This window comes from Ornithinibacillus gellani (genome assembly GCF_003730295.1).
GTDB lineage: Bacteria > Bacillota > Bacilli > Bacillales > Amphibacillaceae > Ornithinibacillus_A > Ornithinibacillus_A gellani.
Genome location: NZ_QTSZ01000020.1, coordinates 1 through 50,797, shown reverse-complemented (window position 1 = coordinate 50,797; position 50,797 = coordinate 1). Strand labels below are relative to the sequence as shown.

The 50,797-nt window shown below is 38.9% G+C and carries 53 protein-coding genes and 1 other annotated feature; of the genes, 41 read left to right on the top strand and 12 right to left on the bottom strand.

What is annotated here, in order from left to right; genetic code table 11:
• Positions 1-174 precede the first annotated feature (174 nt).
• Positions 175-1,899 carry a SulP family inorganic anion transporter gene (locus DX933_RS06820; RefSeq protein WP_397316035.1) on the bottom strand — a complete coding sequence of 575 codons (1,725 nt, stop codon included), beginning with the start codon at positions 1,897-1,899 and terminating at the stop codon, positions 175-177.
• Positions 1,900-2,144: 245 nt separating this feature from the next.
• On the opposite strand from DX933_RS06820, the gene DX933_RS06815 reads away from it, so the two are divergent.
• From DX933_RS06815 to DX933_RS06790, 6 genes are all read left to right on the top strand, one after another.
• Positions 2,145-2,297, top strand: coding sequence for a small acid-soluble spore protein P (locus DX933_RS06815; protein WP_123315724.1), 153 nt, complete (start codon positions 2,145-2,147; stop codon positions 2,295-2,297).
• 136 nt (positions 2,298-2,433) lie between these two features.
• A complete protein-coding gene (gene mscL, locus DX933_RS06810) occupies positions 2,434-2,811 on the top strand; it encodes a large conductance mechanosensitive channel protein MscL (RefSeq protein ID WP_123315723.1) in 378 nt (125 codons plus the stop codon).
• A 191-nt stretch (positions 2,812-3,002) separates the two neighbouring features.
• The gene (locus tag DX933_RS06805; protein WP_123315722.1) at positions 3,003-3,986 is read left to right on the top strand and encodes an ABC transporter ATP-binding protein; all 984 of its coding nucleotides are present in this window, start codon (positions 3,003-3,005) and stop codon (positions 3,984-3,986) included.
• Entirely contained in the window at positions 3,961-4,737 is a 777-nt protein-coding gene (locus DX933_RS06800; RefSeq protein WP_317843086.1) for an ABC transporter permease, read from the top strand. The genes DX933_RS06805 and DX933_RS06800 overlap by 26 nt, the downstream gene beginning before the upstream one ends.
• Positions 4,738-4,920: 183 nt before the next feature.
• Positions 4,921-5,358, top strand: a complete 438-nt coding sequence (locus DX933_RS06795; protein WP_123315721.1) for a spore coat protein — start codon at positions 4,921-4,923, stop codon at positions 5,356-5,358.
• Positions 5,359-5,433: 75 nt separating this feature from the next.
• Positions 5,434-5,988, top strand: a complete 555-nt coding sequence (locus DX933_RS06790) for an SLOG family protein (RefSeq protein WP_123315720.1) — start codon at positions 5,434-5,436, stop codon at positions 5,986-5,988.
• Here DX933_RS06790 and DX933_RS06785 read toward each other — a convergent pair whose 3' ends face one another.
• The gene (locus tag DX933_RS06785; protein WP_123315719.1) at positions 5,989-6,279 is read right to left on the bottom strand and encodes a YesK family protein; all 291 of its coding nucleotides are present in this window, start codon (positions 6,277-6,279) and stop codon (positions 5,989-5,991) included.
• A gap of 134 nt (positions 6,280-6,413) precedes the next feature.
• On the opposite strand from DX933_RS06785, the gene DX933_RS06780 reads away from it, so the two are divergent.
• The 6 genes from DX933_RS06780 to DX933_RS06755 all read left to right on the top strand — a co-directional run bounded on the left by DX933_RS06780 (position 6,414) and on the right by DX933_RS06755 (position 13,057).
• A complete protein-coding gene (locus DX933_RS06780) occupies positions 6,414-7,205 on the top strand; it encodes an ABC transporter ATP-binding protein (protein ID WP_123315718.1) in 792 nt (263 codons plus the stop codon).
• Positions 7,205-8,962 carry a putative ABC transporter permease subunit gene (locus DX933_RS06775; protein WP_190279437.1) on the top strand — a complete coding sequence of 586 codons (1,758 nt, stop codon included), beginning with the start codon at positions 7,205-7,207 and terminating at the stop codon, positions 8,960-8,962. Before DX933_RS06780 ends, DX933_RS06775 begins: the two co-directional genes overlap by 1 nt.
• Positions 8,963-9,060: 98 nt before the next feature.
• Positions 9,061-9,270: a binding site (T-box leader), on the top strand.
• A 46-nt stretch (positions 9,271-9,316) separates the two neighbouring features.
• Positions 9,317-11,008 (top strand): arginine--tRNA ligase, encoded by a 1,692-nt coding sequence (gene argS / locus DX933_RS06770; RefSeq protein ID WP_123315716.1) that lies wholly within the window; start codon positions 9,317-9,319, stop codon positions 11,006-11,008.
• Between the two features lie 94 nt (positions 11,009-11,102).
• Positions 11,103-11,579, top strand: a complete 477-nt coding sequence (locus tag DX933_RS06765) for a YrvL family regulatory protein (protein WP_123315715.1) — start codon at positions 11,103-11,105, stop codon at positions 11,577-11,579.
• Positions 11,580-11,600: 21 nt separating this feature from the next.
• Positions 11,601-12,029 (top strand): hypothetical protein, encoded by a 429-nt coding sequence (locus tag DX933_RS06760; RefSeq protein ID WP_123315714.1) that lies wholly within the window; start codon positions 11,601-11,603, stop codon positions 12,027-12,029.
• A gap of 164 nt (positions 12,030-12,193) precedes the next feature.
• Positions 12,194-13,057, top strand: a complete 864-nt coding sequence (locus tag DX933_RS06755; RefSeq protein ID WP_123315713.1) for a VOC family protein — start codon at positions 12,194-12,196, stop codon at positions 13,055-13,057.
• A gap of 333 nt (positions 13,058-13,390) precedes the next feature.
• Here DX933_RS06755 and DX933_RS06750 read toward each other — a convergent pair whose 3' ends face one another.
• Positions 13,391-14,383, bottom strand: a complete 993-nt coding sequence (locus DX933_RS06750; RefSeq protein WP_223805899.1) for a polysaccharide deacetylase family protein — start codon at positions 14,381-14,383, stop codon at positions 13,391-13,393.
• A 168-nt stretch (positions 14,384-14,551) separates the two neighbouring features.
• Here DX933_RS06750 and DX933_RS06745 point away from each other — a divergent pair, with 168 nt between their 5' ends.
• The 8 genes from DX933_RS06745 (at position 14,552) to DX933_RS06710 (ending at position 21,404) form a co-directional block, all read left to right on the top strand.
• Entirely contained in the window at positions 14,552-15,811 is a 1,260-nt protein-coding gene (locus DX933_RS06745; RefSeq protein ID WP_123315712.1) for an FG-GAP repeat domain-containing protein, read from the top strand.
• 15 nt (positions 15,812-15,826) lie between these two features.
• A complete protein-coding gene (locus DX933_RS06740; protein ID WP_123315711.1) occupies positions 15,827-16,501 on the top strand; it encodes a response regulator transcription factor in 675 nt (224 codons plus the stop codon).
• Entirely contained in the window at positions 16,486-17,901 is a 1,416-nt protein-coding gene (locus DX933_RS06735) for a sensor histidine kinase (RefSeq protein ID WP_123315710.1), read from the top strand. The genes DX933_RS06740 and DX933_RS06735 overlap by 16 nt, the downstream gene beginning before the upstream one ends.
• 74 nt (positions 17,902-17,975) lie before the next feature.
• Positions 17,976-18,749, top strand: a complete 774-nt coding sequence (locus DX933_RS06730; protein WP_123315709.1) for an alpha/beta fold hydrolase — start codon at positions 17,976-17,978, stop codon at positions 18,747-18,749.
• 165 nt (positions 18,750-18,914) lie between these two features.
• Entirely contained in the window at positions 18,915-19,502 is a 588-nt protein-coding gene (locus tag DX933_RS06725) for a hypothetical protein (protein ID WP_123315708.1), read from the top strand.
• 29 nt (positions 19,503-19,531) lie between these two features.
• On the top strand, positions 19,532-20,569 hold the full coding sequence (locus DX933_RS06720; protein ID WP_123315707.1) for a DUF2332 domain-containing protein: 1,038 nt from the start codon (positions 19,532-19,534) through the stop codon (positions 20,567-20,569).
• Positions 20,570-20,571: 2 nt separating this feature from the next.
• The gene (locus DX933_RS06715) at positions 20,572-20,919 is read left to right on the top strand and encodes a DUF4260 domain-containing protein (protein WP_123315706.1); all 348 of its coding nucleotides are present in this window, start codon (positions 20,572-20,574) and stop codon (positions 20,917-20,919) included.
• A 26-nt stretch (positions 20,920-20,945) separates the two neighbouring features.
• Complete coding sequence (locus DX933_RS06710) at positions 20,946-21,404, top strand: hypothetical protein (RefSeq protein ID WP_123315705.1); 459 nt, start codon at positions 20,946-20,948, stop codon at positions 21,402-21,404.
• A gap of 196 nt (positions 21,405-21,600) precedes the next feature.
• Here the strand turns inward: DX933_RS06710 and DX933_RS06705 are convergent, their stop codons facing one another.
• Positions 21,601-22,200, bottom strand: coding sequence for a short chain dehydrogenase (locus DX933_RS06705; protein ID WP_123315704.1), 600 nt, complete (start codon positions 22,198-22,200; stop codon positions 21,601-21,603).
• Positions 22,201-22,568: 368 nt separating this feature from the next.
• Between DX933_RS06705 and DX933_RS18375 the strand changes: the two genes are divergently transcribed.
• Together DX933_RS18375 and DX933_RS06695 are read left to right on the top strand one after the other, a co-directional pair.
• On the top strand, positions 22,569-22,742 hold the full coding sequence (locus DX933_RS18375; RefSeq protein ID WP_190279436.1) for an anti-repressor SinI family protein: 174 nt from the start codon (positions 22,569-22,571) through the stop codon (positions 22,740-22,742).
• A 360-nt stretch (positions 22,743-23,102) separates the two neighbouring features.
• Positions 23,103-23,789: a metallophosphoesterase family protein gene (locus DX933_RS06695; RefSeq protein WP_123315703.1), complete on the top strand. Its 687-nt coding sequence runs from the start codon at positions 23,103-23,105 to the stop codon at positions 23,787-23,789.
• A gap of 128 nt (positions 23,790-23,917) precedes the next feature.
• Here the strand turns inward: DX933_RS06695 and DX933_RS06690 are convergent, their stop codons facing one another.
• The 3 genes from DX933_RS06690 to DX933_RS06680 are packed head-to-tail and all read right to left on the bottom strand — an operon-like array spanning position 23,918 to position 25,785.
• On the bottom strand, positions 23,918-25,129 hold the full coding sequence (locus tag DX933_RS06690) for an NAD(P)/FAD-dependent oxidoreductase (protein WP_123315702.1): 1,212 nt from the start codon (positions 25,127-25,129) through the stop codon (positions 23,918-23,920).
• Complete coding sequence (locus tag DX933_RS06685) at positions 25,122-25,520, bottom strand: (2Fe-2S)-binding protein (RefSeq protein WP_123315701.1); 399 nt, start codon at positions 25,518-25,520, stop codon at positions 25,122-25,124. Before DX933_RS06685 ends, DX933_RS06690 begins: the two co-directional genes overlap by 8 nt.
• Entirely contained in the window at positions 25,513-25,785 is a 273-nt protein-coding gene (locus DX933_RS06680; protein ID WP_123315700.1) for a (2Fe-2S)-binding protein, read from the bottom strand. The genes DX933_RS06685 and DX933_RS06680 overlap by 8 nt, the downstream gene beginning before the upstream one ends.
• A gap of 559 nt (positions 25,786-26,344) precedes the next feature.
• Between DX933_RS06680 and DX933_RS06675 the strand changes: the two genes are divergently transcribed.
• Positions 26,345-27,520 (top strand): NAD(P)/FAD-dependent oxidoreductase, encoded by a 1,176-nt coding sequence (locus DX933_RS06675; RefSeq protein WP_123315699.1) that lies wholly within the window; start codon positions 26,345-26,347, stop codon positions 27,518-27,520.
• Positions 27,521-27,608: 88 nt separating this feature from the next.
• A complete protein-coding gene (locus DX933_RS06670) occupies positions 27,609-27,734 on the top strand; it encodes an Ltp family lipoprotein (RefSeq protein ID WP_223805900.1) in 126 nt (41 codons plus the stop codon).
• Positions 27,735-27,757: 23 nt separating this feature from the next.
• Here the strand turns inward: DX933_RS06670 and DX933_RS06665 are convergent, their stop codons facing one another.
• Entirely contained in the window at positions 27,758-28,120 is a 363-nt protein-coding gene (locus tag DX933_RS06665) for a DUF3889 domain-containing protein (RefSeq protein WP_223805898.1), read from the bottom strand.
• Between the two features lie 430 nt (positions 28,121-28,550).
• Between DX933_RS06665 and DX933_RS06660 the strand changes: the two genes are divergently transcribed.
• From DX933_RS06660 to DX933_RS06625, 8 genes are all read left to right on the top strand, one after another.
• Positions 28,551-30,383, top strand: coding sequence for a MotA/TolQ/ExbB proton channel family protein (locus tag DX933_RS06660; protein ID WP_123315698.1), 1,833 nt, complete (start codon positions 28,551-28,553; stop codon positions 30,381-30,383).
• On the top strand, positions 30,373-31,062 hold the full coding sequence (locus tag DX933_RS06655; RefSeq protein WP_123315697.1) for an OmpA family protein: 690 nt from the start codon (positions 30,373-30,375) through the stop codon (positions 31,060-31,062). Before DX933_RS06660 ends, DX933_RS06655 begins: the two co-directional genes overlap by 11 nt.
• A gap of 354 nt (positions 31,063-31,416) precedes the next feature.
• Positions 31,417-32,703, top strand: a complete 1,287-nt coding sequence (locus DX933_RS06650) for an ABC transporter substrate-binding protein (protein WP_123315696.1) — start codon at positions 31,417-31,419, stop codon at positions 32,701-32,703.
• Between the two features lie 98 nt (positions 32,704-32,801).
• Complete coding sequence (locus DX933_RS06645; protein ID WP_123315695.1) at positions 32,802-33,701, top strand: carbohydrate ABC transporter permease; 900 nt, start codon at positions 32,802-32,804, stop codon at positions 33,699-33,701.
• Positions 33,702-33,716: 15 nt separating this feature from the next.
• A complete protein-coding gene (locus tag DX933_RS06640) occupies positions 33,717-34,529 on the top strand; it encodes a carbohydrate ABC transporter permease (RefSeq protein ID WP_123315694.1) in 813 nt (270 codons plus the stop codon).
• A gap of 11 nt (positions 34,530-34,540) precedes the next feature.
• Complete coding sequence (locus tag DX933_RS06635; protein ID WP_123315693.1) at positions 34,541-35,284, top strand: MBL fold metallo-hydrolase; 744 nt, start codon at positions 34,541-34,543, stop codon at positions 35,282-35,284.
• 110 nt (positions 35,285-35,394) lie between these two features.
• The gene (locus DX933_RS06630; protein WP_123315692.1) at positions 35,395-36,183 is read left to right on the top strand and encodes an HAD-IIA family hydrolase; all 789 of its coding nucleotides are present in this window, start codon (positions 35,395-35,397) and stop codon (positions 36,181-36,183) included.
• 101 nt (positions 36,184-36,284) lie between these two features.
• Positions 36,285-36,806, top strand: coding sequence for an MgtC/SapB family protein (locus tag DX933_RS06625; protein ID WP_123315691.1), 522 nt, complete (start codon positions 36,285-36,287; stop codon positions 36,804-36,806).
• Between the two features lie 35 nt (positions 36,807-36,841).
• On the opposite strand, the gene DX933_RS06620 is transcribed toward DX933_RS06625, so the two are convergent.
• The gene (locus DX933_RS06620; protein ID WP_123315690.1) at positions 36,842-37,411 is read right to left on the bottom strand and encodes a glycerol-3-phosphate responsive antiterminator; all 570 of its coding nucleotides are present in this window, start codon (positions 37,409-37,411) and stop codon (positions 36,842-36,844) included.
• Positions 37,412-37,498: 87 nt separating this feature from the next.
• Positions 37,499-37,954 (bottom strand): hemerythrin domain-containing protein, encoded by a 456-nt coding sequence (locus tag DX933_RS06615; RefSeq protein ID WP_223805897.1) that lies wholly within the window; start codon positions 37,952-37,954, stop codon positions 37,499-37,501.
• 412 nt (positions 37,955-38,366) lie between these two features.
• Here DX933_RS06615 and DX933_RS18370 point away from each other — a divergent pair, with 412 nt between their 5' ends.
• From DX933_RS18370 to DX933_RS06605, 3 genes are all read left to right on the top strand, one after another.
• Positions 38,367-38,519, top strand: a complete 153-nt coding sequence (locus DX933_RS18370; RefSeq protein ID WP_190279435.1) for a hypothetical protein — start codon at positions 38,367-38,369, stop codon at positions 38,517-38,519.
• A gap of 221 nt (positions 38,520-38,740) precedes the next feature.
• Positions 38,741-38,923: a hypothetical protein gene (locus DX933_RS06610; protein WP_123315689.1), complete on the top strand. Its 183-nt coding sequence runs from the start codon at positions 38,741-38,743 to the stop codon at positions 38,921-38,923.
• 333 nt (positions 38,924-39,256) lie between these two features.
• The gene (locus DX933_RS06605; protein ID WP_123315688.1) at positions 39,257-40,750 is read left to right on the top strand and encodes a nicotinate phosphoribosyltransferase; all 1,494 of its coding nucleotides are present in this window, start codon (positions 39,257-39,259) and stop codon (positions 40,748-40,750) included.
• Between the two features lie 33 nt (positions 40,751-40,783).
• Here DX933_RS06605 and tatA read toward each other — a convergent pair whose 3' ends face one another.
• On the bottom strand, positions 40,784-40,975 hold the full coding sequence (tatA, locus tag DX933_RS06600) for a twin-arginine translocase TatA/TatE family subunit (RefSeq protein WP_123315687.1): 192 nt from the start codon (positions 40,973-40,975) through the stop codon (positions 40,784-40,786).
• A 150-nt stretch (positions 40,976-41,125) separates the two neighbouring features.
• Between tatA and DX933_RS06595 the strand changes: the two genes are divergently transcribed.
• Genes DX933_RS06595 through DX933_RS06585 form a run of 3 tightly spaced genes read left to right on the top strand, consistent with a single transcriptional unit; the run spans position 41,126 to position 42,664 of the window.
• Positions 41,126-41,671, top strand: coding sequence for an EndoU domain-containing protein (locus DX933_RS06595; protein WP_123315686.1), 546 nt, complete (start codon positions 41,126-41,128; stop codon positions 41,669-41,671).
• Between the two features lie 2 nt (positions 41,672-41,673).
• The gene (locus tag DX933_RS06590; protein WP_123315685.1) at positions 41,674-42,039 is read left to right on the top strand and encodes a hypothetical protein; all 366 of its coding nucleotides are present in this window, start codon (positions 41,674-41,676) and stop codon (positions 42,037-42,039) included.
• Between the two features lie 58 nt (positions 42,040-42,097).
• The gene (locus tag DX933_RS06585; protein ID WP_123315684.1) at positions 42,098-42,664 is read left to right on the top strand and encodes a hypothetical protein; all 567 of its coding nucleotides are present in this window, start codon (positions 42,098-42,100) and stop codon (positions 42,662-42,664) included.
• 65 nt (positions 42,665-42,729) lie between these two features.
• Here DX933_RS06585 and DX933_RS06580 read toward each other — a convergent pair whose 3' ends face one another.
• Positions 42,730-43,509 (bottom strand): ABC transporter substrate-binding protein, encoded by a 780-nt coding sequence (locus DX933_RS06580; RefSeq protein ID WP_123315683.1) that lies wholly within the window; start codon positions 43,507-43,509, stop codon positions 42,730-42,732.
• A 171-nt stretch (positions 43,510-43,680) separates the two neighbouring features.
• On the opposite strand from DX933_RS06580, the gene DX933_RS06575 reads away from it, so the two are divergent.
• The 3 genes from DX933_RS06575 (at position 43,681) to DX933_RS06565 (ending at position 50,350) form a co-directional block, all read left to right on the top strand.
• Positions 43,681-45,810, top strand: coding sequence for an MMPL family transporter (locus tag DX933_RS06575; protein WP_123315682.1), 2,130 nt, complete (start codon positions 43,681-43,683; stop codon positions 45,808-45,810).
• A 268-nt stretch (positions 45,811-46,078) separates the two neighbouring features.
• Positions 46,079-47,224: an exonuclease SbcCD subunit D gene (locus tag DX933_RS06570; protein ID WP_123315681.1), complete on the top strand. Its 1,146-nt coding sequence runs from the start codon at positions 46,079-46,081 to the stop codon at positions 47,222-47,224.
• Positions 47,225-47,257: 33 nt separating this feature from the next.
• The gene (locus DX933_RS06565; RefSeq protein WP_123315680.1) at positions 47,258-50,350 is read left to right on the top strand and encodes an AAA family ATPase; all 3,093 of its coding nucleotides are present in this window, start codon (positions 47,258-47,260) and stop codon (positions 50,348-50,350) included.
• The last annotated feature ends 447 nt before the right edge of the window (positions 50,351-50,797 follow it).

Genomic DNA, 50,797 nt, shown 5'->3' with positions numbered 1-50,797 from the left:
ATTCAAAAAATAGATAGGAACATAAACAATTGACGGTCAATTTAGAGGTCCCTTTAGGGACTATGTTGGTAAAGTGCCCTTATAGGGCGAAATTAAAACCGCCGGTTCTACCGGCGGATATTTACTTTAAACGGATCCATACGTTGTGTTAAAGGGCTGTTCCCCATTTCGTTCCTAACTCGTTTGCTCCAGTTGTTTGCTTTTTTGAAATGCACGACAAGTTGAACTACCACTTCTTGCACAGACTGTACATTGCTTCGGTCGAATGAGCTGTAAACCATAATCGACAGCTTTTGTAGTATCAAAGAAAAAATGCTGTTGACCAATTTTATCATATAGCCCGCTTGTCATAAGCATCTTCATAATATCTCCATTTATCTCACTAATTAAAGTGATACCGCCCATCTTGCGAAAATCTGTTACAAGCGAGTCTAAATTGGCGATGGCAGTTGCATCCATCAGTGGCACATGCTTCATTTTCAGAATAAGTACCTTTGGTCGACGATGAATAGATCTGGTAATAATAGATTGAAATCGGTCTGCTGCACCAAAAAACAAGGGACCATCAATGGTATAAAAAGAAAGCTGCGGACATTTAATCACATAGTCTTCTACTTTCTCCTCCATATGCCGTTTTGCTAAAACAGGTACCACTTTTTCTACTTCAAATGTTTCACTCATCCGTTTTATAAAAGAAATCATAGCTAATAGCAGGCCGATTTGAACGGCAGCGGTCAAATTGATAAATACGGTTAATAAAAATGTAACGACAAGGACAATGGAATCACTCGTGCGCAATTTTAATATATGAGCAAAAGATTGATGCTCACTCATATTGAAAGCAACAACCATTAAAATAGGTGCCATACTTGCTAGCGGGATGGCAGATGCATATGGTGCAAATAAAACCAATACGACAAGGACAAATAAACTTTGAAACACACTGGATAATGGGCTAAAAGCTCCACTGTTGATATTAGTTGCTGTACGTGCGATTGCACCGGTAGCAGGGATTCCACCGAACAATGGCACCGTCATATTAGCAATTCCTTGCCCAACAAGCTCACGGTTGGAGCGATGCCGCTTACCTGTCATCCCATCCGATACGACCGCTGATAGTAAGGATTCGATTCCACCCAGCATAGCAATCACAAATGCTGGCTGCCAAAGCATCCATATTTTTTCCAAAGTAATATGTGGAATTTGAATGGTTGGTAATGAAGCAGTAATACCGCCATAGGCCGTTCCGATTGTTGCTACTTTATCCGGAAAAAGCACGACTGCTAATATAGTTGGGATAATGATAGCAAAAAGCAGGGCGGGAACATTTGGAAAAAGCTTTGGAAGAAAAATAATGATGAGTAATCCCAATAGTGCAATCAAAATACTATAAAAATTGATAGTATGCAGATGTTGATAAAGCTGTAGTGCATTTTGGTGAAAATATTCCTTTTTCTCCAAACCTTCCAATCCAAGAAAGCTGCCAATTTGGCCACTAAAGATGATTACGGCAATACCGGATGTAAAGCCGATTGTTACGGATCTTGGAATGAATTTAATTAAATTACCGAGCTTAAATGCACCCATGAGAATAAGCATGATTCCAGCCATAAAACCAGCAATTAATAAGTTCTCATAACCATATTGGAGTACAATCGCAAGTAGAATCGGAATGAATGCGCCAGTTGGACCGGCTACCTGAAATCTAGAACCACCGAATAAAGCAACGACTATACCAGCAATAATCGTGGTGTACAGACCATATTCCGGCTTCACTCCTGATGCAATTGCAAAGGCCATTCCCAACGGTATCGCGACAATACCCACAGTAATACCAGCAATCAAATCCTGCTTTATAGTTGCAGGGGACATGTTGCTAAAACGATCATCCTTAAACAATAACATCTCTCCTATTTGATTTTCTTAACATGATAAAGATAAAAAAGTGCATGGAAAAAACCCGCTTAACAAGCGAGCCTATTTTTGGGGAAGCATAGCAATGAAATGAAAAATGAAAAAGCAATTACCACTATTATACCATATCTGGATAAAAATTATCTGGACTCCAATATTTCATACAAGATGTGGGATGAATAGTTTCTCATATGAATCAAAAGCTATAGAGAGAAGAAGGAGGTAATAAAATGTCCAGCAGACCAAAAGGACCGAAGCAACAACAGCGGGTTAATTTACCAAAAAGTCCAACACAACCATATGGTGAACCATTAAGTGGTTCAAAAAAAGTTAAAAAAGCAAATCATAGTGGGCAAAAACATAATCCACATCATGATCTATAAGATAGCGGGTAGCATGCAGCTGCCCTTTTTTTCATTCAAATCTAGGCATATTTCGTCATTTTGTGACAAAATTAGCAAAAATACTTTCCATATCTTCAATTTACTTGTATAATTTTTCAAAAGGAGGTTATGTCTCATGTGGAAGGATTTTAAAGAATTTGCCATGCAAGGAAATGTGCTGGATCTCGCTGTTGCAGTAATTATAGGTGCAGCATTTGGACAAATCGTTTCTTCATTGGTAGATGATATTATTACACCAATACTTGGAATTTTAGTTGGCGGTATTGACTTCAGTGGGCTTGCATTCACGGTCGGAAATGCAAATGTTACTTATGGTGTCTTTTTGCAATCTATATTTAACTTTCTTATTATATCTTTTTCTATTTTCTTGTTTATTCGTTTACTATTGAAGTTTAAACGAAAGGAAGAAGAAGAGGAGGAAGAGGTGGATCCACAGGAAGCATTGCTTACCGAAATCCGCGACCTATTGAAAGAACAAAATAATAAAGCATAAAAATATGGAAAACGAAAAAAGTCGGAACAATTTCCCGGCTTTTTTATTATGGAATGAATTATATGTCTAGAAAGGTGTAGATGCACCTCCGACTAGAGGCGGATATTTTTTAAAGCTTTAGGTGGTGGAAGCTGTTTAACATGTGGGGTATGATTTGTACTAGTAGAACAGTTCTTAGGAGGGATGGTTGGATGGAAGCAATTGTAGAAGTCAGAAATATTAAAAAAACGTATAAAAAGAGAAAATCAAAAACCTATGTACAGGCGGTAAATGATGTGTCATTCACTGTGAATCGTGGTGAGATTCTTGGATTATTAGGTCCAAATGGGGCGGGTAAAACAACGACGATTAAAATGATTTGTGGCCTTCTGGAACAAGACTCAGGAACCATAACGATTAATGGGGTTAATAACCGGGAAAAACGGTTGGATGCCTTAAACAATATTAGTGCTGTACTTGAAGGGAATCGAAATTTATATTGGCGACTGACGGTGAGGGAAAATCTGGAATACTTCGCAGGTAATCGAGGAAGATCTCGGAAGGAAGTTGCAGGTCGAATTGAGGAGTTATTGGAGCAATTTCATTTGAAATCCAAGGAAAATGAATTGGTGAATCGGCTTTCTCGAGGAATGCAGCAAAAGCTTGCAATTGCGGTGGCAATGCTGGCAGATAGCGAAGTTATTTTACTGGATGAACCGACGCTTGGAATTGATGTCGAAACTGGCTATGAGGTTCGTGAACTGTTACGAGATATTGTAAAAAATGACCAACGCACGATTATCATTAGTTCGCATGACATGGATGTTATTCAGGATTTATGCGAACGAACTGTTATTATTAGCGATGGGAAAATTATTACAGATGACCGAATTGAAAATTTAATGCGTTTATTTGAAGTACGCTCCTATCTTATTCGATTAGAAGGAAGCCTAAGTGAAAAGCAACAGCAATTATTGAAGCAAAAGTTCCCACACCATCAATATACAGAGGATTTAGCCCAGGCGACTCTGGATGTAGATTTGGCAAAAAGCGAAGAAATATATGAGTTATTCGATATTTTAAAGATGGAAGAAACACCTGTGGATTCAATTGATCGAAAAACAGTAAATTTTGAACAAATCTTTATGAAAATCGTGAAGGAGGCGAAGAATGGTGCGTTGGCTCAATCTTCTTAAAGCAAATCTAAGAAAAGAATATATTGAATTAAAACGGTATATGCCGAATACCATCGCAATGGTAATTACCTTTTTTTGTATATTTCTTGGAATGTTTGCAGGCATTCAGCTTGTTGGGGATCCAGGTTCCCAAGATGTCAATACACAATATGTTATTGTCAACTATATTTTCTGGTTTTTAGCCATGATGGTGATGAATAGTATTGGATGGGAAATAACGAATGAAGCCATGCGTGGGACGCTTGAGCAGCTTTGTATGACACCAATGGGTTTGTGGAAGGTGATGATAACAAGATTAATCTCCACAACGGCAATCTATTTCTTTATTATTGTTGGATTATTATATGTTTCCATGGCGGTAACAGGTCAATGGCTAAATATCGATGTAATTGCTATATTGCCAATTCTCCTGCTTACATTGATTAGTATGTTTGGAGCTGGATTTATGATTGCAGGTATTTCCATTATCTTAAAGCAAGTTCAAGCTTTTTTGCAGATATTACAATTCATTCTGGCCGGTTTAACGTTTGTTCCATTAACTGTAGCGCCTGCGCTTGCATTTCTGCCTTTTGTAAAAGGAGTAGATTTGGTACGAAATATTATGATACAAGGGGTAACGTTAAGTGAGATAACGATGGGCGATTTCTTCATTCTTGGATTCAATGCCGTGTTTTATTTTGTCATTGGACTTGGATTTTTCCTTGTCTGTGAACGAATTGCAATGAGAAAAGGTTTACTGGCACATTATTAGACGAATTCGAATCAGCCTTTTGTGATCCTTGATTCGTTCAACTAATAATCAGTGGCGGAAGAGCGAAAACCCCCACTGATTGTCATTTCACTTTATTATGGGAAATTAGGTGAGTGTCTTATACAAACCCCCTCCCTCTAACATAGGTTAGTAGTGAACCTATCACAAGGAAGGAGAAATAATATGAGACATCGTCATGGGCCGCGCTGTGGCTGTGGTTGTAAACAAATTGTATATCCAGTAAAGGAAAATGTTGTCAACAACTGCACAAAAAGTGTTGTAAAGCATATTCATCCATCGCATACTACTGTAATGAATCATCATCTTGTTGAAAATGTGCATCTATTCCCACATTCGACATCTGTTGTGAATACGCAGAATCAAGTCAATATCAACGGAGGGTCATTTCCAGTTCCTGCACCGCCGAATCAAGTAGGTGGCGCAATGAGTCCGGGATCTGGTAATCAAGTAGGTGGCATGATGCAACCTGGAATGGGACCGGGACAACAGGTTGGGGGAGCGATGCAGCCTGGTAATGGTCCGGGACAACAAGTAGGTGGGATGATGCAGCCTGGCTGGCAAGGCTGCGGAATGAAGAAACCTCAAAATAAATGGTGTTAATTTGGACGAAGAACTGGCATAATATACTTGCTAGTTCTTTGTTTTTTTTGGAATAGAAGAAAGGTGGCGAATGGATTGAAAGTACTCGTTGTTACCGGTTATAAGCCAACAGAACTGAGCATTTTTAGCGAAGAGGATGAACGGATTACATATATAAAAGCCGCAATTGCAAAACGTTTAACTGGATTCATTGAAGAAGGTTTAGAATGGGTATTACTATCAGGTCAGATGGGCATTGAGCTTTGGACAGCGGAAGTGGTATTTGATTTACAGGCTGATTATGATATAAAACTAGGTGTCATACCCCCTTTTGAGAATCAACAGACAAGATGGCCAGAAGCATTGCAACAGAAATATGAAGAATTACAATTGCTGGCTGATTTTTTCAAACCTTTATATTCAGGTGAATACAAAGGTGCCTATCAGTTTAAAGCAAGGGATAAATGGCTGATTGACAAGAGTGATGGGTGTTTGTTACTGCTGCACGATGAATATCCTGGCAGTGTGAAGTTTTTCCATGAGGAAGCGAAGCACGCAAATAAGCCATATCCAATCCACCTTATTACACCCGAAGATCTGGATGATATAGTCGAAGAAATTCAAATGGCTGACCCGCGTTATTGGGAATAATTATTTATTGGAATGTTGATTCATCAGCTCTTTAAATGTTTTGACCCGAACGACTATATCTGTCAAGATGAAAGCAAGGGCAGCGCCAATAAAGATAGCAAAGCCTACTGCACCAACACCCATTCCTTCAAAACCACCAATGACGAATGAATATCCAATCATGATGAAGCTAAGCATGATAAAGATGATCGGAATGAGATATTTTAATGGGGAATTTTTTGTGTGAAAATAAATACTGATTCCCATTAGGATGATAAAAGTAATTCCAGCAATTATGAATAATCCTGTCATTTATTGTGCTCTCCTTTAAGGTATGGTTTCATTTTCATTCTAATTCATCTGATTTTTCAAAGCAATCGAATAGGAACGGGCTAACATGATTTAAAAAGCAATTAAATCTATCTATCTATTTTGGAGGGGATTGTTTGTCAGAAAAAGCGATTCAAATTAGCGGATTAACAAAAGCTTATGGAAGAAATGAGGCCGTTAAACATATCCATTTGGATGTGCAAAAAGGGGAGTTATTTGGATTTCTTGGTCCGAATGGTGCTGGAAAGACGACAACCATTAAAATGATGACAGGATTGCTTGAACCGTCTGAAGGCACAATTGAGCTAAATGGTGTTGATATTTGGAAGGAACCAATAAAGGCAAAACAGCTTATTTCCTATGTTCCGGATCAACCAAATTTGTATCCAAAATTGACTGGTTGGGAGTATTTGGAGTTTATTTCCTCTGTTTTTCGGATGGAGAAAGATACGTATGAAAAGAATGCGAATGAATTGCTGGCGATTTTTGGATTGAAGGACCGGGCAGATGAGTTAATTGAAAGCTATTCACATGGTATGAAACAAAAAATAGCAATATGTGGCGCATTGGTTCATGATCCAGATATTTTATTTCTGGACGAGCCGACTGTTGGCTTGGATCCCAAAAGTGCCCGAAACCTAAAAAACCTGTTGCGTAGTCGTTGTGACGATGGCATGACGGTATTTATCACAACACATATATTAGAGATTGCCGAACAGATGTGTGACCGGATTGGGATTATTTCTCATGGTGATATTATTGCGCTTGGAACGATGGATGAGCTACGTGCGTTGGAGGGTGGAAGTGCTGGTAGCCTGGAGGATATTTTCCTGGAATTGACTGGGGATGAAGCACAGCAGGCCGTGATTAAGGAAATGTCAGAGCAGGATTCAGGTGTTTCTCCATGATGCGTGTATTATTAAAAAATCATTTTCGAATGTTTATGAATACAGTCAAAACCCAAGAGCTTAAAGGCTATGCTAGTTATATTATTTCATTTGCCGTTCTTGGCATCTTGCTTTATTTTGTTTCTGGTGGTATTTGGTCGCTTGCCGATCTTATTACAGATCCAGTATTGGAAGGACTCCTTTCGTACGCATTTATGGCGGTAATCGGTTTAATTGTTTTATTAGGAACCCCACAAGTATTTAAGCATTTGTTTTCCATGTCGGATTTAACGCTATTATTTACGTTACCTATAAAAACAAGAAATATCTTTTGGATTAAATACATGCAAAGCTTTGTGGGAATTCCGTTATTCGCATCCTTATTTATTCTATTGCCAGCAATATTATATGGGATTGCCTCAGGAGCAAGTTACTTATTTTATCCTGTATTAATCTTTGTTCTATTGGCTATGGTATTAATTGGCTTGTCACTAGCTTATTTATTTAATTTACTATTGGTCCAAATTGTCCCAGCTAGTCGAGCAAATGAACTCATGACAGTTATGAGTGTATTTTCCGGATTGATTGTTTATATGGTATTCATGCTTCCGAATATGACCGGAGAGCAGACCTTATTAGAAAAAATGCTGGCTGGATTGCCGCTATTTCCAAAATGGGTGCCAATGACTTGGGGAAGTCATGCCATATTAGAAGCAGCAAATGGTAGCATGGGGTTTGCACTTCCCTTATTGTTACTCATTATGTTGGCGGGAATTTTCATTTTTATTACGTCCAGTATTGTGGAAAGAGGCTTTCGAACCGGTTGGATTCGTCTTAGTGAGGGTAGCAATACGAAGAAAAAGAAGCGGAACCAAAAGCAGACCACGAAATTGCATCATCCTATTCAAGCAGTTGCTAGAAAAGAATGGTTAGCGGTCAAACGTGATATACGGGAATGGCTCGTTCTTATGCCGATTTTATTCTTTATCATTTTTGGAACCGTTGGATTTCTGACAGGCGGTGGAAAATTAAGTAGTTTACAGGGATACCATGCGATATCCTGGCCAATTGCACAAGGTGTATTATTGTTTATCTACGCAATGTCAAATGGAATGGTGGCCGCCTCCTCTATTGGTCGTGAAGGTGCTGCCATGTGGATCCTAAGGTTAATTCCGGTTTCCGGCAGGGATTTGGCATTTGGAAAGCTTCTGGTTAGCTGGCTCCTGCCATTTATCTTGTTAACGACAATTGAAGTAATTATTGGTGTTTTACTAGGCTGGACCATTCCACAGTTCGTATTAGGAATTGTCGTCAAAGCTGTCATTACAATGGGAATTAGTTCACTAGGCTTGTATTTAGGTACAATTGGTGCGAAATATCATCCAACCAACCCGCAACAACGATTGAATTTTGGGGTGTCTATTTTATTGATGATTGTGTCATATGTCTATTTGATATTGGCATTATTACCTTTTGGCTATATGATTTTGCCGGTAGACGAGATTACATTACCCGCGAATTTAGATCATGGTATAACAGGCTTCAAAGGTATGATTGTCACTTTCGTATTAAAAGCAGTTCAGTTAAAAATGAGCTACCCGACGTTGATGTGGCTTGTCGGGGCTGTCGTATTGCTTATTATAGCAGGCGGAATTACTTGGTTGTTCAGCAAACTAAGTGCACGTAAATTGAATCAAGGCATTAAAATTGATATTGTGAATGAATCCAGTGCAAAGCCTTTATTTGGCAAACGTAATACAGGCGGTAGTTTATATTAAAGGTCCTTGTTATCACCGATTAACTGCGCTGTAAGCCAAAGTTTCACTTTATAAGATTATGTTGACTTTTAATAGGGACTACATTAGAATAATATCCATCAAATTCGATGATAAAGAGAGTAATTATGCAGCTGATTTATGAGCGAGTGGGGAACAGGTGTAAGCCCCATAATCAAGGCATAATGAAACGCACTTTGGAGAAGCAGTCTGAAAAAAGTAGGGCTTGCCGGGACAAAACCCGTTATCTATGTTTGAGCAGGTTCTTTAGAACAATAAGAGTGGCACCGCGGGTGAATCCCGTCTCTCCAATAATGGAGGGACGGGATTTTATTTTGTATAGGAGGAAGATTAGAGATGGAATTAAAGCAATTATACGCACATGAACTATCCAAGCATATTGGGGAATCATTAACTGTAACGGAATTGGAGGAGCTGATTGAAAAGCCAAAGTATGCCAAACAAGGTGACCTTGCCTTTCCTTGTTTTGCATTGGCAAAAATCAAACGGCAATCCCCCGTTGAAATTGCGAAAGGATTGGCCCAAGTCATTCATCACACTCTATTTGCGAAGATAGAAGCGAATGGACCATATGTCAATTGCTTTTTTGATAAGCATCAGGTAAGTGCTGCCTGGATGAAACAAATCTTATTGAAAGGGAATCATTATGGTGATGTGCAAGTAGGGAATGGCGAGCAGATAACGATTGATTTTTCCTCACCTAATATTGCGAAGCCATTTTCCATGGGGCATCTGCGCTCCACTGTGATCGGAAATGCACTAGCAAATATTGTTGAAAAATGTGGTTATCATGCTGTGAGGATTAATCATTTAGGTGATTGGGGAACACAGTTTGGTAAGCTTATTACGGCTTATAAGCATTGGGGAGTGGAAGAAAAGGTTAGAGCAAATCCCATTCCCGAACTGCTAAAGCTGTATGTGGAATTTCATGAAAAAGCTATAGAGTCCCCAGCATTAGAAGATGAAGCACGTGCATGGTTTAAAAAGCTTGAGGACGGAGAAGCGGAGGCACACCAGCTATGGGAATGGTTTCGAGATGTATCGCTCCAGGAATTTAATCGTATTTATGAACTGCTTGGCATTCATTTTGACAGCTATCATGGTGAAGCTTTTTATAATGATAAAATGGAACGAACAGTAGAGCTGCTCCAAGAAAAGGGATTATTAAGTCCCTCCAAAGGGGCAGAGGTAGTAAGGCTGGATGAATATGATCTGCCACCTTGTTTAATTAAGAAATCTGATGGAGCGACTTTATATGCTACGAGGGATTTAACTGCTGCACGTTATCGGCAGGATACGTATCATTTTGCAAAAGCGATTTATGTAGTTGGACAGGAGCAGCAGCTTCATTTTCGGCAAGTATTTTTGACCTTGGAAAAAATGAATTATCCTTGGGCAAAGGATATGGTCCATGTTCCATTTGGTTTTATATTAAAGAATGGAAAAAAGATGTCCACCAGAAAAGGAAAGGTTGTACTGTTGGAGAAAGTGATTGAAGAAGCGATTGAACTAGCTGCGAAAAATATTGAAGCGAAGAACCCTACTTTAAAAAATAAACATGAGGTAGCCAAACAGGTTGGGGTAGGTGCAATCATTTTTCAGGATTTAAGGCATGAAAGGCAAAACCACATTGAATTTTCTCTAGAGGGAATGCTCAAATTTGAAGGGATGACTGGCCCATATGTTCAATATACCCATGCAAGGGCATGTTCGATATTGGCGAATGCTGCTGCTCAAGCAATTCAGCCATCTGCAATCGGGCTAACGGATGATTATAGCTGGGCGGTTATCAAGCAATTAATGGCATTTCCAAATGCAATTGAAACAGCTTTTAAGCAATTTGAACCATCCGAAATTGCCAAATATGTATTTCAACTATCTCAGGAATTTAATAAATATTATAATCAAGTTAAGGTGCTTCAGGCAGATGAACATATGCAAGGTAGATTAGCTTTGGTGCAATGTGTCACGATTGTTCTAAAAGAGGGGCTTCGCTTACTGGGATTGAAGGCGCCTGAGTCCATGTAGTGATACGAATGATTTAAAGCTTGCTTATCATTGAAGACTGGATGATTTTAAACTATCATAGAGTAGGAGATTAGTGAAACGGGGGAGTGTGCCAATGGGGAAAAAGTCACCATCTGATTCACTAGGTTGGGCTGGAAAAGCATTTGTGTTTTTCTTGCTTGGTTTACTTGTTTTAGCAGCATTGGGCTTTTTGTTTGGATTATTTTATTTTGGCTTTGCAGGATTGTTTCGATTACTCGGCGTCACCTATAATTCAATGGGAACATTATTTGTCTTCGTGCTGGCATATTTTATCATTAGTCTGTTTACAGATATCCTGGCAAAGGGGCTGGCATATGTTGCAGGTAAGCAGGTTACTGGAAAAAGTGGCGCAATAATCATGCATTTCATTGTGATAACCAGTATGAATTTGCTTGTATTATCTATCATTGATTCCGTGATGACGGGGATTCAGATTACATTTTTTGCAAAGGTTATTATTGCATTTCTTTTATTTATGCTCGATGTTGTTTTTGATGATGACAAGAAGAAGCAGAGGCATCACAAAGGCAAAACAAATGAAAAAACATAATCTTGGATATGAGGGTTGAACATGACATATGTTGGAAAAAGTCAGCAATACTTTTTTATGGTTCTGCTTGTCATTGTTTGTTTATCGACAAGGGCAAATTATATTACCATTCTGCCGCTAGCATTACTCGTTTTTTTTATAGCTGTACGTTATGAGTTAGAAGTGGATAAAAAAATAGCTTTTCGTGCACGTTTATTTGGCATGGTTATTTACCATCGTGAATATGCACCAAATGAAATCAAGCATTTTCGTTATCGAAGAATTGGCGCGCAAACGAAGGGTGTTTCGATTAAGCCGGTGAAGGGTTTAGGTATTTTAATTTCTAATTATAAACCGGAGCGGGTTTTAGATGATTTATTTAAATATGCAAGGAAACATCAAATTCCAATTAGAAAAACGAAAACATTTATTGCGCTGGAAGAAACGGAAGCTGCCAAGAAACATAAATAGTTAAAACAAATAAATGAGCAATCCTTTTATGATCGTCATAAAGGGGTTGCTCTTTTTTGTTCGGCTATTCAATACTAAAATGATGCTTCTAATATATTGTTATGCTATGATAGTTATATATAGTAAGTTAGTTATCAAATGTTAATAATAGGGATGGATGATAGATGGAAAAACGTTTTTTTACGGAACCAGCCATTTATATTGACGAGGTAAGTATACAGGTGATGGATCTTACACGTTCTATTTTGTTTTATACAGATATGATTGGATTTCAAATATTATCTGAGTCGAATCAAGAAGCGGTATTGACGGCTGATGGTATACGCCCATTGTTACGTCTGGTTCAACCTGAAGGGGTTTTGCCAAAGGAAGAACGAAAAGCAGGATTGTACCATGTTGCGATACTATTACCGGCCCGGACAGATTTGGCTGCTTTTTTAGCGTATATGCTACGTAAGAAATATCCGCTTGGTGCAGCAGATCACTTGGTTAGTGAAGCATTGTATTTAAATGATCCAGATGGAAATGGCATAGAGGTATATCATGACCGGCCCTCTACGAACTGGCATTGGAACAAGCAACAGGTGGCGATGACGACAGATCCATTGGATGGAGATGACTTGCTTGCGGAAGATTATCCAGAATGGCATACACTACCAAGTGAAACAATCATAGGGCATATCCATCTACATGTTGCCGATGTAGAAGCGGCAAAGGTATTTTATGTGCAAGGCTTAGGGTTTTCCGTCACGACAACTTATCCTGGTGCCTTGTTTTTATCAACGAAGCATTATCATCATCATATTGCTGTGAATGTGTGGAATGGTGCCGGTGCAGAACAGCCTACGAAAAACAGTGTAGGATTACAATGGTTTTCGCTCGCTATTCCCGATGTAAGTTTAAGAGAACAAATGGTGGAGTGCCTAGCGAAATTGGGATTTCAGGTGCGGAAAGAAGCAGATCAAGTTTGGACAGCAGATCCATCTGGTAACCGAATAAAGCTAGTCATTGCCCCTCATGATAAATAGGGACATAACGAGTCTCTCATCTCATCTAAAGGCAAAACGACTTGATGCATGGTATGATATTTAAAACATAAAGAGCATATGCGTAAATGATGGTGATTTTACAGGAGCGTGCTCTTTTAGTACGTCTATATTAATTAAAGTGGAATAAATCCACGGAGAATCCTACGAGACTAGCCGTGTTCGGAACCAACACAGAGAGTGAATTTCTTTATTGGTTGGGGCTGGCCTGTGGACTGTGAAGTTAATCAAATAAAATGAAAAGGAGCTTCAGTAAAAATAATTTACCGAAACTCCTTTTTGTTATGTTTCACTGGGTTTATTCCCAGTCTCTAATCAGAATTGTACTGGTGTCGTTGCTGCATCTAATGCTTGCATATCGTATCCATTGCTTTGAAAATATTGTAGTAATCCCTCTAAATGATCCGCAGTTGTTGGCCGTTCATGAAGTAATACTACAAGTGATTCATGCCCTTGATATTGGTTAACCTGTTGAATGGTGTAAGGGACAAAGCTGCCATCTGTTCGTTTCCAATCCTCAGAATCGATATTCCAATCCCATAAAATGAATCCTTGCTGATCTGAAGCAGCCTGGAAAGGCGGGGTGATATATGGCTTTGAACCATATGGTGCCCGAATGAGTTTAGATGCAACTCCAGTTGTTTGTTTAATAAAATCCAAAGTCGTATTCATCTCCTGGACAAAAGTTTGTGGAGATTGATAGATTTTCTTTGCATTATGTGTAACGCCGTGAGCGCCAACTGTATGTCCATGATCAACCATGTGCTGAACAAGCTCAGGATTGTTTCTCATATTTGGTTGCAGCATAAAGAAGGCTGCTTTCGCATTATATTGTTCGAGTAACTGAATAATACGATCAGTTGCTTGTGGGTGGGGGCCATCATCAAATGTTAAATAAATAGTCTTACCCGTTCCAGATGGTTCCTTAGCTGGAGCCTTTTCTTTTTCTGCTTGCTGCTGATCTGTTTGATGTTCAGTTTGATTCTTCTCTACTTCAGCATCTTCCTTCTTCTTATTTGCTTGTTTTGCTGACTGTTCATCTTGCTTTGTTGATGAATCCGTGTCTTTGTCCAGTTTTTCAGACTTGGATGATGGATTCTTTTCCTCTTGATTTTCCGTGTTTGGCTTTGAACCGGTAACAAGCTCTTGTTTATTCTTTTGTTTATCACCATTGCCAGCCTCTACCCGATTATCAGCAAGCAGCTCCCAAGTAAAATAAAATAATAGCATTACCAGGACGACGAGGATGCCAATTGTTACCTTTCCAATACGTGTCATTTTTCTTTTTCTCTCTGATACTCGTGACAATAATCTCCACCCCTTGATCAATTTCTATCTATTAATATCTTATTCTATTTTTTTCACGTAGTAGTTACATAAAAATGACAATCTCACTGTAACCAAATTGATATTTTTCAAGCGCTAAATTCGCTATAATATAACAATAGAAGACAAAAGGTAAGAAGGATGAATATATTGAAACGAATCATAAATTGGTTGTTGCTTTTGGGTGTGATGCTCCTAATGGCAGGCTGTTCTTTTTTTGAAACGAATACGACCTTAATTACACCACCACAGCTGCCAAGTGATAAAGATGAAATCAAACAGGCGATTACAAAAAGCCTCCCTGATCATGTAGAGCTTGTTGCTCCTGTCCATAGTGAAGAAAGCAATGCAAATATCCTTATTGACTTGGACAATGATGGAAAGGAAGAGGCGGTTGTATTTTATAAAACACAGCACCCTTCCGATCCTGTAAGGGGAATGGTATTTAAAAATGACCATGGCTGGAAGAAAATTTCCGATATCAGAGGAGAAGGGACCATTTTGGTTGATCTGGATTTTGCTGATTTAAATCAGGATGGAAAGAAAGAAATATTAGCGGGCTTTGCCTATGCAGAGGATTCTGAGGATTACGGGATGCTCGTGTATGATGTTTTTTCAGAAGCACCTTCCAATGTATTGTTGGATAAACCTTATACGACATTCCTTGTGGATTCATTCGATACCTCAAATGAGGACCAATTGGTACTGATTAAACTTAATCGAGGACAACGTAATACGGTCTCTCTTTATAATTACGAGTCAGAATCGCTTGTACAGGTGGATGACCTGGAACTGGATCCCTATATTAATGGTTACTACCATATGGAAAGTGGACGTATCTCAAAAAATAAAACAGGTATGATGCTGGATGCAGGAATTGGTGCACATGCAGCGATGACATTTGTTATACATGTTGCGGAAGGACATATGGAAGATATATTTGAGGTGACGGAGGAAAATCCAACATTAAAACCATCCAGCGTCAACTCCGAGGATAGTAATGAGGATGGCATCCTTGAATTTGGTGTATTGGAAGAACCATATATGGAAGAGCCCCTTCCATATGTAGATACACCTTATATAACAGTGCATTATCAGCTTTCCGATAAATGGAAACCTAAGGCAGTTACAAAAGGCTTCTATAATTATGACTATAGCTATAAAATAGATATTCCAACGGATTGGCCTAGATTGGAAATTGATCAATCAGAGGACCGAACACATGTAGAATTGAAACCGGCAGGGACGGATGTTGTGTTTTTTGATGTACTCGTTACGAACAAGGAAAAACCCTCTGGTGATTGGCAATTACTCGCCAAACATGGTGATTATAGATATTTTTCTAGCACGGTAGACAAAGATAAGAAGCATTTATTTCAATTAATAAATTCACTAGATGAAGTGAACTGATTAAGGGATGACTATATGGAAAAAATATTAATCATAGAAGATGAAGAAAATATCAGATCCTTTATTAAGTTAAATTTACAGCGAAAAGGATACAGCGTGTATGAAGCGGAGACAGGTGAAGATGGTTTAAGCATTATTCAGGAGGAGCAGGATATTGCGATCCTTATTCTTGATATTATGCTGCCTGGTATAGATGGCTTTGAAGTTGCCAAAGAAGTTCGCACATTTAATAAACAGGTAGGGATTATTATGCTAACGGCGAAAACAATGGAGGCAGATAAAGTAACAGGTCTTGTAAATGGTGCAGATGATTACATGTCAAAGCCGTTTAGTGTGAATGAATTGATTGCAAGGGTGCAGTCCTTATTACGTCGCATTCAGCCATTGATTCATTCCAAACAGATCGGATTAAAGCTGGATCGCTCGAAACGCTGCTTGATTAATGATGGAGAACCAATTGAGTTATCACCAACGGAGTATCAGATTCTATCCATCCTGGATCTTGCAAAAGGTAAAGCGGTTAGTCGGAATGATGTATTAGATGAAGTATGGGGATTGGACTTTCCAGGAGATCCAAAAGTAGTCGATGTTAATATTCGACGGATTCGTCAAAAGGTGGAAGCAGATCCATCTCATCCAGTTCATATACAAACGGTATGGGGATATGGATATAAATGGGAAAAAATATGAGGCAGCGAAAAGGCATTGGAAGACGCCTTCTGATGCTCCATTTATTTATTATTTCCCTAACAGTGGTATTATTGGAAGTTGTTTTCTTCGTTAGCATTTATCAATATTATTATAAAAATACCGAACAGCTATTATCCTCTCATGCAAAGAACGCTGGAAGCTTTGCCATGCGTTTTACAGAATGGACGCCTGCAAATGGAAAAAACATGATGCAGGATATGTTAAATGAATTTCAAATGCAAGGAACAGAGATGCAAATTGTCTCTCCAACCGGTGCGGTGCTTGCATCTTCGACAGGATTTTTACCGAATGAATCTATCTCGCTTTCTGCATTGCACGCAGCAAAACAAAATGAACCAAGTATTTGGAAAGGAAGAAATCCCGGAACGGATGAACGTGTGATGGCTACTGTTGTTCCACTTGTTTACGACGATGAGACAGAGCTCTATTTTCGATATGTTATTTCTTTAGAGAATATTGATCGGCTTGTTGAAAGACAGGGTACCATTGCGGTTGCAATTGGGATAGGAATTATTGTGATTGTGCTACTGCTTAGTAAGGCTTTGGCTAGGAAAATTACGACACCGTTATCACAGCTCACCGAAGCCTCCAAACGATTTGCTGAGGGCGAATTTGATAAACGTATTGATGAAAATTATATAGGGGAGCTTGGTACATTGGCAGCTTCTTTTAATGATATGTGCCATTCCCTTTTGCAGCATGAAAAAATGAAGGATCAATTTATTTCCTCTATTTCACATGAATTAAGAACCCCGTTAACGAGTATTAAAGGCTGGGGAGAAACATTGCTGGGTGGAGATTTGAACGATAGGGAAGAAACGCAGCAAGGAATGCAAATTATTACGAGTGAAACAGAAAGATTAATTGCATTAGTGGAAGAGTTGCTCGATTTTTCACGAATGAATACCGATACGTTTCAAATTCATCCAAGTGTTTTTCTATTGGATCATTTGATTCACGAAATGCGGAGACAATTTGAAAAACAATTAACCAAAAAGCAAATCAAGCTGGAAACAGAATGTGAAGCAGGTTTAAAGGTGATGGCTGACCGTAACCGGGTAAAGCAAGTATTAATAAATTTACTTGACAATGCGATAAAACACAGCCCTCCACAAAGCACGGTAACACTAAGCTGTTTACAGGATCATGGTGCTTTAAAAATGATTGTGAAAGATCAAGGTAGTGGTATACGGGCATCAGATTTACCGCATATTGTTTCGCCTTTTTACAAACCGAATGATAAGGAAAAAGGAGTGGGGCTTGGCCTCGCAATTAGCAAGCATATTATTGAATTACATCATGGTAAGCTTGCTATTGAAAGTGAGGAAGGGAAAGGAACAATTGTCACAGTACGTATTCCCATGGAGTCATGGGAATAATGATAGGAAAGCAGGCAATGACTGGATTTGTTTGTTAAACTAGTATATATCATGGAATGGTGGAGGGGATGACCATGCCTCAATTGGCTGTGAATGATGTGGAGCTTTTTTATGAAGAAAAAGGCAGCGGGGAAGTACTTATCCTAATACACGGATTAACGAGTAATCACCATATGCTAAAGCAGGAAATGAATTACTTTCATAATCATTACCGTGTGATTGCTTATGATGCCAGGGGTCATGGCAAATCAAGTAAACCAGATGCCTATTCGTTAGCAGATCATATTCAGGATGTAATTGCTTTGATGGATACGTTGGAGATAGAGCAGGCAAGTTTACTGGGTATGTCAATGGGGACTTACATTGCACAAGGCGTTGCGATTGCTATACCTGATCGGGTAAAGAAATTAATACTTGTGTCTGGAAGTGCACACCATAAAAATCAGGATGAAGGTTTAATGGCTGAACATCAAAGGGAACTGGGGCATCTTGCATTTGACGAACAGCTTGGGAGGCTGGTGCAATATATTTTTCATGATCTAGATGCTGTTGGAACTTGGATGGCTTCTATACCTGGAAGGCTAATCCCGGAGCAGCAACAAATTGCTGCAGATGCATTAGCTGATTTTGATTTTCGTAATGAATTAAATCAGGTAACCGCGGAAACGCTAGTGATCAGTGGAAAGTATGACGGGTTAAATCCGCCAGCGCAAGGAAAAGAAATTGCTGATCATATTCCGCATGCCCATTTTTATTTGTTTGAACAATCTGGACATGCACCAAATATTGAAGAACCTGAACGCTTTTTGGCGTTGATTACAGATTTTTTATCAAATCGACTTCCGTAATTTTGGAGAGGGCACAATATCATTATTCGTGTTCTCTTTTTTTGTTATAGATGGTTATAGATAATGGACTTCAATGAAATAATGATTCAAACACAATTAGGAAAAAAGCAAATATGAAACCTTTGTTGTATGTGAATCGTCTAATCAATAGAAGGAGGGGACAGCATGCTTAAAAGGTTTGCTACCGTGACAGCTATAGTAATTGCAGCATTATGTTTTGGAACCGTGAGCGTATCTGCAACAAGCTGGGCAGAACTAGATTCAGCTGAAATCTTAGAGCGTACAGATGTGATTGTGGAAGGGACTTATGATTTTACTGCACGGCCAAAACAAAGTAAATATATCTTTCAAGGCTATCCATTTCATGTGAAAAATGTTTATGCAGGAGAGGCGTATGAAATGACGACCATTGGCATTGATGAAATGGATGTAGGATGGGCAGAAGAATTTCAAGTGGATGGAGGGGTTTTTCTATTATTTCTAGAAAGAAAAAAGGATACTAATTTCCTTGTTCCGGTGGCAGGACCAAATGGTATGCTTCAAGTGATGGATGATCAATTACAGGATGATTCATCTGAAAAAAGTAAATTATTTCAAATGGTTTCCAAACAAACCAATGTGAAACTGCCAACGGAAGGAAAAGAAAAATGGGCTTTTTCATTCACCAATGAAACACTTTATTATGGGATTGCAATCATCATCGGGGGAATCATTGTTTCGATTCTATTATTTAGAAAAAAACGAACAAATTAATCAATAATGAGATACGAGGGGGAAAGTGGATGGATGACTCCAAACTATCAACGTATTTTGTCAGATTTGCAGAGGAAGAGTGTAAAGGGTCCTGCACATTATATGAAAAATTAAGTATTGAGGTTGCTAAGGATAAACAGCTGCTTGATATGTGCTTGCACACGAGAAAGGATCAACCAATCCCTAATTTATTTTTTGCTGCAGTTCAGTATTTGCTGGATCAGGATAAAGACCATGTGCTTCGGGGCTTTTATGGTAGCATGACAGAAAATCCAAGAAGCCCCGAGCTTTGTTTTCCGATATTTAAGCGATACTGTCTAGAGCGCAAACAAGCTATTCAAGAACTGTTACGAGAGAAACTTGTCCAAACGAATGAAGTGCGTCGATGCAGCTATCTATTTCCCAGCTTTTGTTTGGTGCAAGAAAGAGCAAAAAAGCCAATTACATTCATTGAATTAGGTACGAGCGCTGGGTTGCAGTTATTGTGGGATCAATATAGCTATCAGTATCATGATGGACAAGTACTCGGGAGTAAACAATCCGCTGTTTTAATAGAGGCAAAAACAACTGGAACATTACCAAACCTTCATCAGTTTATTCCTAATGTAGCAGCACGTATTGGACTGGATTTACATATTAACGATGTGAGTAAAACAACAGATTGTGCTTGGTTAAAGGCATTGATTTGGCCAAGCCATCATGTGAGAAGGAAATTGTTTGAACAGGCAGCAGCTGTCGTACGTGCGCAGCCACCAGAGCTGATAGAAGGTGATGGAGTAAGTTTGTTACCAAAGCTAATCGCACGTATTCCTGAACAGACAGCAATCTGTATTTTCCATACGCATGTGGCAAATCAGCTTCCAAAGCGTCAGTTGTCATTATTAATGCAGAATATCGATGTTGCAGGAAAGAATCGAGATTTATATCATATTTATAATAATATTGGTAATCGCTTTTTACATTTGGATTCCTATCCTAATGGGAAACGAAAAACAGAACGGTTAGCGGAAACAGCTCCACATGGAAACTGGTTTAACTGGCTATTGCCGGAAGAAAGGGGAAGTTAGCATTGAATCGAATCTTACTTCACTTGGAAGGAGCAGCCATTCTGATTCTATGTCTTTATGTATATGGTGTGCACGGATATAGCTGGTTATTATTTATAATTTTATTATTTACACCGGATTTATCTATGCTAGCGTATGGATGGGATAAGCGAATAGGAGCAATTGTTTATAATGTCGTACATACATTCACTTTAGCTGTGCTGTTATGCTTATTGGGAATTATTTTTTCAATTCCTTGGATCATTACAGCAGGACTTATATTAGGTGCTCATATTGGAATGGATCGCATGTGTGGTTTTGGACTGAAATATCCAAGTGGTTTTCAGGACACCCACTTACAAAGGGTTTAAATACAGTGGGATATGGGGGGAAGACAATGCGAAACAATAGCTTGTTCATAGGTTTATTGTTTTTATTGATACTGACAGCTTGCCATCAGGAAGGAGCACAACCTTCCAATACGTCCCCACCAGAAGCATATTTAATTATAAATGATGAGCGAATTCCGCTTACCAAAGGTGGATTTCGCTGGGAAACCAAACATCTGGGAAGTACAATTGTAAACATGACAGATGCTGCTTCCCCGACACAAATAGCGGAAGGTCTTGAAGGGATAGTTGCTACGAAAGAGGAAGAAGCTGTTATTATGTTTAGTGATGATTCTGAACCAACTGTGTCCATTTACGAATGGCATGGAGAGACACGAAAAAAACGAGCACCATTAACAGATTATCAATTGCATCTACCTGCAGAATCGGGTCGTCATATATTGGAGGTAACTGCAGAGTGGCCAAATGGTGAAGCCTCTTATATATTTGTCGTTCAAATTCCTTAAACAAAAATGGAAGGGGGAGTTGCATGCCCTTCCATTTTGCAATAATAGGATAAGGACGCTTATACGGACGTCGCCAGTCGCATTGCTAAGCGTATGGAAAGGGCAGGTTTAGCCATTTGATTGATATCGCCTACAATAAACAAATCTGATTTAATTTGGTTGCATGTTGCCGTGTATGAACTGGCGTACGGAATGTCTAATACACTTTATATGCCTGTCCTGTCTGTGCCCCGAAAACACTTTTCCGATATGCTAAACCAATTCGCGTAGATGAAACAGGCTCATATCCTTGAAATAACTTCCCGTGCTTTTCTTTCGATTTTTCCAGCATTGATGGACTAACATGATTTATACGGATTCCACGTGGTATTTCGATTGCTGCCGATTTTACAAATGCGGATACTGCACCATTTGCCATTGCAGCAGAGGCTGCTGTTTTTAGTGGGTCATCCATTAAGATTCCTGTTGTCAATGTTATACTTCCATGATCGCGTAAATACTTTTGACCAAGTAAAACCATATTGATTTGTCCCAACTGTTTACTATGGACAGCAATTAAATTCTGTTCAGGAGTCATTTCCTCTAACGGGCCAAAATGTGCCGCCCCAACTGTACAGATAATCCCATCCAATGGACCAACCTGATTGAACAGCTGTTTGATGCTGTCTTGTGAGGTAATATCAACGGGATAATCTGGCGCATGACGACTTGCCTGAATGATTTCCGCGTCCGCTTTTAATTCCTCATATACGATTTGGCCAATTGTTCCGGTTGCCCCAACTAATAAAATCTTCATATATATAACACCCCTAATAAAGTATATGTTACCGATATCATTTTTCAGCCTATGCATAGACTTGATTCCTTATTACTTCCCCAAATAAAGTGAAACTTCAATTATTGGTGGGCTTACAGCCAGTTAATCAGTGATAAAGGGATTGTTTATCCAAGGAATAATGTTTTTTTGAATAGGATCATAGGCGTGTGATTCTTATTATATTGGATTTCATGTGGAAGAGAAATGAAATTGTTTATGGATATGTTCGATTGAAGTGGTAAAATGGCCAAGATTTCATAAGTTTATGACGATTTTGTTTAACTTAACCTAAATTTAACTTTCACAGAATATACTTGGGGGCAGAAAGGAAAGAAAGGGGAAAAATGATGGTGGGGAGTCATTTTACCGGGAAGGAAAAGGATAAAGGTGTTGATTTGGAATGGGTCGAGTTAATCACACAGGCTAGGAATATTGGCTTATCAACAAAAGAGGTTCAAGGGATTTTGAATAAGCTTGCGAAGCAGCGTAAAGATAAGCTGGTTATTCATTCCGTCATTTAACAGCTGTATGGGGTGAAAATGGGCTAGGGGTGGTCTAGAAATATATATGAACGAACCGGAGTCTGCATCAAGCCCCTTTCTCTATTATTTTTTATTGATTTACATAAAGAAGGAACCCTCTACATGGTGGATGATGTAGGGGGTTATTAGCTATTTGGTATTTTTTATCACAGATCAGCGGCCAGTAAAGGCCAGATTGGTTCAACTAACTATCAGTGATGGAAGTGCGAAAATCTCCACTGATTGAAGTTTCATTTTATTACCTAAAAATTCAGCATGAAAAGCTTTTCTATTTGTTTTTTATATTTCCTGTTGCTACAGTAAAAAAAGAGATTGTGGTAGATAGGGAGTGTATTAGGAATGAAAAGAACTTTGGTAACGAGTGATATACATGGAGAAATAACAGCCTTTGAAAATATACTCAAGTTAGCTGATTATAATCCAGAAAAAGATCAGCTTATTTTATTAGGTGATTATGTAGATCGTGGACCAAATTCCAAAGCTGTATTGGAGAAGGTTATTGAATTAAAGGAAACGGGTGCAATTGTGCTTCGCGGTAATCACGATGATATGATGGTTGCTGCAGCAGACGGACAGGATGGTGCATGGGAACGTTGGGAAAGAAATGGTGCGATATTCACTTTAAAAAGCTATGATTCTACGATTGATTCGATGCAATTGCCGGATTCGGAGCTTTTTTCTGCCCATGTTGATTTCATTAAACAACTAGACTATTATTATGAAACGGATACCCATATTTTTGTTCATGCGGGAGTTGTTCCTGGACAACCGATTGCTGAGACTGATCCACATGATTTGGTTTGGATTAGGGATGCTTTTCATCGCGGATATGAAGGGGAAAAGACAGTTGTATTTGGGCATACGCCAACTGCTGCATTAAATCAATCAGGAAACTATGATGTGTATTATGGAAATAACCGTATTATTGGTATTGATGGTGGATGTGTATTTGGAGGACAATTAAATTGTCTGGATTTAAACAGCGGTAAAGTGTATACAAGTAAAGGAATGTTTGGAAAAAAATAGATAGATTAACGTGACATCCCTGAATTACGTTCAAGCATCGTTTTACAAATGAAAAATGGCTCTCTATAAAAGAGTGAACCGTATGTATAGGTCATTCTTGAAAGGGAGCCATTTGCTTCTCATTATGATTAACTTGATTTTGTTTGCTGGAATGCTTGTTCCATTTTATGACGACCATCAGTAATATGCGGATGGAATTGAATTGTTGCATCTGCCCTAGTAGTTGCAACAAGTTTTACAGCATCTTCAACATGTTGCTGTAAATCGGCATGGGCTTTTAATTTGTCTGCGGCAATGGATAGTCCAGCCAATTCTCCTTGGGCACGTGCTACTTTGGCGCTTTCAATACCAGTAATATTACCGGCAACATATACGCCCTTTAATGGTGTTTCCATTCGTTCACTGTGGATTGGAACATGTCCACCAAGCTCTTCCATATAGCGAAATGGGCAGCCGATGACTGCGGCTAATTCTGTAAGTGGATATAATCCACCAGCAATACAAACAAAGTCTACTGTAATGTTTTCCTCTGTGCCTGGAATTTGCTCTCCGTCCGCATTAATACGGCACATGGTGACAGATTCCACCCTATCGTTGCCGTTAATGGAAAGGATTGCTTTACGAATGTGGATTGGCATTCCCCACATTTTCACGCCACCTTTGGGATAAAACTTGACGGCCAGTCTTCGAACCCAGCTTGCTTTGGCAAATTTACTGCCAAATCGCAGGAAGGCTGAAGGAGCCAAATGAGCGATTCTAACTAAGCCGTCCATGACAGTATTTGGGTTACTATGCTGGACAGTTGCAGGATTAGATGCTGGTAATGCCATACTGTGCAGCTCGACTCCTGCTAATTGGAGCTCCCGGGCGATGGCTGCAGAAAGCACATTGACTCCTACGACAATCCCTTTTTGACCTACCTTCACACGATGAACATTGGTCATTACTTGTGCCGCGCCGATTGACATCACTCCAGGAAGTGTCCAACCAGGGACAGGTACTGCGGATTCTGCTGCGCCTGTTGCTAATAATAGATTCTCTGTTTCAAAGCTTCCTTGATTCGTATGTATAGCATAGCCATGCTCCAGCTTTTCAATATGATAGGCTGATACACCGCAGCGAATATCTGTATCGTACTTTTGTGCTTTTTCTAATAATAAGTTGGTTTCTTGGATACCATTCCACCATTCTCCGCTTGGTTCTTGGTGAAGTTGACCTAATAAACGACCACCTGGTTTTGGAAATTCATCTAATACCAATACATGCAAATCCCATTCGCGACAGGCGATAGCTGCAGATAACCCAGCTGGACCTGCGCCTATAATGACGACATCATACATGTGGGTCATCCTCCTTGTGCAGCCCTCGTTCAAATTCAGCATATGTACGTGGCAATTTGTCTGCTTCAGTTGATTTAAAAGGTACTGGTTGTAGTCGGCCGCTTTCTACCACCATATTGTGTTCAATCGGTGTCATGCAGGAGCGAACGCCTTCTACATGGTTAATAGTGACACGGCATTCAAAACAATGACCTATATTACAATAGATTCCTCTAGGATTACCGCTTTCTTCTTGGACCCTCAATTGGCGGATTCCGTGAGCAAGCAAGGCAGAAGCAACCGTATCTCCTTTAAAACCTGTATATGATTTGCCATCAAAGATAAAGGTTATTTCTTCCGTTTTTTCTAATTTACCTAATACGGGATGATCCATAATACGATGGTTACTCATGACGCTCACTGCCTCCTAAAGTTGAAAGTGATACCGGTCTTACCGGCGGAGAAACTTTCAATGGAATATCATTTCCGGGTTTTTCACCAGTCACTTCTTCCAAAACTGCATCTACAGCAGGTCTGCATGTGCGACCGCCACAATATCCCATGCCAGCACGTGTACGTAATTTAACTTCACGTGCAGAACATTGATACATATGAGCGGTTCTCTTTATGTCCGCTAATGAGACTTCCTCACATCTGCAAATAATTAAATCATCCATCAGATTCCATTCCCCCCAAAACCTTGGTATCGTTTTTTATTGTGTATCCAGATTCAAGTTTTTTGCTTATTATTTACTCAGAATACACAATTTACCACAGATTAACTGGCTGTAAGCCCTCCCACTTCAAGGGTTTTTGTTGATAACAAGAACTGTAAGTGGGGGAGCAACAGCCAGTAAAGGCCTGATTGGTTCAACTAACAATCAGTGGGGGAAGGGCAAAAACTCCCCCTGATTGAAGTTTCACTTTACCACAGATTAACTGGCTGTAAGCCCCCCATCAAGGATTTTTGTTGATAACAAGAACTATAAGTGGGGGATCAACAGCCAGTAAAGGCCTGATTGGTTCAACTAACAATCAGTGGGGGAAGTGCGAAAACCCCCCTGATTGAAGTTTCACTTTATGTAACTGCTTACATCGTTGCTATGAAAAAGATTGACACATGATTCAATGCTATTCTAACATAGAAGCAAGAATAGGATACATTTTTTAAAATAAAAATATTTTTACGATAGATTGTCAGTGGAATATTCCTGACAATTGGGGGAGGAAAGGCATATGAATAAGGGGAATCACGCGGATGTTGCGATTATTGGTGGTGGAATAGTTGGCTGTGCTATTGCCTACTATACTGCTAAAGCAGGTATGGATTGTATGCTAATAGAAAAAGGAGATATAGCAAGTGGTACTTCCTCACGCTGTGACGGAAATATAACGATTGTTGATAAAGATCCTGGATTCGATAGTTTGATGTCCTTAAAAAGTCAAGAGCTTACGGTAGATTTAGCCACGGATTTGCAGCTGCCTTTTGAATATAGAGCATTAGGTAGTTTACTCGTATGTGATAACGATACAGAAATGGAAGCAGCAGCAGAATGGGTGAAGATTCAAAATGATGCTGGGTTAAAATTTAAACTATTGAATCATGCAGATATCAAAGCGGAATCACCATATTTCGCTGATGACATTCCAGGTGGTTTAGCATGTGAAACAGATTCTCTCATCAATCCATATTTATTTTGCTATTCCCTTATTGATCGTGCCAAACATTATGGCCTTAAGCTTCACACTCAAACAGAAGTGAAGGCTATTTCCAAACGGGAAGATTTCACAATTGAAACATCCAATGGCAGCTTTACTGCTAAAAAAGTAGTAAATGCTGCTGGCGTGTGGGCACCATTTATCGGGAACATGCTGGGTGTGGAGATTCCAATTGTTCCAAGAAAGGGCCATATTTTGGTTGGAGCTAGACAAAAGCCAATTATGATGCGGAATGTAATGGAATTTGGTTACCTAATGAATAAATTTGAACGTGAACGAATTGCGGATGAACGAACGGAAAAGCATGGAGTAGCCTTAGTGCTGGAGCCGACAGAAAGTCAAAACTTTTTACTGGGCAGTAGTAGACAATTTGTAGGTTATGATAGCAGCGTCGATATTCGGGTGGTGGAAACGATGGCAAGAAGAGCTATGCGATTCTTCCCAAAAATGCATGACTTTAATATGATTCGAACCTATACAGGTTTTCGCCCTTGGACCGCTGACCATTTACCAATTGTCTCTGCTGTTGAAGAAGTACCTGGTTTTTACATTGCAGCCGGACATGAAGGAGATGGAATCAGTCTTGCTACCGTAACAGGTAAATTAATTGAAGCATTATTATTAGAAAAAGAAACAATCATACCTGTTGATCCTTTAAGCTTTGATCGTTTTCAAAAAGTAGGAGTATCTTAAAGAAAGGTTGGATTAAATGAAGGTTACGTATGGCTGAATACCATACGAATAGCAAAAGATGACTCCCTTTCATCAGTCGATTTGATGGATTAAAGCTGGCAAAAATTATTTGGATTACACACATTTTTCAAGATTGGGACTAATAGAACAGCTCATGTTTGAAGGTTTTAGCAATGAACAAGCAACCTATGCAGTGGATCAAATTGGACTTTAATCGGCTTTAACTTATGCTTTCATTCAACGATCTGTTTCATGATGTGTCACCAATATTATTTTTTCCGTTTGATTATCAAATTCAATGTTCAGATAAACACCAAATTCATGTGTTCGATCCTTGAGCCATAGTTTAAATTTTTCAATGGAAGTATGTTCGCCAACTTCTCTGCCAATGTGTAGATAATCAACGATATCTGCATCAGGATATAAGGATTGGACGCGTTTCATTGCCAGTCGCCCCCATTTTGCATAAGGCGGGATTTCCTTTTCTTGTGAGGAAACATCTTGTAACGTCCCTGGAGGAAAGCTTGGCAATGAAATAGACCATGGCAGCATCCATACGAACAGTGAAATAATTAGTGTTTTTGTCAATAATCCTTTCAATAAAATCCACCCCTTCTCTCGTGATTAGGATGTGGATTTTTCCGTTTATTTATCCTGTTTTCAGCAAGAATTGCATATATTTTTGAAAAATCAATTACATGTGAGCCGGTTTGTTGAATGATATAGAATGAATGTCATCTGTATAAGAAGACAGAGCCTGTCCCGAAAAACTTAGATGCGACCTGCCGTAATTTGTCCAGCCGGTCACATATTCTTAATCACAGATGGTTTGCTTCATTCGTCATTTTATCTTTTCAACAAATTCCATTTCACCTTACATTCCTTGTTTGTTGAGTGGGGAAATTCTATTCACATACAATCACTCAACAACATCAACGCATGATTTGTCCATGGTTAGAATAACTATGTAGAAAGGCGTTCACCGGCTTATGTTGACCGGTATTTTTCTATTCCATGGGAGGATAAAATCATGGTTAAATCCATTTTAGCTTTGTTTGCAGGGGATGAGAAAGCTGCAATTATTTTGGAAAATGCTTTAATTGAATTTATATTTCTGGTGCTATTCATTGGGTTTCTCATCACGTTAATTGTTCATTTGCTATTGTTTCAGAAGCTTAAAAAAATCCGTAATTACTTAAAGGAAACCAATCGTCTGGATATGAAACCGTTAAGTCAATTTAAAGAACTGTTTGATTTGCGAAAGGATACGGAATCGGTCCGTGTTGAGACATTTGTCCAGGAAATGTTTTCCGGATGGCGGGTGTTCCAAATACCAATCATAAGTCTGATTAAAATAGTTCAGATGACGGTTTCTGTTTTCATCCTCATTGGTGTGCTTGGTACATTTATAGGCTTGACTATTTCATTGGGCGGAATCCAAGCGGATGGCAATCAGCTTGTGGAAAACATTGCTGGTGTGCTCGCAGGGATCGATGTTGCTTTTTACACAAGTATCGCTGGAATGGGTATGTCCTTAATCATGACGGTGCTTATCAAGGTGTTTAATACAGAAGATATGCTAACAGATTTAATGCTCCAATTTGAGTCCAGCTTGGAAGGGGATAAACAACATGAAATGGGGCGGTTAATTGATGTATCTGAAGCGATTAATCAGTCCATTCGTGATTTACAGCATACAAACGAGAAATCACTCGGAGAAATTGTCGGTGCTTTTTCTGGATTTCAAGCGTATACAACAGGTTTGGAGCAAGCGGCTAAGGATTTAGCGGCATTTAATGAAGGTTTGTCTGAAAATCTGACAGCGTTTCAGACATTGTTTCAGCATATGAGAGAAGTGACAGACGGATTTGGTGATGCTACGAATAAGCTTCATCAACAGTTTGATACTTTATTTGCTTATTTCAAGAAGATGGACGATAGAAATGAGCGACTTGTTCAAATGTATGAAGGGATCCATGAAAAAATGGTCAAGACACAGGACATACAATTGGATACGTTACAACAGTTTGAAAAATCAGTTGAGACGTGGAAGGAATTTAGTTCTAATGTATTGGACGGACAAAGTACAGTCCGTGAAGCGTTACAGCGGGTCGTTCAAACCAGTGGTGAAATAGTAGAGAAGGCGGACCGGCATCAAAAAGAATTTAAACAGATATTTGGAGCGGATTTAACCGGGAAATTGGCAGGGATTTCAACTTATCTTGGTGAACTGGTAAAGGACTTTGATGCACTGGGACATTCCATCGTTAAATTGCCAGAAGCACTTGATACCATACAACAAACACAAACCGAATATAAGCATTTATTGTCAGACCGTTTTGATGAATTGAAGGATTTCAATCGTTCTTTTGGTAGACATATAAAAGCACATGTGGCTGAGTCTGGAGACTTTGAAAGGAAAATGCAGGAGGCGGCACATACGTATGAACAGTTTGGCATAAAAAATAATCAGTTTATCCAAGAAATAAATCAAACCATCAATCAGATGAATCAAGCCAATCATCGTCGTGAGCATCAGCTGGATGCTAATGTCGGATTTTTAAAAGATACGTTAGCAAATTATGTATCTAATTTAGAAGGAACGTTGGGTAATAAACTAGAGCTGATTATTCGGGAAATTGTTGATTCTGTAGACAGGACCAATGCTGGAATAAAGACAGAGTTTCAAGAACTCCGCAGAATATCTGAAGAGATGCAGCAATACCAAAGTCGTGGGATTCAAAATCTGTTACGGGAGCTTGGCCAAGAAATTCATATGTTAAACCAGCAACTGCATTCGAATGGAAGGCAGCGGGCAATTTCAGTAGATTCTGGAATTGGGATGAGACAAAATGAATACTAAATATCAGCGCTTATTTAAAAGCGAGCAGAATGAAGGGCATTTTTGGCCGACCTTTACCGATTTATTAACGACAATCTTGCTCTGCTTCATGCTCATCTTTATTTGTATGATGATTATTAAATCTCTGCAAATCAAGGAAATGAAGCGAACCATTGATCAAATCATGGGTGTTCGTGCAGAATTAATCAATGAACTCAAGTCAGAGTTCTCGGGTTCTGATTTGGGTATTGAAGTCGATGAAAAAACGGGCGCAATTTTATTTAGCACGGAAATATTATTTGCTTATGATCGTGCGGAATTAAAGCCGGAATCCTTTGCCTTTTTAGATGAGTTTGTTCCGAAATATTTAAACACTCTCTTAGAAAGCGGATATGAAGACTATATAGCTGAGATAATTATTGAAGGACATACCGATCGTGATGGAACATATTTATATAATTTGGAGCTTGCGCAGGACCGGGCATTTAGTGTGGCTGCATATATTTTAGGTGAAGCATTTCCGTTCAAACAAATACAAGATCAATTGGAAAAGAAACTGACTATCAACAGTAAGTCGTATACGAGTTACCGAACAAATCGTGAAGGAGAATACAGTGCTGATGCTTCCAGACGGGTAGAATTCAAATTTCGTTTAAAGGATGAAGAAATTTTGCGGAAAACACGTGATATGCTGGAGTAGTTAAGTTGTATTTTCATCACTTATTTCATATGAAGAATATTTTACACAAAGAGCAGCAGATGCTGTTTTTTTATCAAATCATGTCGAAGGAATGTTGATAGGAAAGGGGAATCCGCGTTTACAATCCCTTTACATTATTGATGTAATCATGAAAGCGCAGTCAAAGTCTTGTTGCTATTCATTTCTCCTTGTTGTATTATTGTAAATAATCGAACTTGTTTTATAACAGAATAGCTTCAAGGGTAGAGAAGAGGAGAACCCTGTGAACGATAAAGTATTGCTATGAGATTGGCGGTGCTCTTATTGCTCATGGGGTTTTAATTTTTTCAATTTTAAATCAAAGGGGAGAAAAAGATGGGCAAACGAATTGGGATTTTATCAATTTTCATGTTGTTATGTATTGGGTTAGTCGCTTGTAGCGGCGGGAGTAAAGGAGAAGCGGGTGAAAAGGTTGAAATAGACTTTTACTTTCCGGTTGCAGTCGGAGGAGATGTAGCCAATATTGTGGATGGCTTGGTAGAAGAATTCGAAACAGAGAATGAGAATATCAAAGTAAATGCAAATTTTGGAGGAAGCTATTCAGAAACGATGACACAGGTAATGGCATCTGTACAAGGAGGGAATCCACCAGAGCTGGCCGTTTTATTTTCAATTGATTTATTTACTTTATTAGAAAATGATGTAATTGAAGAAATGACACCCTTATTTGATGAAGCATATTTAGATGATTTCTATGATGGTTTTATGGCCAATTCATCTGTAGGGGATAAGGTCTGGAGCTTGCCTTTCCAACGAAGTACGATTGTTCTGTACTACAACAAGGATGCTTTCAAAGAAGCAGGGCTTGATCCAGAAGCACCACCAGAGAATTGGGATGAATTAGTTGAATATGGTAAAAAGTTAACCAAAGATGATGGGAAAGAGCAGTGGGGCTTAGAAATTCCAAGTACAGGCTATCAGTATTGGATGTTCCAAGCTTTGGCGCTGCAGACGGAAAAAAATATCATGTCAGACGATGGGAAAGAAGTTTATTTTGATGCACCATATGCTGTTGAATCGATGAATTATTGGCTCAGTCTAAGCAAGGAGCACCACATCATGCCGGAGGGAACTATTGAATGGGCAACTGTTCCAAGTGATTTTCTCAGTGGTCGTACGGCAATGATGTTCCACACGACTGGAAATTTAACCAATGTAAAGGACAATGCAGATTTTGACTTTGGTGTAGCCTATCTGCCTGCAAATAATCAATACGGATCACCGACTGGTGGCGGTAATATTTACTTATTTAAAGATATCCCAGAAGAAAACAAGGAAGCTGCTATTAAGTTTATGGAATTTTTGACAGAGCCGGAGCGTGTAGCCCAATGGTCGATTGATACAGGGTATGTGGCTACCCGTGAGTCGGCATATGAAACAGAAAAACTAAAAAAATATGTAGAAGAATTCCCTCAGGCGCTGATTGCAAGGGAACAGCTGGAGTATTCCGATAGTGAGCTTGCAACATATCAAAATGGTGAAGTTCAAAAGATATTTAATGATAGTATTCAGGCTATTTTAACTGGAAGTATTACCGTTGAAGAAGGGTTGAAGCAAGCGCAAGAGAAAGCAAATGAGGTGCTTAAGCCTTTCCAAGATTAATGAAAGACATCATTCATTCGGCTGGAAGCTCAAATCCTGACTGGGTTTGAGCCTTCCCTATCATTTGATGACCAGCATGGGGGGTTCTAGTATAGATTATGGCAATCAAACGGTCTGGAAAGAAAAAAGTCAGAATAAGTATGAAGCAAAATTTATTTGCCTATTCACTTTTATTACCATCATTTATTTTTCTAGCTTTATTTACATTTTATCCAACGTTGAAATCGATTCATTTAAGTTTTTATAGTGGTCCAATGACCAGGCTGCAATTTTCAGGTCTTTCACAATACAAAGAAGTATTTTCTGAAGAAATATTTCGTAAGGTCATGTTTAATAATATTATTTTTGTGATTGGAACCGTTCCGACTACTTTATTTTTGGCGATGTATTTGGCCATCTGGCTTAATAAAAAAATGAAGGGAAGTTCCTTGTTACGAACGGCATTCTTTTATCCGACGGTCATTCCATTGATTGCGGTAGCAAATATTTGGCTATTCATTTATACACCACATTATGGATTAATGGAGAAATTTCTCGATATTTTCGGTGCGAATGGGCCTAACTGGCTTGGCAGTCAAACGACAGTCATGATTGCTTTAATCGTGATGATTATTTGGAAGGATGCTGGTTTTTTCATGATATTCTACTTGGCTGGATTGCAAAACCTTCCTAAAGATGTGTATGAGGCAGCAATGATAGAAGGTGCAAAGCCGTTCCAAATGTTTCGGCGGATTACGTTTCCATTGTTAATGCCGACCACATTATTCGTCATGATTGTTTCGATTACAAATGCATTTAAAAATGTGGATCATCTTTATATCATGACAAAGGGTGGTCCAGATAATGCAAGTAACCTGCTGCTGTATTATATTTACGAAGCTGCATTTACCAATTGGGATTTAGGAAAAGCTGCAGTTCTTACTGTTGTATTAATTACGCTATTGCTTGCAATTACGGCTTTTAATTATCTATTCCTAGATCGAAGAATTCATTATTAATGGGAGGAGATAGCAATGAATAAACTGATTAACTTAATAATTATCATTTTGCTTGGCATCGTATTTGTCATTCCATTGATCTGGGTCATTGTTACTTCATTATCCCCAAATAATGAAGTCATCGGCAATACGTTTCCATTATGGACCTTTCATCCAACCTTTAAAAATTATATCGCAGCATGGAATGCCGCACCATTTCTTACCTATTACATGAATACATTTATTATTGTGTTTGGAATTTTGATTGTACAATTAATTACGATCACACTTGGTGCTTATGCGTTTGCAAGATTGGAATTCACAGGGAAAAATCTTTTATTTATTTTATTCCTACTGCAGCTGATGATACAACCGGAAATTCTACTATTTCCAAATTATCAGGTCATGAGTCAACTGGGCTTAGTGGATACGAAGCTGGCAGTGATGCTTCCATATTGGGCTTCCGCCTTTGGGGTGTTTTTGCTTCGGCAAACATTTAAACAAGTTCCATATGAGCTCGATGAAGCATCAAAGATGGATGGCAGTAAATGGTGGCAGACGATTTGGCATGTGTACATTCCTGCCGCCAAACCAACGTATATCGCTTTTGGACTGGTTTCTATTAGTACGCACTGGAGTAACTTTATGTGGCCATTAATTATAACGAATTCAGTAGAAAATCGTCCATTGACAGTTGGCTTGGCTTTGTTCGCCCAATCCTTTGAAACGGGAGCACAATGGGGGATTGTCACTGCTGGAACAGTAATGGTCATCCTGCCATTATTGATTGCATTCTTTATTTTTCAAAAACAATTCGTTTCAAGCTTTATGCATTCTGGAATTAAGTAGGCGGTGATAGCATGCAAATTCATTTTTTAGGAACAGGAAGTGCGTTTCCAGGAGCAGTTAGAGACAATACATCTATTTGTTTTTCGAATGATGTTGGACATGTGCTCGTAGATGTCAGTGGTAATCCATGCAAACGACTGAAACAAATTGGTGTGGAATTGGGGGACTTGGATGTAGTTATCATCACGCATTTCCATATCGACCATATATATGGATTACCGTCCTTGTTATGGGGAATGTGGTTAGAGGGTCGAACAAAAGCGTTGCGGATTTATTGTGATGAAAGAAATAGTAAAAGATTGGATACTTGGATGCAAGCGATGGAAATAGCTGACTGGGGAATTCAATTTGAGATAGATATTCAGCTATTCAAAGGAGAAGAGAAGCGATTATTGTTCTCAGTGGGAGATATGATTTTTTCTTCCTTCCCTGCAATCCATTCTGTACCAACCATTGGCTTGGAAATTACCTTTCAGCATAAATGTATTGTTTATTCCTGTGACACAGAATATAATCCGTTTATCAAAGCCTATCCAAGTATCGATATATTAATTCATGAAGCAACATCGGCTACGGAAAAGTCTGTTAATCATACGAGTATGTTGGAGGTTGTCAATTGTTATTCGCTTGATTTAATTCGAGAGGTAGTCCTGGTTCACCTTAGTGATGGAGAAGATTATGAAGCAGTACGGAATCGCATGAAAGAGCGGGAAAAAATTATCATAGCAGAGGATATGTTAAGGATTGAACTCTAATTGAATACAGAACAAGGACAGAGAATAGGAGATCCCTTGGACATGTTGCATGGTCAGCTTTTGTTTGGCATGCAATTGTTCGAGGGATTTTTAATGTAATGGAGGAAAATATGGACACGATAAAAGGATTTATATTTGACTTGGATGGAACCGTATATTTGGGCAATGAAATGATTAAGGATGCGAATCAGGTTATCGATTATTTGCAGGAAAACGATAAAAAGATACTATTCTTGACGAACAAAACAATTGAATCAAGAGAGAAGTATGTAAAAAAATTACAAGGATTTCAAATGAATGTATCTTTGGAACAAATTTTAAACCCAACTGTTACGTTAATAAATTACTTACGAAAATATCATCCAAACAGTGTGTTGTACATCATTGGTGAGCCGATTATTAAAGACGAATTGACCGCAGCGGGTTTTCAAATCGCAGAGAAGCCTGAGCATACGGATATTGTGATACTTTCATGGGACCGTGATTTTCATTATGATCACTTGAATTTTGCTTATCAGGCTGTGAAGCATGGTGCCGTAACGATTGCAACCAATCCGGATAGAACCTGTCCTTTGGAAGATGGAGATGTACCTGATTGTGCTGGGATGATTGGTGCACTGGAAGGAGTTACGGGGAAACCAATTGATATTCAGATAGGAAAACCTTCCGTACTGACTGTGGAAGCAGCAATGGATGTCATTCAACTGCTACCAGAAGAATGCTTAATGATTGGAGATCGACTGGAAACAGATATTCGAATGGGCGTTGAAGCAGGAATGAAAACAGCGGTTGTTTTAACAGGCATTACAACTGCAACAGGTATTGTATCAGCGCCATGGGAACCGGATTATGTATTGGAATCGGTAGCAGATATTCTTAACCATGACATGAAGAAATAGGGAAGATAATAAGAGCTTGCCTTTTCACATGAAAAAGCAAGTTCTTATGGACTGGTCTATTTTTAAAAATAAAACATACATATAAAGATTGGGGGGATTGGATGGCTTATGTTTCGGAGCTATTTTACCAATATGAAATGTATGTTAAGGTCCTAATAAGTGCCATGCTCGGATTTTTAATTGGCTGGGATCGCACATCTAAAAATAAGCCTGCGGGTTTAAAAACGTATACATATGTTGCAGTTGCGTGTACGTTAATTACAATCGTATCCATTCAAAGTGCAGCATTGTTTAGTGAACCGAATAGTGGGAAAATGATGGACCCGATGCGTTTAGCAGCACAAATTGTATCGGGTTTGGGATTTCTTGGGGCGGGCGTTATTTTAAAAGATGGTTTACAGGTAAAAGGACTAACTTCGGCAGCAATGATTTTCTTTGTCGGCGGCATTGGGATCGGAATTGGTGCTGGCTTTTATGGTATCGTTATTTTTGCTACTTTTATTACATTTATTATTACGAGATTGGGAAATTATTTCGAAGCACATGAGGTGGATCCAGGTATTGGCTTGTTTTTCAATAGGAGACAGCGGGATAGAAAGCGTGAACAGCGGGAAGAAGATTAATCCCCATGCCATGTTGGATGGGGATACCTGAAATATTATAAATCCAAATTCCAAAGCTTCGGGTCACCTGAAGAGACAGCAAGTGCGCCTGCCTCCAGACCATTTAAAATGTCTTGTTTAGATCCAATGAGTCCACCAGCAATGATGGGTAATTTCGTCATTCTAGTCATTTCGTCGATAATAGTAGGCATTAGTCCTGGTAAAGCTTCAATGGCATCTGGTCGGCAATGATGTGCAATATCGACACCTTTATTTAGCGCATTTCGATCGATAAGAAAGAGCCTTTGAATTGTCATTAAGCCTTCCTCTTTTGCGTATTTAATTAAATTGCTTTTTGTTGTAATGATACCGACCGGCTTCCATACCTCGGCTATATATTGGATGGCTCCCTTTGAATTTGCAAGTCCATCAATGAAATCAAAGTGGACAAAAGTTTGCTTTCCTGCCTGCTTTAAACGATCAATATAATGTTTCGTCGTCGTAATGTTTCCAGTTAAAACAAAGACGATATTAGCATTGGATTGAATAGCTGCGTCCAAATCTTTTTTGTTTTTTACAGCTGCAATAACTTGTGATTGTACGATATCGATAATATTGTGATCCATGTGTAAACCCCTTTTCGTATGACGAAGATTGCCCCCAGCATATCATATAATAGGAGAAGAACGGATGAAGTTTAAGTAGAGAATTACTTATTCTAAATATGGTGCAAGTTCGATTAGTTTTTCCTCTGGTAATGTCTTTTCGATTAACGGAAAAATAATACGTTCCTCTTTGCGAACATGGGCTTCAAGCAATTTTCCTAATTCATGCATAATATGAATATCTATGTCTTGAGCATGAAGTAATGTAGCAATTTTTGCCCGGATTTGTATATGCTCCAGCAGCATGTCAATTATTTCCGGACGTCGAATTTCAGCGTATTGTGCAAAAGCTGTTAATAAAATTTCTTCTTCTTCTCTAAAGTGTTCTTGTCCACTCGGCTCCCAAAATTCCTTCAGCTCCTGCCATATTTCTTCCTCTGTTAAACGGCTTTCCGCCGTACCTGCCCGTTTTAGCTTTAATGCAAGATGTAAAGCAATCATATGATGTCTGGAAAGTGGTTTCAATGATTCATGTCGTGGAATTCCTTTGCGCTTTTTATTCAATTCCTCAGCTCCTTGTCTGAAATAGGAATAGGCTTTATTATCTATATGTTATCACACAATGGAACAGGCAGTTTTCCAATTAATCACAGATTAACTGGTTGTAAGCCTTCCACATCAAGCATTTTTGTTGATAACAAGAATTGTATGTGTGTGATCCACAGCCAGTAAAGACCTGATTTGTTCAACTAACAATCTGTGGGGTTTATGTGATCTGAATTGGCATTGTAGAGCGTATAGTAAAACTTTACGTATTCTTAAAAATTGAATAGACGTATTTTGCGCCACAAGGTATAATTATGATGGCGTTATCATCGTTCATATCAATGATTTTATGGGTCGATTGGTTGAATGGGATTTACATATATTGCATTAACATTTAACAATAAAAATGAATCGAATGTAGGAAGAAAACATGAACGGAAACACGTTATTAATCATATCCATCTTAGTTATAGGTATTGCTTTAACGTTTGCAATTGTATATATCGGTACGCAGATGAAAGAGTTAATTATGTATCTCAGAATCGTTACAGAGCAAATGAACTTCATCTGGATGTTAAAATGAAAAACATGGATGAATCATTTCAATAATCGAGTAGTGAGGAGATATCTCCAACTACTCGATTTTTTGTACACAAAATAGCCAGTTTTGACTTTTTATTTGGAAGGTTTATTTTTTGAAAATGGGACAAAATAACGGTTGAGGCTAGTAGGATAAAGACTGCAATCATGCCGTCGCTGTTCCAAAGGTTTTTTGCCTTAGAATTGGATGAAGGAGGGATGAGCATGACTTCGAATGATAATAGACACGACCGCCGTGATCGTAAAAATAATCGTAACAATCAAAACAGAAATCAAGAAGTCAATAACGTAGAATTTGCCAATGAGAATGAATTTTTGGATGGCAACCATTTGCGTGATGACGAACAAAGACGTAATCGAGAAAATGACAAGCGTAATCACCGTTAATTGGGTGGCGCAACCGGCTGGGGTGTTACAAATCCCGGCTGGTTTTTTTATTATATTTTTCACAGATTAACTGGCTGTAAGCCCCCCACATCAAGCATTTTTTGTTGATAAGAGGAATTGTAAGTGGGGAATCAACAGCCAGTAAAGGCCTGATTGGTTCAACTAACAATCCGTGGTGAAGAGCGAAAAACCCCACTGATTGAAGTCTCACTCTAATTATCCGGAATGGGGATTTATAATATTTCTTGTCGAAAAGCGGGTAAACATGAGAAAATGGTTGTAATATATAATCAAGTACGTGTTGAATGGTGTAGTTTTATTTTTGTATGATGGATGCCATTTAACAAGAAATGGTTGGAGGAGCTGAAGGTAGTGGATGACAGTCTCGCATTACATACCGATTTATATCAAATAAATATGGCGGAGACGTATTGGGCAGATGCGATGCATGAACGAAAGGCAGTTTTTGAATTATATTTTCGTAAGCTTCCTTTTGGAAATGGTTTTGCGGTCTTTGCAGGGTTAGAAAAGGTTATAAATTATTTGCGAAGCTTTCGTTTTTCTAAATCTGATTTAGCATATCTTCGCGAGCTTGGCTATCGGGAGGACTTTTTAAATTATTTAAAGAACCTGCGTTTTCGGGGAGATGTATATGCCGTTCAGGAAGGTGAAATTGTGTTTCATAATGAGCCTTTGATTCGAGTAGAAGCATCATTGGCAGAAGCACAATTGATTGAAACAGCACTGCTTAACATGGTGAATTACCAGACGCTTATCGCGACAAAAGCTGCAAGAATGAAGCATATTGTTGGTGACCAAACGCTTATGGAATTTGGTACAAGAAGGGCACAAGAGATGGATGCAGCAATTTGGGGTACAAGGGCAGCGTTTATTGGCGGCTTTCAAGCTTCAAGTAATGTCCGGGCAGGGAAATTATTTGGTATTCCTGTGGCTGGTACTCACGCGCACTCTATGATTCAGGCATATCAAGATGAATATACAGCATTTTACAAGTATGCAGAACGCCATCAAGATTGTGTATTCCTCGTGGATACATATGATACTTTAAATTCCGGTGTACCCCATGCAATTCGGGTAGCAAAGGAATTTGGTGATCGTATTAACTTTAAAGGGATTCGTTTGGATAGTGGTGATATGGCGTATTTATCAAAGCAAGCTAGAAAGATGCTCGATGAAGCTGGTTTTCCGGAAGCAAAAATTTACGCCTCTAGTGATTTAGATGAGAACACCATTTCCAGTTTACAGGCACAGGGCGCCAAAATTGATGTATGGGGTGTTGGGACCAAGCTGATTACGGCCTATGATCAACCAGCGCTTGGTGCAGTATATAAACTCGTTTCGATTGAAGACGAACAAGGCCAGATGCGTGATACAATTAAAATTTCCGGTAATCCGGAAAAGGTGACGACACCAGGTATGAAAAGACTGTATCGCATCATTCAGAATTGCACCAATCGCGCGGAGGGAGATTATATTGCAATGGCGGACGAACACCCGGAAGAAGAAGAGCGTTTGCATATGTTCCATCCGGTGCACACATATATTAGTAAATATGTAACGGACTTTAAGGCGATTGATTTGCATCATCCTATTTTTGTGGATGGAGAGCTTGTGTATCATACGCCAGTTTTAACGGAGATTCAAAACTATGCGACCGCACAGCTTGAACTATTTTGGGAAGAATATAAGCGGACGGTAAATCCTGAGGAATATGCCGTTGATTTAAGTCAACGAGTATGGGATAACAAAATGGAAAATATCCATCGAATTCGAACAAAAGTGAAACAAATGAACCATGAGGAATAAAGACCGCAAGCTCCAAGTGGATGGAGCTTGCGTTTACTGCTTATCTGATTCTTTTTTTGGTTCTTCTGTTTGATCCTGAATAAGATCTGTAGTGGACTTTTTAAATTCATGTAATGTTTGCCCGGCAGCTCTGCCAATTTCCGGCAGTTTTTTTGGTCCGAAAACAATTAGGGCGATTACGATGATTAGAATCAAACCAGGAATCCCGATATTCGCTATACCCATGTCATCACCTTCTTTGAGGGAAATACAAATCCATTCATAAGCTTTTGTGAATAGTTTTTCCGTTTGTAGCTGAAATATGCGTTAGCTGATACTGAAATGGGCTAGTGACAAATAACTTTTTATAGAAATAGAGACAAGGAAGTGAAGAAATTGTTTAAAATATTTTCAAAAGGCCTGCTTATTTTTTGCATGATTTTATTCTTAGCCGGCTGTAATGGTTTGGATTTATTAGGTGAAGACGATGGACAAGCTGGTGAATCTGGTCAACAAGAAGTAACAGATATCGATGATTTAACAGATACTGATCATTTTAGGCATGGTGCTTTAGAGCATATCCTAGAAGGGGAAATTAATCGTAAAGGCCAAGCGGTTGGCTTTCATTATAGTCGTTTGCCATCGAAAAAAGGAGAAATATTGGATGGAACAGAAACAGACCCAGATGAACAAGGGGTTTATGAAGCACAGGTTGAAGTAGAGGGAGTTGCTAAAAAGTCTAATCGAGGTTTTTCTACTTTTTTTCCGGATGAATGGGATTCCCAAGATGTTGTAGATGCTATTAACGAAGCATATGAAGCGAGTGAGTGGTTATCAGGGAACACTTATCAAGGGCTCTCGAAGGATGGTGTGACCATTCAAATGTATTTGGATGAACAGGAAAGGATTATTTCAGCATTTCCTGTCTATGAAGGAGACTGAACATGTATCAAATAAAAGAAGTAGTTCTACGTAATCAACATCATGAAAAAAATATACTTGTAATTGAATTTGATCAACCGGAAATGGCCATTGTCGGTGAATTTCTGATGACAGATGCGGCGCTTGCTGACCATGCAGCACTGAATGAAATCAATCAGGTTCTGTCGGGAGAAAAGACAACTGCGGAATTCAGTGGCAATCGCTGTGCCCTTTCCATTGGTCAGGATACAACTACCATCACTGATTTATTCGATGCTGCTGACGGTATTCCTGTCTATAACGACTATGAAATAAAAACGGACACCTTGCGAGGTTTAATCCGGATGTGGTTAGATAAGCTGCAAGCATTTAAAAAAGACCAGCATTAACGCATATATTGGAAACCTTCTTCGTTTAACAAACGTATATCAGATGGAGAGGGGATTGATGGGGATGGCATATGATTATACATTTAAAGATGTGTTATTTTTTCGCGAAAGGCAACAAATCGATGTCCAAAATGAAACCGGAGATTTTGTCGGCTCCATTGTCAGAACAAGTGAAGAAGCTAAAAGGCAGCATGTTCGTAAAGGGACTTTTTATGCGTTTATCGGGCTAGATGGCGATAGTAGATGTTCTATAAGTGTGGAAAAGCGGGGACTTGCCAGCTTAAAAGGTTACAGCTATTTCATGAATGATCAAACGACGGAACAAACTTACCAACTGGCAGATGTTCCAGTAGCAATATACTTGTACTTTCATATCAAAGGTAAAATAAAAGGTATGACATTTGAGGCGTACCAAGACTGGGACGAAAGCATTGTTCTCAAGCTGAACAAAGAAAAGTTTGCAGCGATTTCGTTTAATGAACACACGTTTCAAGTCGATATTCAAATAATAAAGGAAGTTGACTCTTTTTTTGTTAGTCCGGCTTTTTTATCCCTTATTTACTGCATCTTTCGGATGTATGACATAGAACGAGAAATCATTGATCAAGCATTAGATTTGTTATAGTAGCTGCTAAATATATATAAATGTCATTCCCCATATTCTATCATGCGAAATGGGGAATGACTTGTTTACCTATTTTTAAAAATATCTTTAAAGTATGGGGCTGCCTTCAGCATCATTCCGCCATACCAAAACATTTCTCCATCGACAATGATCGGTTCTACCTCAGGCAGCAACGATTTAAATTCGTCTATATGCTTTTCTCGAAAGGGATATGGCTCTGTCGCTAGTAATAAATAATCCAAATTGGCCCGTTTTAAATCCTCTATCTCAATAGCGGGATAGCGACCATCTATTTCCTTGAAAGGGTTGTAAAAGCCGAGCATTTCCAGTAAGGAATCAATGTAAGTATTGCTGCCAACAACCATATAGGGCTTTTTCCAAATGACATACGCTGCTCTTTTACCGTTTGCCTTCGGTAGTAATTGAAATTGTTGTTTGATCTGTTCTTGTAAATGATTGGATTCTTTTTCTCTGGCAGTTATTTTTCCCAAATCATTCATCATTCGAAAGGCATCTTCATAGGTCTGAATTTCAAACACATAAACAGGGTAATGTTTTTCTAATGTCTCCACCATTTCTTTCGTGTTTTCTTCTTTTTCTGCAATGATTAAATCTGGATGTAGTTCATGAATACGATCCAGCTTCATATCTTTTGTGCCACCAACGTTAATAATTGGTTTCACCTTTTCCTTTGGGTGAATACAAAAGCGCGTCCTACCTACAATTTGATTATCTAATTGCAGATGGAACATTGTTTCTGTAATGGCCGGGCAAAGGGAAACGATTCTTTTCTGTGGATGAGGTAAGGAGATGGTTCTATCTAGATGATCTGTCCAATTTTTCATATCAATTCCTCCCATCAAAGTTTACTTGACTACAGTTTACCGTACTATATTCTCCTTGTCATGTTGTGAAAAAATAGGTATTTTTAGCTATCTTTTGCAGGCGTTTATGTAGGGAGAGATGCTATAATGATGAAAGAAGTTAACATAAAATATAGATAGAGGATTGGTTTAATGAGGGCATTGGCGAGAATAGTAACAAAAGGTTATAAATATATTGTTATCGTATGGGCGGTTTTTGCAGTAGTTATGGCTTTGTTCGCCATTCGATTACCGTCTATGCTGGAAGGCGATGGATTTGAAATGGATGGTGAACATGCGAAAGTAATGGATACCGTTTCCGATACATTTGATATGCCAGCAGAGACGATGTTTCTTGTATTTGAAGAAATTCCAGATGAGCAAATTACTTCTACTCTAGATCGAGTTGAAGCATTAAATGAAACGAAGGAAATTATTTCACCACTGGATGACGACTCACTACGTAAGGATGACATTGCTTATGCCATGCTTCATTTCGATAATGACCAGGAAGATATGAATGCTGTGGTGGATGATATTCGTGCTGCAGTTGGAGATGAAAAAGGAATTACCTTAACCGGAAAATCTGCAATTACGAAGGATATTAATGCAGCAAGCCAAAAAGACTTGGTGAAGGCAGAGGCAATTGGACTTCCTATTGCAATCATTGTCTTGTTATTGGCATTTGGAACGGTAGTAGCATCTTTTATTCCACTAATTATTGGTATTGCTGCAGTTATATCATCATTTGGTATTTTAACAATTGTAGGTGGACATATTGATCTTTCTATCTTCGTACTGAATATTATACCGATGCTTGGTCTTGCATTAAGTATAGATTTCGCCTTACTGTTTATTAGCCGTTACCGTGAGGAAAGAAAGAAACAAAATGAACAGGCTGTTTCAGTGACGATTCAAACGGCGGGACGTTCGGTATTGTTTTCTGCTTTTTGTGTGTTTATTGGACTTGGTGCCATGATGCTGATTGACGTAGCTATTTTTAAAAACATTGCATTGGGCGGTATGATTGTCGTATCGATGGCTGTGTTAGCCTCTGTGACGTTATTGCCTTCTGTGCTGTTATTGATTGGGGATCGAATTGATAAATGGCAGGTTATTCGTCTGAAAAAGAACGGCAAAGATGGCTGGCGCAGATTTGCTTTTGGGGTGATTAAGCGACCTATTTTAATTACCTTTGTGGCATTATTGGTATTGGGAATTGCTTTAATCCCGGTGAAAAATATGGACTTGACCATTCCACAGATTGATTCCTTGCCAAAATCATATGATACACGTGCAGCCTATGAAAAAATGGAAAAAGAATTTGACTTAGGTGACCAGTCGACCGTATTTATTTTAGCTGATCGGAAAGATGGCTGGGATCATACGGATGGTTGGGAACATATGGAAGAGCTCGTTCATGAATTAGAAAAGGATTCGCTCGTAAAAGAAGCTTCAAATGTATTTGATTTGGCAGGATTATCGGCTGCCGAATGGGAACAGGCCTGGGATTCTCCGATGAAGGAAACAGATTTGGAACCGCTATGGGATAATTTTGTTCAAAAGGACCAGTTGTTAATACCAGTTACACTGGATGCTTCCGGTGATTCGGATGCTGCGCAGGATTGGGTAAGAGAAGTGAAGGATAATTCAGTTGATAGCACATTGCTTGCGGGTGGAGAGGCAAGATTTAACCAGGAGATTTTTGATGAAATAGCCGATAAAATCTTTCTAGTTCTTTCCGTGATTGTTGCGACAACCTTTTTGGTACTGATGATTGCCTTCCGCTCCATCTTAATTCCTGTCAAGGCGATTTTGATGAATGTAATTGGTTTGGCGTCAACTTTTGGGATTCTCGTTTATATTTTTCAATATGGACATTTTGGTCTCACACCGGGTACGATTGCCTTAATTATTCCGGTCATTGTTTTTAGTCTTGTATTTGGTTTGAGCATGGATTATGAAGTGTTTTTAATTTCTCGTATGCAGGAAGAATACGCCAATACGTTGAATAATGACCATGCAACCGTGGAAGGGCTAGCAGTTACAAGTAAAATCATTACTTCTGCAGCTTTAATAATGATTGTACTGACGGGTGCTTTTGCGTTTACCGATGTCATGCCAGTCAAACAAATTGGAGTTGGAATTGCAATTGCGGTTGCGATTGATGCTACGATTATCCGGTTGTTACTCGTTCCAAGCCTTATGAAGCTGTTTGGTAAATGGAATTGGTGGCTGCCATTTCGAAAAGGTGAATATAAAGCTGGAAAATGGCATGGTTAACAAATAAACAAGGGGTGCATTGCTGCAACCCTTGTTTTACATCTTTCTTAAATAAATATGCAGGCTAGACTTGCAGTAATTGACAAAGAACTAAACAAATCGTTAAAGTGTCATTTGTTTAAAAAAACACTAAAATAAATCTATTATATAAGTAGCAAATTGATTTGGTATTGCTGGATTTTGAAGCCATCCAGTATTACATGGCAAGATGAAAAAACAGATAAGCCAAAAATGAGACATAAACATATTTTACGAGGGGGGAACAAACATGAAAATTATTCATACTGCAGATTGGCATCTTGGAAAAATTGTTCAAGGTGTTTATATGACAGAAGATCAACAATACATATTGGATCAATTTGTCAAAGCTGTAGAGAAAGAGCAGCCGGATGTTGTCATCATTGCAGGGGATTTATATGATCGTGCAGTACCACCAACAGAAGCAGTACATTTGTTGGATGATGTCTTAAAACGCATAGTGCAAAGCTTGCATATCCCGGTGCTAGCAATTGCAGGAAACCATGATAGCCCAGCGAGATTGGATTTTGGCAGCAGCATGATGAAGGCAAACGGGCTTCATATGGTAGGAAGATTTGATAAAAATCAGCAGCCAGTTATACTGCATGATGATTATGGTGCAGTTCATTTTCACCTAGTCCCATACGCAGACCCGAGCGTTATTAGACAGGAGTTGCGAGACGACACAATCCGTAGTCATCATGATGCAGCGCATGCCATTGTTCGTCATTTATTGGCAAATCGTGATGAACAAGCACGTCATGTTTATATCGGACATTTATTTGCTACGCCATATGGGGAAGCAGAAGAGAATTCAAGTGATTCTGAACGACCGCTTTCCATTGGTGGTGCAGAATATGTCGATGCTAGAATCTTTTCTCCATTTCATTACTCGGCTTTGGGACATTTACACCAGGCCCATTATGTTGGAGAGGAAAAAATACGTTATGCTGGTTCGATTTTAAAATATTCCATTTCTGAGGAACGTCACCAGAAGGGATATCTTGTAGTTGAATTAGATGATCAAGGAAATACAGAGATTGAAAAAAGATTGCTAGAACCGAGAAGGGATATGCGAACCATTGAGGGTACAATTGATGAAATCTTAGCTCACCCAATTTGTGATGATTATGTGTTTGTAACATTGCTTGACGAAACTCCTGTCTTGTCACCAATGGAAAAAATACGAACCGTATATCCAAACGCTATGCATGTTGCAAGAAAAAATTACAAGCTTGAAATTGCTGCAACAAGTATACCGGATAAAAAAACGCAGCTCAGTGAGCTTGAATTATTCCAGGCCTTTTATAAGGAAATTATAGGACAACCGGCATCCGCAGAAACAGAAACCCTATTTAAAGACGTGTTAACAGATTTACTACGCGAGGAAAAATAGAAATCATACGAAGACTGTAAAGGGGTGCTATTTGTGAAACCAGTTCAACTAAAAATGACCGCATTTGGTCCGTATAAAGATACGGAAATAATTGATTTTCAGGAGTTGAAAGAACAGCGTTTGTTTGTCATATCTGGAAATACAGGAGCGGGGAAAACGACCATATTTGACGGGATTTGTTTTGCATTATATGGAACGGCTAGTGGACAAGATCGCGAAAACAATTCTATGTTAAGGAGTGATTTCGCAGCCGATGATGTTCATACAGCCGTTGAATTCATCTTTCAGTTAAAAGGAAAGACATATCGCATTCTTCGTCAGCCTGGCCATGTCAAGCAAGGCAATAAGACAAAGACTGGTGAAAGATATGAGTTATTTCAACTTGATGGGGACAATGAGGTTTCCATTGTGGACCGACAAATTGTCTCTGAAATAGATAAAAAAATAGAATCGCTTATTGGTTTAACACAGGATCAATTTAAACAAATTGTCATGCTTCCACAAGGGGAATTTCGGAAACTATTAACCTCTCAAACAGAAAACAAAGAAGATATTCTAAGACGGTTATTTAAAACAGAACCCTATAAAGTCATTATTGAAAGTCTCAGAAAACGCAAAAATAGTTTACAGCAAGCCTTTCAGCAAGAGTCTCATACAAGAGATACGTTGATACAGCAGCTAACAGGAATTTTACCAGTTCGTGAGGATGGTGTACTGTTTCAAGTGCTTGCAGAGGAGCATTATAACACGAATCAGGTAATGGATGCTCTTCAGGCTGAAATTGCGTATTATGAAAAGCAAATTACGCTGGATCAGCTTGCGTATGAAAGAGCTTACGAAGCACATCATAAAAAACAAACAGAATTACATGAAGCAAATGCTTGGAATCAACGTTTCGATGAGTTGGAACAAAAGAAAAAAAACTATGCAGCATTGCAGCAGCAATTGCCAACCTATGAGCAAAAAGAGAAGGAATTAAAAGCAGCAGAACAGGCACAAGGATTGATACCTTATGAAGAACGCGTAAAAGAATGGCGTCAATCGGAAAAGCAAGTAGCGGAAAGACAGCAACAGGCAGAACATACTTTCAAGCAAGCAGGAGATAAATTTAAACAGACTGAAGCTGCCTTCACAAAAGCAGAAGCGCAAAAGCCTGAACGTGAAGAAGCAGCACGAAGGTTGGAGTGGCTCCGTTCACTAAAACCGATGGTACAGGAATTAGACAAAAACAAACAACAATTAATTCAACTGGAAAAAGACAGCCAAACTGCAGCAAATCAATTGGAACAATCTAAAAACCAGGAGCAAAAGGTCAAGGCGCAACTCCAAACAAATGAAACAGAGCTTCGTAAGCTCGAAAACGCCTTATCGGATTGGAATGATAAACATCAATCCCTTACTGCATTAAGAGAGCAAGCGAAGACGTTAAAATCCTTTTTAGATTGGCAAGAAAAAGGAGTGCTACTTCAGAAAAATCGTACAATGGAGCAACAGGCTTATACCGTAGAAAAAGAGGGGTATCAGCAGCTTGAGACCCAATGGTTATCCAATCAAGCCGCAGTGCTGGCTGCTCATCTGCATGACGGAGAGGCTTGTCCTGTATGTGGAAGCAGTTCCCATCCAAATCGTGCCACTTCCACAACAGCAACGATAACAAAAGATACATTAGATCTAGCTAAAAAGCAGTTAGAGAAAAAGGAGCAAGCTTATCGAGAAGCTGAAGCAAATGTAAAATCAAATCAAACGATGCTTAAGGATTTGGAACAACAAATCATCGCATATGGGTTTCAATCGAGTCAGGCTCGTGTATCTTATGATCAGATAACGGTGAAGGGGAAGCAGCTGAAGCTAGAAGTAGAAGCGCTGGAGGAGAAGCAAAAGCAACGCAAGAAGCTAAATGCTTCACAGGAACAATTGGAACAGCATCATAAGCAATTACAAGTACAACTGGAGAAACTAACAACGGAGCATCAGACTTTGCAAAATCATTATGCATCCCATCTAGCGGTCTATCAAGAAAGGCTGAAACAAATACCATCGGAAATACAGCAGCTTTCTGATTTGGAAAAGCAATTCCAAGCAACTGGGCATACAGTAAAGCAATTAAACACGATTTGGGAAAATGCCCAGAAGCATTACCATGATTCTAAAGAAGCGAAGACGAAGGCCACGACTCATTTGGAGCATCTCATTGCACAGATGAAAGAGACAAAGGAACGGCGCCAGCAGGTCGAAACACAATTTTCTGCAGCCATTGCTAAAGCGGGTTTTGAGTCGGAAAAAGCATATGAACAGGCACGTCTTACGGATGAGGATAGATTAAAGCTGCAGCAAACGATTGATGTATTCAAACAGAATCTATCTCATACGAATGCGCAGATAGAAGAATTGCAGCAAGTATTGAAAGGGAAAACGAAGGTTGATTTAACAGAACTGGAACAAGCTGTGAATGAATTGAAACAATACTATGAAGCTGCCTTAAATAAACGCAATCAATCGAGGGAATATAAAAAATCTGCCGCCGCTTTTTATGAAAGAATCATTCAGGCAACAAAGCAATTGGCAGAAACGGAGAAACAGCTAGGAATTGCTTCGGACTTATATGACGTCATTCGCGGTAATAATAGCCAAAAGGTGTCATTGGAACGATATTTACAGATTGAATACTTGGAACAGATTATTGAAGCGGCAAATGAGCGATTGCGCCATATCTCCAATGGACAATTCCATCTGATTCGTAGTGAACGCCAAGAATCACATGGACGCCAAAGTGGTCTAGGCTTAGACGTCTATGATGCATATACCGGGCAAACCCGCGATGTAAAAACATTGTCAGGCGGGGAGAAATTTAATGCTTCGCTCTGTCTAGCATTAGGTATGTCAGATGTGATTCAAAGTTTTCAAGGTAATATTTCTATTGAAACGATGTTTATTGATGAGGGCTTCGGTTCTTTGGATGAGGAATCCTTGAATAAAGCAATTGATACTTTAATTGATTTACAACAATCCGGACGTCTAATTGGAGTCATTTCCCACGTGCAGGAGCTGAAAAATTTATTCCCAGCTGTATTGGAAGTTAAAAAACTTCGCGAAGGATATAGTGAAACAAGATTTATTTTAAAATAAAATAGGCTGATCATCTACCTGTCTTCAAATGTATGTTAAGAAGGCAGGTTTTTTAATGGCATTTAAGATATTTAATATAAAAACAGAGTAGTCCTTTTGCCGTGTGAATGGGCAAGTTTTATCTTTCTTTAGTCCTGTTTTTTTGATTGTTCGTTTTAACAAATGAAATTAGAACGCTCTTTTGTTTGTTTTTTTAATTTAGGTGGGCATTTACTATCATTTTTATTTCTTGTCTAAGAAACTACTAGCCTTTATATGGTCTATATATAACGGGAATAGAAGAATATGACAATCTTTTTACTAGAATGTTACAACGATTACCTACCATTCACCTAGACCGCATTTGTGCGTTATCTAGTACGAATGATTCAATTTGGAATATTCAGTTTTGCCTCGACAGTATTCGACACCTATTAGCCTCATTTTGCCATATAGTGAAGGTGGACA

What these genes read in the sequence shown, in the direction of transcription:
- DX933_RS06815 (WP_123315724.1), top strand. Translation starts at nt 2,145, where the DNA reads ATGTCCAGCAGACCAAAAGGACCGAAGCAACAACAGCGGGTTAATTTA.
- mscL (WP_123315723.1), top strand. Translation starts at nt 2,434, where the DNA reads ATGTGGAAGGATTTTAAAGAATTTGCCATGCAAGGAAATGTGCTGGAT.
- DX933_RS06805 (WP_123315722.1), top strand. Translation starts at nt 3,003, where the DNA reads ATGGAAGCAATTGTAGAAGTCAGAAATATTAAAAAAACGTATAAAAAG.
- DX933_RS06800 (WP_317843086.1), top strand. Translation starts at nt 3,961, where the DNA reads ATGGTGCGTTGGCTCAATCTTCTTAAAGCAAATCTAAGAAAAGAATAT.
- DX933_RS06795 (WP_123315721.1), top strand. Translation starts at nt 4,921, where the DNA reads ATGAGACATCGTCATGGGCCGCGCTGTGGCTGTGGTTGTAAACAAATT.
- DX933_RS06785 (WP_123315719.1), bottom strand. Translation starts at nt 6,279, where the DNA reads ATGACAGGATTATTCATAATTGCTGGAATTACTTTTATCATCCTAATG.
- DX933_RS06775 (WP_190279437.1), top strand. Translation starts at nt 7,205, where the DNA reads ATGCGTGTATTATTAAAAAATCATTTTCGAATGTTTATGAATACAGTC.
- argS (WP_123315716.1), top strand. Translation starts at nt 9,317, where the DNA reads ATGGAATTAAAGCAATTATACGCACATGAACTATCCAAGCATATTGGG.
- DX933_RS06765 (WP_123315715.1), top strand. Translation starts at nt 11,103, where the DNA reads ATGGGGAAAAAGTCACCATCTGATTCACTAGGTTGGGCTGGAAAAGCA.
- DX933_RS06760 (WP_123315714.1), top strand. Translation starts at nt 11,601, where the DNA reads ATGACATATGTTGGAAAAAGTCAGCAATACTTTTTTATGGTTCTGCTT.
- DX933_RS06755 (WP_123315713.1), top strand. Translation starts at nt 12,194, where the DNA reads ATGGAAAAACGTTTTTTTACGGAACCAGCCATTTATATTGACGAGGTA.
- DX933_RS06740 (WP_123315711.1), top strand. Translation starts at nt 15,827, where the DNA reads ATGGAAAAAATATTAATCATAGAAGATGAAGAAAATATCAGATCCTTT.
- DX933_RS06735 (WP_123315710.1), top strand. Translation starts at nt 16,486, where the DNA reads ATGGGAAAAAATATGAGGCAGCGAAAAGGCATTGGAAGACGCCTTCTG.
- DX933_RS06730 (WP_123315709.1), top strand. Translation starts at nt 17,976, where the DNA reads ATGCCTCAATTGGCTGTGAATGATGTGGAGCTTTTTTATGAAGAAAAA.
- DX933_RS06725 (WP_123315708.1), top strand. Translation starts at nt 18,915, where the DNA reads ATGCTTAAAAGGTTTGCTACCGTGACAGCTATAGTAATTGCAGCATTA.
- DX933_RS06720 (WP_123315707.1), top strand. Translation starts at nt 19,532, where the DNA reads ATGGATGACTCCAAACTATCAACGTATTTTGTCAGATTTGCAGAGGAA.
- DX933_RS06710 (WP_123315705.1), top strand. Translation starts at nt 20,946, where the DNA reads ATGCGAAACAATAGCTTGTTCATAGGTTTATTGTTTTTATTGATACTG.
- DX933_RS06705 (WP_123315704.1), bottom strand. Translation starts at nt 22,200, where the DNA reads ATGAAGATTTTATTAGTTGGGGCAACCGGAACAATTGGCCAAATCGTA.
- DX933_RS18375 (WP_190279436.1), top strand. Translation starts at nt 22,569, where the DNA reads ATGGTGGGGAGTCATTTTACCGGGAAGGAAAAGGATAAAGGTGTTGAT.
- DX933_RS06695 (WP_123315703.1), top strand. Translation starts at nt 23,103, where the DNA reads ATGAAAAGAACTTTGGTAACGAGTGATATACATGGAGAAATAACAGCC.
- DX933_RS06690 (WP_123315702.1), bottom strand. Translation starts at nt 25,129, where the DNA reads ATGTATGATGTCGTCATTATAGGCGCAGGTCCAGCTGGGTTATCTGCA.
- DX933_RS06685 (WP_123315701.1), bottom strand. Translation starts at nt 25,520, where the DNA reads ATGAGTAACCATCGTATTATGGATCATCCCGTATTAGGTAAATTAGAA.
- DX933_RS06680 (WP_123315700.1), bottom strand. Translation starts at nt 25,785, where the DNA reads ATGGATGATTTAATTATTTGCAGATGTGAGGAAGTCTCATTAGCGGAC.
- DX933_RS06675 (WP_123315699.1), top strand. Translation starts at nt 26,345, where the DNA reads ATGAATAAGGGGAATCACGCGGATGTTGCGATTATTGGTGGTGGAATA.
- DX933_RS06660 (WP_123315698.1), top strand. Translation starts at nt 28,551, where the DNA reads ATGGTTAAATCCATTTTAGCTTTGTTTGCAGGGGATGAGAAAGCTGCA.
- DX933_RS06655 (WP_123315697.1), top strand. Translation starts at nt 30,373, where the DNA reads ATGAATACTAAATATCAGCGCTTATTTAAAAGCGAGCAGAATGAAGGG.
- DX933_RS06650 (WP_123315696.1), top strand. Translation starts at nt 31,417, where the DNA reads ATGGGCAAACGAATTGGGATTTTATCAATTTTCATGTTGTTATGTATT.
- DX933_RS06645 (WP_123315695.1), top strand. Translation starts at nt 32,802, where the DNA reads ATGGCAATCAAACGGTCTGGAAAGAAAAAAGTCAGAATAAGTATGAAG.
- DX933_RS06640 (WP_123315694.1), top strand. Translation starts at nt 33,717, where the DNA reads ATGAATAAACTGATTAACTTAATAATTATCATTTTGCTTGGCATCGTA.
- DX933_RS06635 (WP_123315693.1), top strand. Translation starts at nt 34,541, where the DNA reads ATGCAAATTCATTTTTTAGGAACAGGAAGTGCGTTTCCAGGAGCAGTT.
- DX933_RS06630 (WP_123315692.1), top strand. Translation starts at nt 35,395, where the DNA reads ATGGACACGATAAAAGGATTTATATTTGACTTGGATGGAACCGTATAT.
- DX933_RS06625 (WP_123315691.1), top strand. Translation starts at nt 36,285, where the DNA reads ATGGCTTATGTTTCGGAGCTATTTTACCAATATGAAATGTATGTTAAG.
- DX933_RS06620 (WP_123315690.1), bottom strand. Translation starts at nt 37,411, where the DNA reads ATGGATCACAATATTATCGATATCGTACAATCACAAGTTATTGCAGCT.
- DX933_RS18370 (WP_190279435.1), top strand. Translation starts at nt 38,367, where the DNA reads ATGAACGGAAACACGTTATTAATCATATCCATCTTAGTTATAGGTATT.
- DX933_RS06610 (WP_123315689.1), top strand. Translation starts at nt 38,741, where the DNA reads ATGACTTCGAATGATAATAGACACGACCGCCGTGATCGTAAAAATAAT.
- DX933_RS06605 (WP_123315688.1), top strand. Translation starts at nt 39,257, where the DNA reads ATGCCATTTAACAAGAAATGGTTGGAGGAGCTGAAGGTAGTGGATGAC.
- tatA (WP_123315687.1), bottom strand. Translation starts at nt 40,975, where the DNA reads ATGGGTATAGCGAATATCGGGATTCCTGGTTTGATTCTAATCATCGTA.
- DX933_RS06590 (WP_123315685.1), top strand. Translation starts at nt 41,674, where the DNA reads ATGTATCAAATAAAAGAAGTAGTTCTACGTAATCAACATCATGAAAAA.
- DX933_RS06585 (WP_123315684.1), top strand. Translation starts at nt 42,098, where the DNA reads ATGGGGATGGCATATGATTATACATTTAAAGATGTGTTATTTTTTCGC.
- DX933_RS06580 (WP_123315683.1), bottom strand. Translation starts at nt 43,509, where the DNA reads ATGAAAAATTGGACAGATCATCTAGATAGAACCATCTCCTTACCTCAT.
- DX933_RS06575 (WP_123315682.1), top strand. Translation starts at nt 43,681, where the DNA reads ATGAGGGCATTGGCGAGAATAGTAACAAAAGGTTATAAATATATTGTT.
- DX933_RS06570 (WP_123315681.1), top strand. Translation starts at nt 46,079, where the DNA reads ATGAAAATTATTCATACTGCAGATTGGCATCTTGGAAAAATTGTTCAA.